Source organism: Helicobacter didelphidarum (assembly GCF_003364195.1).
Classification (GTDB): Bacteria; Campylobacterota; Campylobacteria; order Campylobacterales; family Helicobacteraceae; genus Helicobacter_A; species Helicobacter_A didelphidarum.
This window is the reverse complement of the sequence record NZ_NXLQ01000008.1, coordinates 1-57,671: the sequence shown is the minus strand read 5'-3', so window position 1 is coordinate 57,671 and position 57,671 is coordinate 1. Positions and strand designations below refer to the sequence as shown.

Below are 57,671 nucleotides of genomic sequence, written 5' to 3'. Positions count from 1 at the left end.
ATTCCTCCAGATCCAGGTACAGTAAAGCAAGAAACAGAAGAATCAAAGCCAAATAGCTCAACAAATATGAATGCACCAACAACTGTTGTAACAATTACCCAACTCTCTAACCTTATTCAAGATGGTGGTTTGCTTGAACAAATTGAACAAGGAACAACTTTGCGATTGCCATCTGATATTTTATTTGAACCCGGAACAGCAGATCTTGTGAATCAAGATACACGCACAGAATTAGATTTACTTGCAACAACTATTGCAAAGTTACCTCAAGAGGTAAGTATTAATATCAAGGGTTATACAGATAATTCCATACCATCATCTCATCGCAATAATTATGAATTAGCGGCAGCTAGAGCATCAAATGTGATGGAATACTTAATAGGAAAAGGAGTCGATCCTAGAAAACTATCCTATACTTCGTTTGGACAATACCATCCAATAGTCCCTAATACAAGTGAAGTAAATCGTAGAGCTAATAATAGAGTAGAAGTGTTTTTCTCAACAACAAAAACATCAGCCCATGAAGTGCAAGGTGTATTAGAAGATATGCAGGAATAGTAATGAAAGAATAGTAACTAATTTTGTTGCGAGGATTTGTTATAAAAAGGTTTTAGAGAAAACATATAGTTTGCAAAAATTGACTATAATACAACACTATGATTTTGCTATTTTTACTATGATAACAAAAATTCTATAAAACATATAAATTGAGCGTCTCTTCAAGTATAAGAAAGGGTTAATTTTGCTGGGGTTTGGGATTGGTGAAATTATTTTAATACTAGTCGTTGCAGTCATTGTGCTGGGACCAGATAAACTCCCTAGTGCTATTGTTGAGATAATTAAAGTTATTCGAGTATTAAAAAAGACTGTTCAAGATGCTAAAGACACTCTTGATAAGGAAGTAAATCTTTCTGAATTAAAACGCGAAGCAGATGAATATAAGGAAAAGCTACAAAATAGCCTTGATGTAACAAAAGAAATAAAAGATATAAAGTTAGTTGAGGATATTAAACAGGATATGAATGATATTCAACAGCTTTTTAAAGATTATGAACCAAAATCGATACAATTTGATTCTCTACAATCTCATGATAATATCGCAACTAACAACAAAATTACAGAATCAACCCCAAAGATTCTAGATTCAGATTCTACGCAGACAATGCAAAATTCTCACACAAAAGACTCTAGTGAATCACCTAAAGAATCATCTCAAAAACCCATAGCAAATAATGAATTTATTAATAATAAAAATATTATACAAGAACATTTATATCAAGAAAACTCAGAAACTAACAATCATATTAATCATACAAAAACTCAAATATCAAAAAGTTCTTTAACAGAAAATGTATCAGACACAATAAAAACAACAAACAAAGATTTTAAATCCTCACTTTTTCAAACTCGTAAAGAATATTGATGTGGTAGAAAGGAACATATTTTATGTATATGAAATATAACTATCTTATTGATGTAGGTAATTGATATGTTTGAAGAATTGCGTCCTCATTTACAAGATTTGCGATTGCGTTTGATGATTTCATTGGCGTGCATGGTTGTATGTTTTGCATGTTGTTTTGCATTTCATCAAGAAATTTTTTATTGGATTAAAAAGCCAATCGAAGAAGCATTTGCTAATGGTGTACGCGGAAAACTCATACAAGTTGCACCAGCAGAATATCTTTTTGTTGCCATCAAAGTGAGTTTTTTTACAGCTTTCGTAATTTCTATACCAGTTATTTTTTGGCAATTATGGCTTTTTATTGCTCCAGGTCTTTATAAGCACGAAAAACGACTGATTTTGCCATTTGTTTTTTTTGGTAGCTCCATGTTTGCATTGGGACTTATTTTTTGTTATTACATCGTATTTCCTTTTGTCATTCGATATGTTCTTGCCTTTGGTAATGAAGTGATTGAGGCAAATATTGCCAGCAATGAATATCTCATTTTTTTTATAAGAATCATGCTTGCTTTTGGTTCAATGTTTGAATTACCTGTTTTAGCATTTTTCTTAGGAAAAATTGGTCTTATTACTGATGGCACACTCAAAAAGTATTTTCGTTATGCCGTAGTTCTTATATTTGTATTGGCAGCCATAGTAACCCCACCAGATGTTATCTCGCAACTTTTACTTGCCATTCCTATGGTATTTCTTTATGGTATAGCATACATTATCTTAAAATTTGTAAATCCAGAATCAAAAATAACCACAAAATCTCAAGAAATTGTAGAACCTTAAAATATCACATCATAACAAAATATCGGACTTGATACAAATTCAACCTTACAAAATTAAACCGATTTATTTTTTTCTTTATGCTTGTCAAATCTATTGCATGTAATGTTTCTTAAGCTAAAACTATACAAACTTACAAAGCTTATCTCAAACTTTTCTGAAAATATCGAATCTAAATACAAATGTTTTTTAGGTAAATTCTATATTTTTTGCTTCCTCTTCTTTCCTAAAAACATTATAATACCTCTTTATATTCTCTAAGTAGTTTTAGAGTTTGTATCGTAGTTTTTATAAATTTTCTCTTATAAAGCAGAGAATCTCCCACTAATATTCTTAGAGGCATTTGATTGTGAGAAAATAGCCTTTCTTGAATGGCATGAGATTCAAAGTGTCTTTTCTCAAAATGACTTTAATTGGAATGTTACACCAAGCAATCATGAAAGCAAGGAGTTTCTCCAACCCTATAAAGATATACAACACAAGATAGAATCTAAAAAGCAAAGATTCAGCCAACACAAAAACTATAATTGAGAGGAATATTCAATGAATTATTATATAATTTTTGCAAGAAAAATAATAGCAAATGGCAAAAATTTTTATGTGTGGAATCAGAACAAACCATCAGCCTAAATCATTAATCTCTCATAAGGATAATTTATGAATCAAGTGCAAATTTTAGTCTTAGACTTTACAAGAAACTTCGCTCAAGCTTGTTTTGGGAGTCAATACACACAATTAATCGCTAGGCGACTGCGTGAATATGGCGTCTATACCGAAATCGTGCCATATTTTGAGAAGCTAGATCTATTCGCACGAAAAATCCCGAAACAAACAGGAATTTTAAACTATGACACAAGCAAAACAAGATTCTGATTTATTTCTTACCCCCAAACAAGCAGCACTTTGGGCGAGTGAATATTTGGGCAAAAATGTAACGAGCAATAATATTATCTATCTTTTAAATTATGGCAAAATAGCTAATCATGCACAAATTATAAAGCAAACCTCCAATAAAAATTTCATAAGGGTTAATAATGTCATCAAAAGTGAAAATCTCATTCATAAAGATGAGTTAAAAGCCTATTATGACACGCTATTTACCACAAAACCTCATTTGAATAATCCACTTTCTTTCGCACAATGCAAAGAGGCTGAAACGACGAAGCATATCCATAGATTGCACCCGTATAAAGGCAAGTTTATCCCGCAACTTGCAGAGTATTTCTTGGATTCACATGTTGATTCTATAAAGAGAGAGGCTGTGTTTAAGCGAAGCGATATTGTGCTTGACCCATTTTGCGGGAGTGGGACGACATTGAGTGTGGCAAATGAACTAGGAATGCACGCTATTGGTGTGGATATATCGATTTTTAATACAATACTTGCAAATGTAAAAGTGCGAGATTATGATATGGGAAATTTAGAGTATGAAATTTTGAGATTGACAAAGATTCTAGAATCTCATATACAACAAAATCAAATTGTAGAGTTTGAGCAAATCTTGAATGAAAAATTAAGTGAATTTAATCAAAAGTTTTTCCCAAACAAAGAGTTTAAAAGAAAGGTTGTTTTAGGTGAGATTGATGAAAAATCTTATGGGAGAGAAAAAGAGCAGGAATTTTTAGAAATCTATAATGATTTGGTAAAAAAATATAATATTAATATTCAAATAGTAAATAATGAAGTAAGTTTTTTTGAAAAATGGTATTTAGATTCTATCAAATGCGAGATTATGTATTTAAGAGATGGGATAGCACAATCTCCACAAGAGTTACAAGATATTTTGATGATTATTTTAAGTCGCACTGCTCGTTCGTGTAGGGCAACAACGCATTCAGATTTGGCGACCTTGCTTACACCTATTACACAGACTTATTATTGTCATAAGCACGGTAGAATTTGTAAGCCTCTTTTTAGTATTTTGAAGTGGTGGAAAAGTTATAGCCAGGATACACTGAAGCGTTTGAAGGAATTTGCAAGATTAAAGACAGATACAAGGCAGGTTTGTTTGAATGGGGATTCTACAAATATCAATATTCTAGCAGAAGTTATGAAATTCGATACACAATTTGGGGATTTGCTAGAATCTCAAAAAATTGCAGGAATCTTTAGCTCACCACCTTATGTGGGACTGATTGATTATCACGAACAACACGCATATGCGTATGATATTTTTACACTTCCTCGTAACGATAAGCAAGAGATTGGTAAGATGAGTGAAGGGCAAGGGAAGGTAGCACAAGAGAAATATGCTCAAAATATTGCAAAAGTGCTTCGCAATGCAAAAAGATTCTTAAAAGAAAATTACAATATTTTTTTGGTTGCAAATGATAAATTTAATCTCTATCCAAAGATAGCAGAACTTGCAGGAATGGAGATTGTCAATCGATATGATAGACCTGTGCTTAATCGAAGTGAAAAGGATAAAAACAAATATAATGAAAGTATATTTCATTTGAAAGATAAACAAGGCTCAAGTTAAAAAATAAGGGAAAATCTATGCAAATAAAGCAAAACATCAAAAATCGCCTTAAAAATGCGTTGAGACAAAAATTTAGTAATTACACGCCAGAAACTTCATATATGCCTTTTCACACGAGACTTTTAGGTAGGGATAGAATGGCACTATATAGTTTTATTCAAAGCCTGAATACAAATTTTGGGACAAGTATTTTTGAGCCTGTGGCAGAAGAATTGGGATTAGCGAAGTTTGATAATATCACGCGTCAAGCCTTTGCAGGAGAAACTATCACCAGAGAAGCACAGCGAGTAATTCAAGATATTATGGATAACCTAGAAAGTGGAAGGGTAAAGCCGAACAAATGCAATGAAATAGAGAGAATTTTGCGTGTAGCACATAGTGGTGAGATTTCTACAATCAAACCTACAAAGATAGATTTATTGCTTCAAAAAGACAAGAGTGTATATTTAATTGATATAAAGACAGCTAAACCAAACAAAGGTGGTTTTAAGGAATTTAAACGCACATTGCTTACTTGGGTGGCAAGCTATGCTTATGCAAATCCAAATGCAGAGATTCATACGCTTATCGCTATCCCTTATAATCCCTATGAACCAAAGCCTTATGAACGATGGACTATGGCAGGAATGCTAGATTTAGATTTTGAACTCAAAGTTGCAAAGGAGTTTTGGGATTTTATCGGTGGAAATGGGAGCTATGAAATGCTTTTAGGTGCTTTTGAAGAAGTAGGAATTGAGATGAGAGCTGAAATTGATGAATATTTTGCTAGATTCAACACGAAGTGAGATATTCAATGAGTTATTATAAAATCTTTAGAGGAACAAGGATAGCAATACACACAATCAGAGTGAATCTCCAATTTTAAAAGGATAATTTATGAATCAAGTGCAAATTTTAGTCTTAGACTTTACAAGAAACTTCGCTCAAGCTTGTTTTGGGAGTCAATACACACAATTAATCGCTAGGCGACTGCGTGAATATGGCGTCTATACCGAAATCGTGCCATATTTTCAAGGCGAATATTTGCATAAAAATGAGTCAAGGAAAAGCAATGCAAGATAGTCCAAATATTATGCCATTTGAGCAGTTTCTATTGACTCTAAAACCGACAAATAGAAATCTTAGATTCTATGTGGATTGGGAAAAATGTCTTAGGAAACGCGATGAGATTAGTATCTCACTTAATCATCTTAATTTTTTACTCGGCAAGCCTCAAAGTGAAATGCTTCAGTGTATTGAGCGGTTGTTTAAGGAATATTCTAAGGCATTTAGTATTTTACATATACTTATCGCAGTGCGTGATGAGTGTGAATTGCTTTTAGATTCTTTTTCAAATCAAAGTGAAATGAACCTGTATTTCACTAACCCCCAAAAGATTTATGAGTTTATTTGTGAAAGTGGTTTGATAGATATTTTTTGTGATAAAAAGATTAAAGATTTAAATGATTTTGTCTTCGGTATTGAAGTGGGTTTTGATACAAATGCGAGGAAAAATCGTAGTGGTAATCTTATGGAATCTACACTTCGTCAAATATTCACACAATCCCATTTGGACTTTAGGGAGCAAGTGAATGTAGCAGAGTTTGAGGAGCTTCATAAAATCTTTGGTGATGATATAAAAAAGTTTGATTTTGTGATTTTTACTCAAGAGAAGAGATATTGTATAGAATGCAATTTTTATGCAAGTAGTGGAAGTAAGCTCAACGAAACAGCAAGATCGTATCAAGAGATCACTCCTAAATTTACAAGTCTCACTCAATATGAATTTATTTGGATAACTGATGGACAAGGCTGGTTATCGGCTAAAAATAAACTTCAAGAAGCATACAAGAGTGTAGAGATTTACAATCTAAGTAATATTGATGACTTAATACGAAAGATAAAAAATGATACATAATAACTCAGCTTCTCTTGCATTTGCAAGTAATGATTCCCTTTTCTCACTTTATCAAGGTGATTGTAATGAGATTTTGCCACATTTTGAGAATAAGTTTGATCTCGTTTTTGCCGATCCGCCTTATTTTCTCTCAAACGATGGGCTTACTATTCAAAGCGGTAAGATTGTGAGCGTAAATAAGGGGCAGTGGGATAAAAATAATGGTGATATTGATAGATTTAATATGCAGTGGTTATGTAATGCAAAGATCGCACTTAAGGACACAGGAAGTATCCTTATAAGTGGCACTTATCATAATATTTTTTCACTTGGCACTGCTTTGCAAAAGCTTGACTTTAAGATTCTTAATATTATCACTTGGCAAAAGACCAACCCACCACCTAATTTTAGCTGTCGTTATCTTACCCATTCCACAGAGCAGATCATTTGGGCAAAGAAGAGTCATAAACATAAGCATATTTTTAATTATGAGATTCTAAAAAAGCTAAATTGTAATAAGCAAATGCGTGATGTTTGGACTTTTCCAGCTATCGCTCCTTGGGAGAAGAGAAATGGTAAGCACCCGACACAAAAGCCCTTAAATCTGTTGGTGCGTTTAATTCTTATGGCGAGCAATCAAGATTCTCTTATTTGCGATCCTTTTAGTGGAAGTTCTACGACAGGTATCGCGGCAAATCTCTTGGGAAGGAAGTTTGTAGGGATAGAAAAAGAAAGTGAATATATCGCAATTTCACAAGCAAGGAAACAGGAGCTAGATTCTAGTTTTGGTATTGTAGAAACTAAAATCAAAGATCTAGTTAGTATGAAATCAATATCAAAGTGAGATATTCAATGAGTTATTATAAAATCTTTAGAGGAACAAGGATAGCAATACACACAATCAGAGTGAATCTCCAATTTTAAAAGGATAATTTATGAATCAAGTGCAAATTTTAGTCTTAGACTTTGGGAGTCAATACACACAATTAATCGCTAGGCGACTGCGGGAATATGGCGTCTATACCGAAATCGTGCCATATTTTGAGAAGCTAGATTCTATCCGCGCACGCAATCCAAAAGGGATAATCCTAAGCGGTGGTCCCGCAAGTGTGTATGAAAAGGACGCCTACAAGCCAGATTCGAGGGTGTTTGAGCTAGGTATCCCCGTGCTTGGAATCTGCTATGGTATGCAGTATATAGCGGATTTTTTCGGCGGTCGTGTCGTGCGGGCGGAGGCACAGGAGTTCGGCAAGGCAGTGCTAGAGATTGTCGAGCGTGTGAATGGGGATTCTCAAAACGCACACACATATATCGGGCGAGGGGATTCTATCCACGCAGATTCTATCCATAGAGATTTTCACAGCACAAATGCTTGTAGAAATGCCACACATTCTTTCACGCGAAATCCCCATTATGTAGCCTCAAATCTCACTTTGTGCAATACAGATTCTCAAAGCACCAAGCGAGATTGTTTGTCTCATCAGCGGGGGAGTTACGAGCAAGGGATTCATCATCAATGCGAGATTCTTAGGGCAAGTGGCGATTTTGTTATCACAAAGGCGAGTGAAGCGGATTTAGAGGAGATTCTCAATTTGCAACACACAGCCTTTATCCCGGAGGCAGAACGCGTAGGGAGGCTTGATATTGAGCCACTCACGCAGGATTTGGCGAGTATCAAGGAGGAGTTTCAAACCCACATATTTATCAAATGCGTTCATAATGATGCGATTGTGGGCAGTGTGCGAGGATGCGTGCGTGATGAGACGGCACATATTGGCAAACTTTTTGTCGCCCCTCAATATGCGGGCAATGGCTTGGCAAAGGCGATGATTGCGGAGCTTGAGCGATGTCTTCCAGCGAAGCGATATGAGATTTTTACGAGTGCAAAGAGCGTTGAGAATATCAAACGATATGAGAAACTCGGCTACAAGCAGTATGCAAAGAAATTGGTAGAAAATGATATAGAAATGGTGTTTTTGGAGAAATTCGTATCACAAAATCACACTATCCACGCAGATTCTAAACCTTTTCAATGTGCTGCATTACGCGCACTTCCAAACGCTAAGAGTATCAAAAAATCTCTCATTACTTTGTGGGAAGATTCTATGCGTGCGACGCATAGCTTTATCAAAGAAAGCGATATTGCAAACCTTAGAGATGAGCTGAAAGAGGGCTTAGAGAGCGTATTTGTGATTGTGGCGAGGCGAGAGAATGGGCGTGAAATGTGGCAAAAAGATGAGATTGTGGGATTTATCGGTATAGATTCTAAGAATATAGAAATGCTTTTTGTCTCACCGCGTGCGTTGCATCAAGGCGTTGGCAAGGCTCTTATCGCAGAGGCGTATAAGCAGGGCTTAAGTGTCTTTCAAACTATCAAGGTTTCTTGTAATGAACAAAACACAGACGCCTTAAGATTCTATCAGGATTTGGGTTTTGAGATTGTGGGGAGAAGTGCGCTTGATAGTGGCTCACGCCCTTATCCTATGCTATTTTTAGAGATTTCAAAGCCCAAACTACAATCCATTATAGAATCTTGGACTTCACACAATGCTTCAAAAGGTGCATATATGCAGGGGCAGGATTCTAAGGGCAGTGCATGGGGACAAAAAGTGATTTTGCAAACCAAACGCACGATATTGCGTGAGTTTAGGCAAAGCGATTTCGCGGAGCTAAAGCAGATTCTAAGCGATGAATCTGTGATGTATGCGTGGGGACATAGCTTTAGCGATGATGAGGTGCAAAAGTGGCTAGAGCAGCAGTTTGTGCGATATGAGCGTGATGGCATTGGCACTTGGGCGATGATAGAGACGCAAAGTGGCAAGCTCATCGGCACTTGTGGGCTGAACTATACGGAGATTAGCTTGGAGGGTGTGCAAAAAAGGCGAGTTGTTGAGATTGGCTATATTTTGAGGCGGAGTCATTGGGGCAAGGGCTATGCGTTAGAATGTGCGGAAATGTGTAGGGATTATGCGTTTGCAAATCTTGGGCTAAGTGAGGTGTATTGCCTCATCAAAGATGATAATTTCGCCTCAATGAAAGTCGCTAGGAAGCTAGGAATGCGTCTTGTTGGCGAGAATATTAAGAACTACAAGGGCGAGGATTTGCGACATTATCTTTTTTATGTGAAGAATGCCGAACTGATTTTTGCAGCACAAAAGTCCGAAGTGGCTCATAAGGGAACTCATAGTATAGAATCTCGTGGGGCAGAATCTCACATTGCAGACTTAGAAGAGGCAACAATCCATAAGATAGAATCTAGCGATATTTTTCTTGCAACCAAACGCACGATTTTGCGATGTTTCAATGATAATGACTTCGCAGAACTCAAAAAGATTCTAAGTGATAAAGAGACGATGTGGGCGTGGATAGAGGATTTTGATGATAGGGAAGTCAAGCGTTGGATTCAGCATGAGAAAGAAAACTACGCACGATATGGCGTGGGCTATTTTGCCATTATCGAGCCTCATAGTGGCGAGATGATAGGACAGGCTGGATTGCATTACAAAGAGCATTTGGAGCTTAGCTATATCGTGAAAAAAACTCATTGGAGTAAAGGCTATGCACTTGAGGTGTGCGAGGCATTACGCGAATATGCCTTTGCACATCTTGGCGCGAAAGAACTCTATGCGATTTGCAGGAGTGATAACCTCGCTTCACAGAATCTCGCGCGCAAGTTAGGAATGCAAAAAGTCGGCGAAGTGGGCGATAGTGTGGGGAGTGGCGAAGTGTATTTTGAGTTTGCCCTGAAGAAAGATAAATGGCGTAAATCATATCTTAAGACTTGTGGCAATGAAGTGAGCAATAGAAATATGAGCGTAAGACACACGATAGATTCTAAAGATTCTTGCCATACGCGCAATCATTACTTGAATCATTTTTCTTTTCACACCATACATAAGAATGAAAAAGAGAGTGTATTCACGCAATGGCAAAGCTATTTTCTTAGCAATCATAGCTTTATGGGTGAGAAAATCCTGCAAGAAATCACGCAGGATATTGCTCATGTGATACGCAATGGCAAAAATGTGAAGTGCATTGTAGATTCTCATAATCAAGAAATGATGGGCTTTGGCGTGTTGCGAGACAATCATTTTGAATGCTATGCGATGAATACTCAAGTCGCATACAAGGATTTGCTTGAGGCATTCCTTGTGCATATTATGGCAAATGAATTTTTGCACATTGCGACAATCACGACGCGTTGGGATATGCAGGACAAAAATGGATTGCAATGCTATCTCAATCTCGGCTTTGAAAGAGTAAAAAAAGAGGGGAATATCGCCCATTTGAGCGTAGATTCTATGGCACTCAAGGCAAAATTGAGCGATACTCTCTATGGGGGGCGAAGTGGAGATTCTAAAGATTTGAGCAAAAATCCCCATCACTTCAATCAGCCTTGTAGCCTTAGCAATGAAGTGGATTTAGAGCAAGGCAGGGATTCTAAAAATCCTTGCCATACACGCAATCTTTTTTATGGTGTGAAGCAAGATTCTATCGTGTGGATGAGCCATGCGGACAAAGTCGAGGAGATACCGAGTGGATTTATCGAGCTAGCGAAGTCTGGCAATACGCATTATTGTGCGATTGCGGATTTGGAGCGAAATATTTATGCCTTGCAATTCCACCCCGAAGTCGTGCATAGCGAATGTGGCGGACAGATTCTCAAAAATTTTGCGGTGGATATTTGCGGGAGCAACACGGATTGGAATATGCAAAATTTCGTGCAAAATGAGATTATCAAATTGCGTAAAATCGTGGGGATAGAATCAAGTATGAAGTTTCAAGAAATTGATGATTCTAACTTCAACAATGTGTGTGCCTTGCGTGTGAAAGAGGAGTTTAGCCATTTTATAGAATCTAATGCGGATTCTATCAATGAGGCGAAACAGGTTGGATATTGGAAAGCAAGGGCTATTTATGCTGATGATACGCTCGTTGGCTTTTGTATGTATGATTATGTGGCGATTGAGGATAGAGTGTGGATTGACCGCTTTATGATTGATGAGAAGTTTAGCAACAAGGGCATAGGAGGGGTAGCGTTTCGCACATTGCTTCGGAGGATTTTTGCTGAATTTGGCAAAGATGAAATTTATCTTAGCACCTATGATGAAAATATCGTCGCTATGGGCTTTTATGCAAAGATTGGATTCCAAAAAAATGGCGAGAGAGATAGAAATAACGAAGCGGTTATGGTGCTAAAAAGAGTAGATTTTGAAAGGAGTGAATCCGCTAATAGAGCATCTAAGGGCGAAATACAAAAAAGAATCCCTTATAAAAAGAACCCGCAAAATACGCCGAGACTAGATACAAAAAGACTCATTTTAAGGCGATTTGAAGCAAGTGATTTGAGGGCGATTTTTGAAATTTATAGCGATGAGGCGACAAATGTTTATCTGCCTTGCTTTGTGTGTGAGAATCTTGCTCAAGCTCAAAATATTTTTGCTCAAAAATATCAAGCAATTTATGCAAAAAAGCAGGGCTATAAATATGCAATATGTCTCAAAAATGAGAATATCCCCATAGGCTATGTGCATATAGAGTGTGAGCCGCCCTATGATTTGGGCTATGCGTTGCGTAGTGAGTTTTGGGGCAATGGATATGCTTTTGAGGCGCTTAGTGCGGTGCTTGATGAGGCGCGAGAGAATCTGCCCTATATCAGTGCGACACACGATATACAAAACACAAAAAGCGGGGCTTTGATGTGTCGTTTGGGAATGCCTCGCTATTATGCCTACAAGGAGCATTGGCAACCAAAAAATAAAGAAGTGGTGTTTTGCTATCATCAATTCAATTTTGCACAAAATGTGGAGATATATCGCGGATATTTGACGAAATATGAGCTGATAGAGGAATATGATGAGGAGTGCTATTGTGATACTTGCGTGAGAGATTTAGAATCTCACAATATAGAATCTCAAGCCACACAAGATTCTCATACAGAATCTCAAACTTCCGCTATGGCTCATTCGTGCAAGAAAGATTCTGTGCGAAGTGAGAAAATCCACAATGATTTTGTGCGTTGTGAGTGGGCAAGGGCGAAAAATCCCGATGATGAGAGGCTTTATCAGCACTACCACGATAATGAATGGGGCGTGCCATTGCACGATGATAACAAACTCTTTGAATTGCTCGTGCTAGAGGGTATGCAAGCGGGCTTGTCGTGGCTCACAATCCTCAAAAAACGCAAGGCTTTTAGAAAAGCATTTGATGACTTCAATCCCGCTATCGTGGCGAAATACGATGAGGCGAAAATCACGGAGCTAATGGCGAATGAGGGCATTATCCGCAATCGCAAAAAGATAGAATCTGCGATACATAATGCAAAGGTATTTTTGGAGATTCAAAGTGAATTTGGGAGTTTTTCGCATTATATTTGGGGCTTTGTAGGAGGGAAACCGATAGATAATTGCCCTCGCACGATAGCGGATTTGCCTCCTCGCACGCCATTATCAGATACAATCAGCAAAGATTTGCAAAAGCGGGGCTTTACATTCGTCGGTTCAACGATAATGTATGCCTTTATGCAGTCTATGGGTATGGTGAATGACCATATAGAATCGTGCGTGTGCCGTCGTAAAATGCGAGATTCTATCGATGAATTCATAACGCCACAAGATTCTGTAAATGACACGAGGCAAAATATTTTTGATGAGAAATTGGGGTTGCGTAGTTGTGAGCAAGGAGATAAGACTAGGGCGTCTATCGACGAAGCGAGCGACAAATTTGTATCGATAAAGCCACAAGATTCTGAAAACACTGATAGGCAAAGTATTTTAGAGCTAAAATCGTCACAACGAAAAGGAGCGAATGAGGCGTATGAGGATATACTCCGCAGTGAAGCGGATTTGAGATGTGGTGATTTGAGCCTAAAAGACGAACCTAGTAAGCCTTGCAAGGTGCTATGTGCGGTCAGTGGCGGTGTGGATTCTAGTGTCGTGGCGACTTTGTTGTATCGTGCGATTGGTGAGCGACTGATACCAGTATTTGTGGATACGGGGCTTTTGCGACTTGGGGAGCGTGAGGCGGTGGAGAAAATGTTTCGCGAAAACTTGCGTGTGCCGCTTATCACGATTGACGCCAAAGAGGTGTTTTTAGGCAAACTTAGAGGCGTGAGAGAGCCAGAGACGAAGCGTAAAATCATCGGCGAGACTTTCATCGAAGTGTTTGAGAAAGAGGCGAGGAAGCATAATACAAATGGTGAGATAAAGTTCCTCGCACAAGGCACACTCTATCCTGATGTGATAGAATCTGTGAGTGTCAAAGGTCCGAGTAAGACGATAAAATCTCATCATAATGTCGGTGGATTGCCTGAATGGATGAAGTTTAAGCTTATCGAGCCATTGCGGGAGCTTTTTAAGGACGAGGTGCGCGCACTTGGGCGGGAGCTAGGAATGCCTGAATCTATGCTTATGCGGCATCCATTCCCGGGTCCCGGACTTGCGATACGCATAATGGGCGAGGTGAATGAGGCGGACTTGGAGCTTTTGAAGAGGGCAGATTCTATATTTATCGAGGAATTGCGCAATAAGGGCTATTATGATAGCGTGTGGCAGGCATTTTGCGTGTTGCTCAATGTCAAAAGTGTCGGCGTAATGGGGGATAATCGCACTTATGATAATACGATTTGCGTGCGTGCGGTGGAGGCATTGGACGGAATGACGGCGACTTTTGCTCATTTGCCCCATGATTTTTTAGAGGGTGTGGCAAATCGAATCATCAATGAAGTAGAGGGCATAAATCGTGTGGTGTATGACATCACGAGTAAGCCGCCCGGCACGATAGAGTGGGAGTAGGGAGAATACGGAATTACGATAGAAATTTTGGTATAATTGTAGAATTTCAATTTAGAGGAGTAGTAGTATAATGGAATATAATGAAAGGCAACTAATATGTTCACTTGCAACTTGGAGAAGCTTAAGGGAACAAAATAAAACACAATATGATATTATTGAGGCTTTTTGTAAAAATATTATCACATCTCATTACTCTACCATTTCTTTCTCTGTGCAGGATATTCGTAAAAAAATCAAAATAGAGTATGGGTTTGATAAGATTCCAGATTCTATTTTTGAGCAAGTTTTATTACAAAATTTGAAAAAGTATTTAAATAAAGATAAAGAGGGGAGGTATCGTCTAGTAAAGCAGATTGATACTGATAATAATATAAAAGATATAATAAAAAAATACATAATAGAATATAAAAATTTTTGTGATAATTTAAAAGATTTTTTAGATGAAAAAAAATATAAATACCCTGATAATTTTTTAGAGCTTTTTAATCACTATCTTTTACTTGAAGAAGTAGATAAAAATGAGAATAAAGAAATTTTTGCACATTTTGCAAATTTCTTATTAAAATACAAAGAAAGATATTATAATTTATTGCAAACTATTAAAGAAGGTATTATTTTATATGAAGGATTGAGATATGGTATAAAAAAGGTATTATTTTATATGAAGGATTGAGATATGATATAAAAAAGGTAAAAAATAATAATAAAATAACTTTATTTTTGGATACAGAAATACTTTTTCATGCTATGAAATATAATGGAGAAATGTATAAACAAAAATTTGATGATTTTTATAAATTAGTTTGCAAATATGATGAAAATAGATTACTAATGCCATTGTTTTATAGTGAGATGGTGGAAGATGAGATAAGAAAATTTTTTAATACTGCCAAACAAATTAAAGAACGTAATACCGCCAGTTATAAGCCTACTGCAGCTATGGTGCATCTAATGGAAATATGTGAAAGTGTAAGTGAAATAGAGACTGAAGAAAGTAACTTTTTTTATCAATTAAAAAAACAATTGAAAATTCAAAGGTATCAAGAAAATAGTATTGAAAATTATGAAGATATGCTCGAAAAACATCAAGAATATAATCTGGAAAGTATGTATTCATTGAATAATATTAAACAAATGTTAAGCGATATAAATAAGAATAAGGATATTGATGAAGAAATTGCAGAAAGCATTAAAGCATTGAGTTATATTAATATGATAAGACAGAGTAAGCCTCAAAACTTGTTTAATTCAAAAGCTATGTTGATAACTAATACAAATATTACAAATCGTATTGCTTGGCATGAGGATATTATGGAGGGCAAAATTATACCTTTATCTAGCCATCTTGATTTTATAACCGCTAGATTGTGGGAATTTATAGAAACTTCTTTAGGGAAGACGGAAAAATTAATTAGTTTTAATCCTATTTTTCATCTTCAAATAGCTTTGAAAGAGATATTGCAGGAAAATTTAAGTAAGCAATACATTAGAGCTGAAGAAAACTACAAAAAAGATAGAGATAAAGATAGATTTTGTAGAGAAATTCTTGATATTCAAAATAAAATGAAGCTTGAACCCAATACTGAGAATGCAGATTTTTTTGAAATAATACTTTCGTCTGATGAGATAGAAGAACAAAGAAAATTACAAACCATTGAAAGTGAAAAGAAGTATCAAGAAGGTATAGAATATGGAAAATTTCAGGGTAAAAAAGAAGCAGAAGAGGAGTTCCAATACAAATTAGAGGAAATAGAGAGAAAAAATAAACGTAAACAAAAAAAGGATAATTATCCAAAAAGATTAAAGCAATATAAAAAGAAAAAATGTAAAAAAAATATCAAAAATATCCCAAAGCTATTGCTAGTTTTTATTAAAAAATATAAAACTGCTATTACTGTTATTGCAAGTATAATAAGCTTTATTTCAGCTTTGATTACAATTCTTATATTTTTAAAAGGCTATTTCAATGCAAATTAATTATTTACAACAAGTATTCAAAACTTTTGATACACTTTGTTATCGATATAATCAAGATGCCATTTTGCTTTTAGGCGATAGTCTTGAGATTCTTAAGAATATAGAATCTCAAAGTGTCGATTTAATCTTTGCTGATCCACCTTATGGTATTGGTAAAGATTTTGGAGTTTCAAAGGATAATTGGGAAAATGCTAGAGAATATTTAGAATGGTGCAAGATTTGGATTGATGAATGTATGAGAATCTTAAAACAAAATGGCACAATGTATTTTATGAGTTCAACACAATATATGCCATTTCTTGATTGTTATGTAAGTGAAAAATATTTTGTAATTAATCGTATTGTTTGGAGTTATGATTCATCAGGTGTGCAACCAAAAAATAAATTTAGTTCGAGCTATGAACCAATCTTAATGATAACGCATTCTAAAAATTCATCTTATATTTTTAATGTCAATGATATTTTGATAGAAGCAAAAACAGGGGCAAAACGAGGATTGATAGATTATCGTAAAACACCACCAAAACCTTATAGTCATACAAAAGTTCCAAGTAATGTATGGGATTTCAGTCGTGTGCGCTATAAAATGATAGAATATGAAAATCACCCCACACAAAAGCCAGAAGCTTTACTTAATCGCATAATCCTTGCTTCAAGCAATAAGGGTGATATTGTGCTTGACCCATTTGCAGGAAGCTTTACAACATGTAAGGTTGCTTCAGATTTAGGGCGTAAAACTATAGGAATAGATAATAATGAAGAGTTTTTTAAAATTGGGCTTAGAAGGTGTAGAGTTACTGATACTTACAATAATGAGAAATTGACAAAAGTTAAAATTCGTAAAACCTCTAATAAGTCCAAGAAAGACCATTTATTAAATATTCAAAATTTATTTAGAGAGAATGCTGTATGAAAGATTTTGTTAAAGAAGTTTTAGAAAAACATTTTACTTTAGACGATTCGATAAAAATTTTTCAACAAAGTCCCTTATTGCACTATATTAACTTAAAAACTTCTGCAGTTTATAGCAATACAAAAGCAAGAAGAAGTTTAGCTAATCTTTATGCGGTTTATGCAATTTTATATTTCTATACACAAGATTTTTATAGCGATAAAGGAAAATATAAAAACTTTGATGGCTATGAATATACCAAACTTTTTAGATTCTATCGTTCCTTATATGGTGGTGAGAAATTACAAAATCACGCATTAAACTCAAGAGTAAATGGAGAATTTAAAAATAAAATTGTCAAAGAATATGATAATGATTTGATTATTGTTAATAATGGAAAATATCTTTTACATATTGAATATTTATATATTGAAAATCACGATATATCAAAGATTGCTTTAGAAATTATAGAAAAATATATAGAGTTATTGAAAGCAAAAGATTCTCATTTACTTATGTTGCTAGATTCGCTCATTAAAAGCAATGACAATAAAAATAAATGAGATTCTATTGTTCATCTTTTGCAAGAAGAATGCGAGGCAAGGATTTTTGAAATTATCGCCTACGCAATTCTAAAAAATCATTATAAAAATGAGAAAATTTATATTGGTAAAACCCCCGATGAACTGGAAGAAAGATATTTAGAACTATATAAAACAGGACGGACAAATGCCAATGATGGAGGAATAGACTTTGTAATGCGTCCTTTGGGAAGATTTTTTCAAGTTACAGAAGTAAATCATTATGATAAATATCTTTTAGATATTGATAAGGTTTTGCATTTTCCTATAACTTTTGTCGTGAAGACAAAGGAAACTAAAGAAAAAATTTTAAAAGATTTTCAAACTTATATTTTTAAGAAGTCTCAAGGAATGAAAATTATAGAAGAACGATATAGGCAAGCTATTGAAGAGATTATTACCATTAATGAATTAATAAAATGGTTAGATTTTCTTGATGATAAATCCATTAACACCCTTATTTGCGATATTGATTTATATTATAGGTTAGAACTAAATTTATTAGGTGGAGTTTAATTTATTTTCCTTGTGTTATATTCATGCACAAAATGCTCAAAATAGAGAGTTTCTTACGCTTCAGCCAAAAGAATCTATCGGTATAGGTGAAAAGACAAAAATTACCATTGAAAATTATTTGGGTGGATATTATTTTTTTACCATCGATGATGTGATAGAAAAAGATAATATTTTGTATTTGATTGAGAGTAAGCATAGTAGAGATTCTATATTGCCCTCAAGTGATGATATAAAAGATGGTTTGCTTAAACTTATGCTTTATAATAATCTTTCAATCCTTCAAGATTCTATAGGCAAGAGGGAATTTAGAGTGATTTTACGCTTGACTTCTACTACACTCAAATCAAGTATTACATTGCCAAATACAGCACAAAATAGAGAAACTTTTATGAAAAATAATAATTTTAACGAGAAACAAAAAAGTATTCTTCATTCGCTCAATCTCGAATCTCAAAAGAATAATTTTACTATTTGGTTAGAGAATCTACAATGACACAAGTGATTCGCACTCTCCCATCGATAAAATCCCCCTTGCGTTATCCCGGTGGCAAAAGCAGGGCGATAAAATTCTTAGGGCAATTTATTCCACATGATTTCAAGGAATATCGTGAGCCTTTTTTTGGTGGAGGTTCGATAGGATTTTATATTGCCCAGCAACGAAGTGGTATGAGGCTCATCGCAAATGACTTAAATTACGAACTTTATTGCTTTTGGGATTGTCTTCAAAATAATCATATTAATCTCATTAGGGGAGTTGAAGAGCTAAGGCAAAAATTTGAGAGCGGAAGGGATTTGTATGATTTCCTCATTGCGAGGCGGAATAGTGATTTAAGCCCATTGCAGAGAGGGATTGACTTTTTTATCCTCAATCGTATCACTTTTTCAGGTGTGGTTGATAGTGGCGGATATTCGCAAAAGGCATTTGAGGGGAGATTCACACAAAGTTGTATTGATAGGCTCATAGAATCTCATTCCATTATCACAAATTTTGAATTTCACGCAGAGGATTTTGAGGGCATTATCAAGCGTAAAGGGGATAGTGTCTTTATGTTTTTGGACCCGCCTTATTATCGTGCGAGTAAGTCCAAACTCTATGGCAAAAAGGGAATCTTGCATACAAGCTTCAATCACGAGGCTTTGCATAGGGTGCTTTGTAAGACAAATCATCGATTTTTGCTCACTTATGATGATAGCGAGTATATTCGTCATCTCTACAAGGATTTTTATATGATAGAGTGGGATTTGCAATATGGTATGAATAACTACAAGCAGGGGCGAGCGAGCAAAGGCAAAGAGTTGCTCATTAGCAATTATTTATAATTAAAGAAGTGCATAGAGCAGGATTTTAATCACAAAATTATATTAAAATAAATCTCAAATCAAGATTCTATGTTTGGCTCAATCTTGTGGAATACCTTTATAAAACTCTGATTTCTTTTGTAATTTTTCTTAGCCTAAACTCCTTGTTTATAAGAATTTTTTGGACCAAGAAACTTTTTCATACGTTCAAAACTATTTAACGCATTAATATACGCTTTTGCTGTCGCATGAAGGGTATCAAGATCTTTCCCATGCCCAATAACAGGACTACCACTTTCTGCAAAATCAACTTTGACCATAACATTTGCCATCGCATCTTTACCGCGAGTAACAGATTCTACTTTATAATCAAGGAGTTTCCCACCAATATTACATACGCGTTCAATCGCACGCAATATACTATCAACAGAACCATTCCCTAAAGCACAATCGTTAAAAAGTTCATTATCACGTTTCACACTCAATGCAGCCACATGAGAACCATTACTTGAGGTGCTACATTGGATAGATTCTAAAGTAAAAACTTGTGGAATATAACTATTTTGCTCACTAATAAGAGCTAATAAATCTTCATCATAAACAACTTTTTTTTGGTCGCAAAGAATCTTAAATTTCTCAAAAATCTGATTAAGCATAGAAGATTCTAACTGATAACCGAGTTGTTCAATTTTATCTTTAAACGCAGCTCTTCCACTATGTTTACCCAACACAAGATTCTCATTATTCATAATTCCTATATCACTTGGTGTCATTATCTCATAAGTTTCCCTATGCTTTAAGATTCCATCTTGATGGATTCCACTTTCATGACTAAACGCATTTTTACCAACAATAGCCTTATTTGGTTGAGGACGTATACCTGTAATATCGCTCACTAAATTACTTGTCCTGTAAATTTCTTTTGTGTGAATATTGGTATCTAATCCACCATATTGAGTAAAAATATCTTTACGAGTTTTGAGAATCATTACAACTTCTTCAAGAGCACAGTTCCCAGCCCTCTCCCCCAAACCATTAATTGTGCATTCAACTTGCCTTGCACCCTTCATGATTCCATAAATAGAATTTGAAACTGCTTGCCCTAAATCATTATGACAATGCACAGAAAGAATAGCTCTATCTTGCACGACCTTGTAAAGCTCCTCAATTATATTACCAATTTCATGCGGAAGTCGATACCCAACTGTATCTGGCATATTTAATGTTTTTGCTCCTGCTTCAATCGCACCAAGAGAAATCTCTTTTAAAAAACCTATATCACTACGACAAGCATCTTCGCAACTAAATTGTATATCATCGCAAAACTCTTTTGCCATTGTAATACTTCTTATAGCGAGCTCTAACACTTCGTTTGGTTTTTTCTTGAGTTTATATTCCATATGGATAGGAGAAGTTGCAAGGAATAAATGAATACGTGATTTTTTAGCATACTGAAGAGAATCTTTTGCTCTCAAAATATCACTCTCAACACAACGAGAAAGAGAACAAATCGTGCTTGTTTTTACTTGTTTGGAGATTTGACTTATAGATTCAAAATCTCCTTCGCTACTTGCAGCAAAACCAGCTTCAATTACATCTACACCAAGCCTCTCAAGTTGCAATGCAACTGCAACTTTCTCTTCAATATTCATTGAAGCACCCGGACTTTGTTCACCATCACGCAAAGTTGTATCAAAAATTATAATTTTATTATTTTGCATAGTTTTATCCTTTGTTAAATGAAATAAATAATAGAAAAAGTGAATATTAATTAAAAGATTAGTGTGCAAACGCACACAGATTGAAAGTCTTACGAATAGATAAAGAAATAAAAATTATAATATGGTAACAGGACCAAATCTTAGAATATGATCGTTGTATCAAGTATATAAAAGCTAAAAAATATTGAGAAATATATAATAAGAATGATTGGAACACATTAAATAACTTGAATAATAAAGTATTAGAAAACATGTAGCCAAAAATCCTCTCTAAAATTTATAATCCCCTAGTAAAAACTTAAAAATTCTCTCAAAAAGTACGTTTCAAGAGATTATCAACACGCAAAATAGTTGTCAATCTATCACCTTGCTTTGCAATACCATAAAGTAAGTTTTCTTGCTCGTTAAATGTATCAGGAATTGGATCAACAAGACTTTCATCAATACGAATTGCTTCTGTAAGCTTATCAATAACAAAACCAGCAATTTCATCATTATGATTTACAACAAGATAACGCGTATCTTTATCTTGTTTTGTTGGTGGAATATTAAATTTCATTCTGAGATTAATCAAAGGATATACATTTCCGCGTAAATTAAACACACCCATAACATAATTTGGAGTGCCAGGCACTCGAGTAAAATCAATTGGTTTAATGATTTCTTTTACATTAAGAATTGGCACTGCAAACTCCTCTGTACCTACAACAAACCCAATTAATTGAACAATATTTTCAGAATCACTATGCAAGTTGTTTACACCACCATCTTGTTTTTGTTGTTTTGCAAAAATATCTTTTAATGCATTATTATCCATCTTCCTATTCTCCTGCATGTAGATTTATATTTCTTTTCACAACATTCAGCAAATATTCAGGTGTATAAGGCTTTGTAATATATTCTGTCATACCAGATTCCACTCCACGCATTCTATCCGTTTTGCTTGTTCTGCTTGTTACAGCAATAAGTGGTAAATTTTTAAAGCGATTATATTTTCTTACTTCACTTGCAAAAGTATAACCATCCATACGTGGCATTTCAATGTCTACTAACACCGCATCTAAATCATGATCGCCACTTTTCACAATTTCCAATCCCTCTAGCCCGTTGCTTGCCTCAAGCACAGTGATACCTAACGGTTTTAAGCACTTCTTCATAATTGTTCTATCTGTTGTACTGTCATCAATAGCCAACACAATATAATCACTTGGCGAATGCTTTGCTTTTGCTGTGTTGCTTTGCGTGATAAGATTATTAACACTCACTTTGACATCTTTTGCCATATCCATCATTGCCGCCACATCTGCGATAAGAGTAATTTTACCATCACCACGAACAGTCGCACCAGCTATTCCTTCTGTTCCTTTAAGATAATAACCTAAAGATTTAATAACAACTTCTTCTTGCCCAATCAAATAATCAACAATCACACCAATCTTTTGTTCTGCTAAACCAATAATAACAACATAAACCTCATTTAAACTCTCTAAAACAGAATCTACTTTAAATATATCTGCTAATCGTACAAGACTTAAAACCTCATCGCGCAATCTCAAAACACTTTTGCCATCAACAGTATAAATTTCTTCTTGAGATACACGCACTGTCTCTAAAACAGAACTTAATGGAATTGCATAATATTCTTCTTGCACTCCAACAAGTAATGCTTGCATAATAGCAAGTGTGAGGGGAATTTTCAATTTTTGTGTTGTCCCTACACCTTGTTCAGAATCTATCTCAATGATACCATTGAGTTTCTCCACATTTGTTTTTACAACATCCATTCCTACACCACGACCACTTACATTTGTAATATGTGCAGCAGTAGAAAAACCGGGTCTAAAAATAATTCCAAAAGCCTCTTTTTCGCTCATTTGATCTGCATCACGCTCACTAATTAAACCTTTTTCAATAGCTTTTTTCTTTAAAAAATCCGCATTTAAACCTTTTCCATCATCTTTAATCTCAATAACAATATGGTTACCTTCATTATAAGCTTTCAGCTCAACTTTACCTGTCTCACTTTTACCATTTGCTTTACGAATGTCTGGGGTTTCAACGCCATGATCACAAGAATTTCGAATAATGTGAATAAGAGGATCACCAATTTCTTCTACAATAGACTTGTCTAATTCAGTTTCCTCTCCACTTATAATAAGCTCAATATTTTTTCCTAATTCACGACTTAAATCACGCACCATTCTTGGAAATTTGCTAAAAACCTTTCCAACAGGCAACATTCTTGTCTTCATAACTGCTAATTGCAAATCCGTTGTTACCGTGCTAATAGAGCTTACAACTTGATTGAGCTCCTCTAAGAACTTTTCACCATCGTATCTCTCTTCAACATCGCCATAGATTCTAATAAGGCGATTTTTACCTAAAACAAGTTCGCCAATAAGATTCATTAAGTGATCTAAACGTTTAACATCAACGCGAACAGTTGGCTCAACCGCAACAGAAGGTGCTTTTTGTCCCCCTTCTGTTGCTTTTTGTGCGGGTTTTGTGGCAGGTTTTGGTGCATTTGGAGTTGGGGCTACTGATGCACCAGCTGCTGGGGGAGTTCCTGCTGTTGCATGAGTAGCTCCTTCCTGTTTTTTCTCAGCACGTCTTTTTTTATCTTCTTCCTGTCGTTTTGCAAGGAGTCTTGCAATTTCAGCTTCAACCTGTTCTGGAGACATATTAGAGTAGTCTGGTTCTGGCTCTTCTTTTTGCTGTGCCTCTGCTACTTCTTTAATTTGTTGATTGTCTGTTGTTGTGGTACTTTCTTGTGCTGGTGGTTCTGTTACTTGTTCTGCAGGAGTAGCATTTTCTACGACTGGAACACCCCCATTGGAAATAGCTTGTAATTTTTTAACACAATCGCTTACATCAATACCACTATTAGCATCCGTCCCATTATCTCGAATGACATTTAAAAGGGCTTTCATTAAATCTATAGATTCTAGAACAACATCCATAATGTCGGGTGTTATTTTAAGCTCACCCCTACGAGCCTTATTTAAAACATCTTCCATATTATGCGTTAAATGAGTTAAAATATCAAAGTTCAAAAATGAACTTGAACCTTTGATAGTATGTGCTACTCTAAAGATTCTATTCAATAAATCTAAATCTTCTGGATTACCTTCTAATTCTACCAAATCTTGGTCAAGTTGCTCGACCATCTCAAAGGCTTCAATTAAAAAGTCTTCCATTATCTCTTGCATATCATCATTCATTATAACACCTCATATTTAATCTCTTATCCAGCTACAATTATAACATAAAAAATAAACATATTTAAGCTTATTCTAAAATTTTTGAAATTTCTTCATAAAAAGATTGTGCATCAAATTTTACCAAATAAGCATCTGCCCCTATATCTCTACCCTTTTGTTCGCTAAATTTATCACAAATTGATGAATTGAAAATCAAAGGAATAGCCTGAAATCTTTCATCATTTTTAACTGATTCTGCAAAATGGAATCCATCCATTTTTGGCATCTCAATATCAGACACAATAAATCGCAAGAATGTAAGCATATTAGGATGTTCCTTATGAAATTCATTTAGCATATTTAGTGCCATTTCACCGTCATGAGCTTCAATCACAGTAAAGCCCATTTTATGCAAATTCTTTTTAAGCAAAGACCGAGCAATTGTGCTATCATCAACAATCAAGACATTCCCACTAAATTTCTTTCTAACTTCTTGAAGCTCTTTTTTATTCTTTTTATCTGCATAGAAATCTAAATCGTCTATAATACCCTCTAGATCGAGAATAAGTAATGTTTTCCCATCCTCAATATGCGTTGTACCTGTAATTTTACCTCTCTCCAAGTTATGACTATTTGAACTAAATTGTGCAGCTTGAACTTTATCCCAGCTGATACGACGAATTAATTTTGCCTCATGCACCAAAAAGCCAATTTTAAGATTGTTAAATTCTGCAATTACAACGCGTTTTTTGCTTAATGGTAATTTTGCTTCTCTTTCTTTAATCTTCAACCAAATTGCCAAATCAATTAGTGGAATAATCACTCCACGCAAATCAAATACCCCAATAACATAGTCAGGGCTAGCTGGTAAGTCAAAAGTTTCTGGCATTTGGATAATCTCTTGCACTTTCGCAACATTAATTCCATAAATGCCCTCATAAATTTCTCCATTAACTTCTTCGCTAATGCGAAAATCAACCAATTCTATTTCGTTTGATGAAATCTTTGTTTTATACACCTTTTCTTGCTCCATATTATACCTCATATTATTCTATCATATTAAATGAAAAATATTTCTTATGAAAAAATGATGAATATAAGGAATTATAAAAAATATTGCCTTTATTCAAGCTTTTCCCCAAATGAAAATGTCCCTCAATAATATAAAACTTATCAGAATCTCGTGCAAATCCTTCTTGAATAAGTGGCATTATAATGTTATCATAGTATATTGCAAGTCGCTTAGATAAAAAATCATTGAAATCTGAACGAAAAAATGAAAATTCAGCAATCAATCGATGATTAATGCGATTCGCAAACCTCTTGTATATTATACCATAAGTTATTTTATCTAAAAACTCAAAAGTAAATAATACTATTGGATTATTAATAAAATGTCGATAAAAATGATAAAAACTGCTAATCCACAAATCTCCATGAGATAGAATACAATAATGATTGTTTTGAGTTTTGATAATGAGTGGTTGTGCATTATATGAATAGATTTTTATTGGAATTGAACAAAATGAACATTCGTCATTTATTTCTTGTGATTCTATAATATCTCTTTTCTTAGAATTCTTTTGAGAATCTCCATACTCGTTATTTGTATAATTTTGTATTAAATCTTTATAGCGAAAATTTTTCTCATCAGAATCACACACGATGCTTTTTAACAAAGTATCCTTATAGGAAGTGTGCGAATTTTTATGAACTATATACTCACCATCGTCTCTGCTACTATTATCCCAAATATTCTGTAAAAAAAAATCGTGATTTCCCTCTAAAAATATTACTTCATTTGTTTGACTTAATGTTGCAATAGCATGAATCAAGCTATGGTTACTCATACAACTTGTGGGCATTGAACCTATAAGTAAATGAAAAATATCCCCCATTAAGAAAACTTGCTTGTTTTTTGGAATCTTTGCAAAAAAATCAAGTAATTCTCTATCTCCTTGTTTAAAATGAGAATCTGCAATAAAAATTGCATCATTTTGCAATATTGTGTCATGTAAAAATGTCATTTTGTTTTAGTCTTTATAAAATATCTTAATTTGAAGATAGATATTATACCAAAAAAGAATATTGAAACATCAATATCTTTGTGGGAAATTGGTAAAAAGGATATTAATACAACTAAATTATTTGATATAAATACTTAATGAATGAAAATATTTTTATCAGTCAAAAAAATACTTCAATGCTATAACCCATTTTCCATATAACACATCGACAACATAAGTTTACTAAAGACCATAAAAATATTCATAGAAATGATAGATTTTTTGGATTTTGCAGATTTTTCTTAGTATAAGGAGAGAATAGTTATCCCCCCTACAAAATATTCGAAATATTTGTAGGGTTTTTCTATGCTTTATCTTTAATATTAAGAGTCTTGATAGTTTTCATATACACATCATATTTTGTGTTTTTAATGTATCGTAAGAGACTTTTTCTTTGACTGACAAGTTTAAGTAATCCGAGTCTGCTTGAATGATCCTTTGGATTCTTTTTCAAGTGTTCTGTGAGATTTGTGATTCTATGTGTAAGAAGTGCTATTTGCACTTCACTTGAGCCGGTATCTTTATCATTTCGAGCAAATTGAGATATAATCTCTTGTTTATTTGCCAATTCTGTAGCCATAATGACCTCCTAAAATGGTAGTAAAATTTCAAAAAAAATGAATTTTAGCATAATTTTCTTTTATTTTTGGTAAAATTAGCGTTATTTTTTCTATAAAATCATTATTTAAGGCAAAAATTAATACTATGGCAACAAAAGAGCAGACTACAAGCATTAGACAAAAAGCTTTCCCTTTCTTAAAGCTTCTAGGTAGGTCCAAAGATTTGGGGGTTGTGCTATTTATTATTGCTATTTTAACTGTAATAGTCATTCCATTACCATCTGTGGCTATTGATATACTTCTTACTATTTCCATAGCACTTTCCATCTTAATCATTCTTATTGCACTTTACATCAATAAACCTATGGATTTCTCGACATTTCCAACACTACTACTTTTCGTAACAGCATATCGTTTGGCTTTGAATGTTGCTACAACAAGAATGATTTTAAGTGAAGGAAGTCAAGGTGCTGGACATGTAAGCAAAATTGTTGAGCAATTTGGACTTATTGTTGCTGGAGGAAATTATGTTATTGGAATTATCATCTTTGTGATTTTAGTTATTGTAAATCTGCTTGTTATTACAAATGGTTCTACACGTGTTACAGAAGTCCGTGCAAGATTTGCTCTTGATGCAATGCCGGGTAAGCAAATGGCAATTGATGCGGATCTCAATGCAGGATTAATTGATGAAAAAGAAGCAAAAACTCGCAGAGAACAATTAGCACAAGAAGCTGACTTTTATGGTGCAATGGATGGTGCAAGTAAATTTGTAAAGGGTGATGCAATTGCTGCAATTATCATAACAATTGTAAATATTGCGGGCGGATTTGCTATAGGTGTTTTTCAAGATGACATGAGCATGGTTGATGCAGCACAAACTTTTACAATCCTTACGATTGGCGATGGGATTGTTGGGCAAATTCCAGCATTGATTGTTGCTACTGCCACAGGTATTGTCGCCACAAGAACGACGAAAGGTGAAGAAGAAAATTTTGCAAATAGCCTTGTAAAACAACTTGCAGATAAGTCCAAAACACTGATCATTGTAGGCTTCGTATTATTCATATTCTCGCTTGCACTTGGTGTAGCATCATCAATGGTTATTGCTGTAATTTTTTGGTTTGTTGCATGGCTCATTAATCGCGACAATAGAGATTCGATGTTCTCAAGCATTACACAATTTTTTACAAACAAGAAATCAAAAACAAAACAAACACAAAAATCTAGCGATGGAGCAAAACAACAAACACCAACTATTTTACAAGAACAAGCCCCTAAACGTCCTCCAAAAACTCAAGAAGAAATTAAAAAAGAAGAAGAAAAAGCTATTAACGAGGTTCTTAAAGTAGAGTTTCTTGAACTACATCTTGGTTATCATCTTATTCGTTTGGCAGCAGTAGATCAGGGAGGTGATTTACTGGAACGAGTGCGTGGAATTCGTAAAAAAATAGCAAGAGACTATGGATTCCTTATGCCGCAAATTCGTATGACAGATGACCCAGGTATAGGACCAACGACCTATCAGTTTTTCTTAAAGGGCATTGAAATTGGAAGTGGTGAAGTCATGCCAGACAAATTCTTGGCAATGAATACTGGTATGGTAGCAAAAGAAATCGATGGGATTCCCACCAAAGAACCCGCATTTGGACTTGATGCAATGTGGATTGATGCAAACTTGAAAGAAGATGCTATTATACAAGGTTATACTGTAATTGATCCGTCAACTGTTATTGCAACGCACATGAGTGAACTTGTCAAGCGATATGCAGAAGAATTTATTACTAAAGATGAAGTGAAAAAACTCATGGATAGGCTTGAAGAAGAGTATCCAGCAGCCATTGAGGAAGCCAAAAAAGTGCCTTCAAATATTGTCCGCAGTGTGCTACAAGCATTATTACATGAGGGAATTCCAATTAAAGATATGCTAACCATTTTAGAGACGATTACAGATATTGCACCTATGGTGCAAAATGATGTTCCCACAATTGTTGAGCATGTACGTTCTAAACTCGCACGTGTTATTACAAATGTATTTAAATCAGAAGATGGAAATCTTAAGCTTATTACACTTTCACAAGATTCTGAACACTTCTTATTGGGGAAACTTAAAGATCAACATGGTTCTAAATTCTTCCTTTTGAATACAAGTGAAACACAAAAACTTATCGATGCAGTAGAACAAGAGAGTGTGAGAATTATGCAACGAAATATTACACCCGTTATTCTAGTCGTTGATCCTCCACTTAGATTGGCATTAAGCACAAAATTAGAACAGTTTAAATTGGATTCTGTTGTTGTATTAAGCCATGCAGAAATCGACCCAAATGCTTCATTTGAGGTGCTTGGAACAATTGATGTAGGATTTAATAGCCAATGAAGTATCTAAGATACACTAATCCAGAAAAATAAAATTGAAACTTTTATGAACTAAAGATAATATTCTGCATACTAAGGGCAATTATAGAATATTTTCATTTCATAAAACAAAAAAAAATGATAAAAGATATTCTATAATTACCAAATGCTTTCTTCTAGTCAAACAGAACAAAAATTCAGCAAATACGATAAAAAGTAAATTTTAATAAAAGTAACATCGTGAAATCTAATGACATATTGATTCCATATATAATCCAACATATTTTAATTCGCGTAAAAATACAATGAGTAATAAACATATTATTGTGCCTCTTATATCAATGTGTAGAAATGTAAAAAAATAAAATAAAGTTATAAAAACAACCATATTCATTCTATTCTTTAGAATTATTTATTATATTTACATAAGCATTTTGTTTAATAATTCTACAATACAAATTGCTACCATGAAATCAATAAGAACTTCAATATTAAAGGAAAAATAATGGGAAATATTGATAAAACAATACGCCTATTAATTGCAATAGGTATTATATTTTATTTTGGTTTTTTAAATCATAGCTGGTGGTGGCTGATTTCTCTTGTGCCATTATTTACAGCAGTATATGGATTCTGTCCGCTTTATAGATTTATTGGTAAAAATGGTGGGGAATGCCCATTTCGTAAGAATACAAATAAAGTTTTATAAACTCAGATATATTTCATGAAAGGAATTACAATGAACAATTTACTCAAACGTAAAGAACAAGCTACTCCAAAAGGTGTAGGTGTATTATGTAATTGGTTTGTGCAAAAAGCAGAAAATGCTACAATTTGGGACACTGAAGGCAAGGAATATATCGACTTTGCTTCAGGTATTGCCGTGCTTAATGTAGGACATCGCCACCCAAGAGTGATGAAAGCAGTAGAAGAGCAACTCAAAGCTTTTACTCATACCGCCTATCAAATAAGCCCTTACGAAAGCTATATCGAGCTTGCTGAAAAAATCAATGCACTTGCTCCAATCAATGGTGTAAAAAAATCTTGTTTTTTTACCACAGGAGCAGAAGCCACAGAGAATGCTATCAAGGTCGCAAAAGTGCATACAAAGCGATATGGAGTTATCGCTTTTGGTGGTGCATTTCACGGACGAACATCAGCTGCGGTAGGAATGACAGGAAAAGTTACACCCTACAAAGCGGAAATTGGCGTTGGAATGGTCGGAATCTATCATGGCTTATATCCTAACGAGCTACATGGTGTAAGTGTGCAAGATTCTCTCAAAAGTTTAGAACATATTTGCAAAAGCTCTATTTCTCCTTATGATGTTGCAGCTATTATATTTGAACCCGTGCAAGGAGAAGGAGGGTTCAATCCTGCCCCAAAAGAGTTTGTAGAGAGATTGCGAAAATTTGCAGACGAATATGGGATTGTCTTAATCGCTGATGAGGTGCAAACAGGATTTGGAAGAACAGGCAAACTCTTTGCAATGGAATATTACGATGTTAGTGCAGATATTGTTTGTATGGCAAAAAGCTTAGGTGGCGGATTCCCTATCTCGGGAATTGTAGGGAAGGCAGACATAATGGATGCTCCAAGTCCGGGTGGATTAGGTGGCACTTATGCAGGTAGCCCACTTGGCACAATAGCAGGTCTTGAAGTGTTAAAAATCATCAAAGAAGAAAATTTATTAGAGAGGGCAAATCATTTGGGAGAAAAACTCCAATCTTTTCTTTTGGGTTTAGCACATAAAGAAATCGCTCAAGTGCGTGGTATCGGTTCTATGGTGGCAGTTGAGTTTTTTAAAAATGGCACACCAAATGCTGATATTGCTAAAAAAGTGCAGGATCTTGCTATGCAAAAAGGATTGTTGCTTCTTACTTGTGGAAGCTATGGCAATGTCATACGCTTTTTATATCCACTCACTATCCCAGAATCTCAATTTGACAAAGCTTTAGAGATTCTAAGAAGTGTCATTGTGGAGGCTATAAAATGAGTTTATCAACACAACATTTGGGGGTTTTAAACCATAAGTTTGTCTCGCCCAATAAAAAAGAAGGGTTCATTCCTGTCTCGAATCCCGCAACAAATGAAACTCTTGCTTTCGTGTATGATATAACGCAAAGTGAATTAGAGCAAATTATCATTAAATCCCAAATCGCACAGCAAAAATGGGCAAAGATTCTTGCACATGAGAGGGCAGATACTCTACTTCGATGGTATGCTCTCATATTAGAATCAAAGCAAATTCTAGCCCAAATCCTCACATTAGAAATGGGTAAGCCGCTAGGAGAAAGCTTAGGTGAGATTAGCTATGCAGCAAGCTTCATTCGGTGGTTTGCTGAAGAATCTCGACGAATCGATGGCGATATTTTACAATCTGTGCAACCAAATCAAAAACTTTTTGTGTTAAAACAACCTATCGGTGTATGCGGAGCGATTACTCCATGGAATTTCCCTTCTGCTATGATAACGCGTAAAGTTGCACCAGCACTTGCATGTGGTTGTTCGATGATAGTCAAACCTGCAACACAAACACCGCTTAGTGCATACGCCCTACTTGTCTTAGCACAACAGGCAGGTATCCCAGAGGATTTATTGCAAGTTGTTACTGGAAAAGCAAACATGATCAGCAAAGTTTTGTGTGAATCTTCTATTGTGCGAAAAATCACTTTTACAGGTTCAACAGAAGTTGGTAAAAAACTTATGGAACAAGGGGCAAATACAATCAAAAAGCTTTCTTTGGAGCTTGGAGGGAATGCCCCTTTTATTATTTTTGATGATGCTGATGTAAGCGATGCGATTAAAGGTATACTTGCATCTAAATTTCGAAATAGTGGGCAAACTTGTGTGTGTGCAAATAGAATCTACGTCCAAAAAGGCGTATATAACAAAGTCGCTTCCGCATTGAAAATAGAAATAGAAAGACTGGAGGTCGGTAATGGCTTAGAAGAAGGTATTACGCAAGGACCGCTTATCGATGATAATGCAGTAGCAAAGGTGCAAGAGCATATTGCAGATGCAACAACAAAAGGGGCAAAAATTCTAAGCGGTGGAAAGATTCATGCAAAAGGTGGAACATTCTTTGAGCCTACAATTTTGACAGATGTAACAAGTGATATGACTGTGGCTAAGGAAGAAACCTTTGGTCCCCTTGCACCATTATTTCCATTTGAGAACGAAGATGAAGTTATCAAAATGGCAAATAATACGGAATTTGGCTTGGCAGCGTATCTCTACACAAAAGATACTGCACGAATCTTTCGCGTAAGTGAAGCTCTCGAATATGGAATGGTGGGAATAAATACAGGCATTATTTCAAATGAAGTCGCTCCATTTGGTGGTGTGAAACAAAGCGGACTGGGAAGGGAAGGTTCTAAATATGGTATCGATGATTATTTAGAACTTAAGTATTTGTGTGTGAATCTTGGGGAATGAGATAAAAATACATAAAACAATTTATTCAAATCGAAATATGAGGAGTAGCATGAAACTCAAAGAAGCAAAACAAGAATTTATTGCTGAGCTTAAAGGACACCCAAAAACAAAGCAACTGACTTTTTTAGAGGGGGTAGCAATGCTTGTTGGGACAAATATTGGAATTGGAATCTTAAGTGTAGCATATAGTGCAAAAGCAGCGGGATTTGTGCCATTGCTTTTTTGGCTTGTGATTGGTGGGATTCTATCGACTATCACAATGCTCTATATCGCTGAAGCTACACTTCGCACAAAGGCACATTTACAACTTACAGGATTATCAGTTAAATATATTGGACCTATTGCTAAATATATTATGTTTATCTCTGTGGCTACTACGGCTATTGGAGCATTGATTTCATATGAAAAAGCCTCTGGAGATATTTTAAATACAATGTTTGGAATACCAAACAAACTAGGAAGTATTTTGTTCTTTATCCCCGCTGCGGGCGTGCTTTGGCTTGGACTGAAAGCCATTGGGAGAGGTGAAAAGCAAGTCGTAGGCATTATGTTTGGGATTCTATGTGTGCTTATTATCTCTACATTTTTCAAAGCCGAGATAGATTTTGGACATTTAAGTGAAATGTATTGGGAATGGAAAGCGATAATCCCGATTTTTAGTATGGTCGTGTTTGTCTATTCTGCACAATACATTGTCCCTGAAATGGCAAGAGGATTCGCCCATAAGCCTCAAATGCTTCCAAAGGCTATCATTTTGGGGAATTTCATTGTATTTTGCATGCTTATTCTTATCCCTCTGTCTGCAATTATTTTGGAGGGTTTGGAAAATGTCTCTGAAGTCGTTACACTCTCATGGGGTAAGGCTATTGGAGAGTGGGCATTTTGGATTTCTAATCTGTTTGGATTGTTTGCTATTCTCACTTCATATTGGGGACTTGGAGGAATGTTTGTAACTAATATAGCTGACCAAATCAATAAAGACGCCGATAATAATCTCAAAGTTCGTTTTGTTATTTTACTTTTCGTTGCACTTCCCCCTTTATTGCTCGTGTATTTCAATCTCGTTACAAGTATCACTGATGCACTTTATTATCCTGGAGTAGCTGGGGCATTGATTTTGAGTATTTTTCCTATTTTAATTTTAAATAACTCAAGAAAATATGGGGATATGCAGACCGCTTGGCAATGTCCAAAACTCATCACAAACTTTGGTGTAAAACTGACTATTGTCGTGGTATATGTGAGTGCGACAATCTTCAGTATTGCTGCAAAATATAATTTACTTGATAAGATTCTGGAATAATAACTAGCTTTACCCATATAAGATTGCTATTTTTGTTTGAATCTATTGCCTTACAAGGCTTCTCGATACTATAAATACTCTCTAAAAAATATTATTTTTCTTTGATTGATAGATTTCTAATCACGCTGGAGTTTTTCGGTATCCCCTCCATTTTCCTCATTAAGAACACAAATTATTAGAATCTATTGCTACATTTGCCATTGATAGGCTCATTATTTTTATATACAATATTAAAATAAAGTAAGCCATCTCCATAATATGTTTTAACTATGCTATCTATGTCGCCATTTTATATGGTATTTCACTGAGAAGTTTACCATTTTCTCAATATCTCACTCTAAACCATTAGGATATAATAAACTTACATATCTTTCTTATATGATCGTGATACAAGTAAGATAGCTAAGCATACCATAAGAATCTTAAAACACAAAACACTTTGCTCATGCATACTGCTAAAATTTTCACTTACAAGATTCTCAGGATTGAGAATAAAAGGAGTATAATACCACACAAAAAGAGCAATACAAACACTGCTGATAATACCAACCAAAAGTAATAGAATAGAATATATAGTTTTACGCAAATATATAAAACTTAGTAATTCATAAATGATAATCGCAAGAAGTAATATCAACAAATACATATTTAATCGCACAAAAATTCCACCCATAATCATACCACCTTCATATGGTCCAAGTCCTGGTATCATATCACCAATGCGAAATACAACCGGTGCAGCAAAAGCACCACAAGCAATAATGCCACCAATACCAATACCAAGTAAAAGAATATAGAGTGGATCGATGATTCTAAAGAATTTTGTCATATAAACTCCTAACAAAAATTTCAGAACAATATTATATCAAAATTTTATTTATGGTTCTTATTTTTATGAATAAAATTTGAGTCATAGAGTATAAAAGCAAATTTAATAACTTAATTATCATTAGCGTATTTTTTGATATTTATCATTATGAGCTTAATGTAATTTACTTGGCAATAAATCATAATATTTGAGAATCTCTGCATTTCTATTTGCGACTATTTTTAACTCTTTTCGTGCAATTTTATACTGCGGATAGTAAGTTGCAACTTCATTCCAAAACTGCTTTGAATGATTGCGATAACGCAAATGCGATAATTCATGCACAATTAAATATCTCAATAAATCTAACTCACATAAAACATTACGATAATCAATCTTGATTATATCACCCTTGCACTGCCCTAAATATCCCTTTGTATAGCTGATAATAAGCTTAGAGTAATGAAGGTTCATGATTTCTACAAATTCATTAATGATCATAAGACTTTTAGTATAGAGCATTTGTGTAAGAGATTCTATACTTAAATCGTTTATATTATGCTCCATACCAAAAACAATAAGTTTATTTGGGTGTGATTGTATATATGCTTGAATATTTTTTTGAAAGTTATGATCTCTTCGAATCTGTTTTTCAAAAATCTTTGGAATTTTTGCACTATTATTTGTAATGTATTCTTGTGCAAGATTTATTTTGTTTTTCATATACTTTGGGAAACAAAAGGATAAATATCCATGTGGATTGTATTTTACAAAGCCATGTTTTGTGCGAGTATTTATGATGATTTCAAATTTAACACCTAAAAACTCTTGCAAAAATTGTCCTTTTTTAGCTAAAATACAATACAAGAGAAAATCATACCACAATTACATTAAAGGTGTCAAATGCAAGTTTTATTGGTTAAAGATGTAGCAAGTTTAGGCAAAGCTGGAGAAATTAAAGAAGTAAAAGATGGCTATGGACAAAATTTTTTAATCGCAAAAGGTTTTGCAAAACTCGCTACAAATGAAGTTCTCAATAAATATAAAGCAGAACAAAAGAAAAAAGCAGAAATAGAAGCATTAGAAATTGCTGAAGCAAAACAAATGCAAAAAGTGTTAGACGAAATTACATTGCAGATTCCAAAAAAAATTGGTGCAAACAATCACCTCTTTGGTTCGCTTACAAAAGATGAGGTGGCACAATATTTAGAATCTACACATCGTATTGTAATTGATAAAAAAGCTTTTGATATACCGCAAATAAAGACTTTGGGTAGTTTCCAGGCAAATGTAAAACTTGGACATGGATTTAGTGCCAATTTAAAACTCGAAATTATTGCACAACAAGATAAATAAATCTTTCTTAATAATATATCTCAAGATATTTTCTTGCATGTTTTCTTAATAAGTAAATTTGTTTTATATTTTTTTTAATACTCTGAAAAGTTCAATTTATAAATGGTATATTACTATATAGAAATCTTTGTATATAGTAATCTTACAAAACCATAATCCAATCCTTTTATTGAGTAGAATAAAAATTATACTTCAAATGTAATTTAATTAATTATCTATGTATAATGATAGATGAATCTAAGAGTATGGGGAAATTAGAATTGCTAGAAATTGATTTGAGAATATGCTATCTTCAAGAATGCAAAAACACTTTTTAATTATTCTTTTGATAATCACACAATCTATCTGTTGGTCATATTGTGTTTCTTTGATATTTCTTCATAGAGATATAGTTAATTCTAAAGAAACTTGACAATTATGGGCAATAGAGACTCGTATTGCATATGCAAATTTGTTTCAGATAATGCCAAAATTTTTGCTAGATTCTTATTAGATTTTAGCAAAATACTATCATTGAAAGTCCCTTATTTGAACAACATTCCTATATTTTTCATTAGTTTATTCAAACGATTGATTGACTTTTAAAAAATTATGTGTTATTATTGTATGGAAACTTTAAATTGCTTGTCTTATAATTGTAGGCATTTAATGAAGTATTTTGATTAAATTGAAAGTAGAAGTTAATATGAAAACAATATTTAAACAGAGGTATTTCATAAATAGATTCAAGAATCTTATGCAGAATTTTCCAAAGGTAAGTAACACAGCAACATTTATCTTATTGTTTCAATGTGTCCTAGCCAATGGGACAAATATCACAGATGGGATAACTCACACAAAAGACAGAAATCAAACAAGATTTATTGAATCACCTCAAATAACCAAAGAATTTTCCAAAGCTATCAATCTTGAGCAATGTATGAGCCTTGCACGGCAAAATTATCCCATAACGAAACAATCAACTCTTCTTGATGAAGCACTGAATCTCACTTTAGATAAGCTCAATATGGGCTTTATCCCACATCTTAGATTTAATAGTAAAATAAGCTATCAAAGCGATGTAACCACACTTCCATTTAATATGTCAATGGGTAATCCACTCTTTCAAGGCTTTACTTATACACCCCTTACACGTGACCAATATCAATTTGCACTTGAGGTAAGTCAACCCTTACTCGATATGGGGAGTTTCGCACAGAAAGACATAAGTAAAGCTCAATACGCTTCACAAAAACAAGAAGTGCAAAATAATCTTTATAAGATTCAACAAAGTGTTATAAATGCATATTTTACAATTATTTTGCTGGATTTTTCAATAGCACAGAATGCGACTTATAGTAGAGATTTAGAGAAAAATTATAAGAATCTCAATGTGCTTTATGTAAATGGTGTAATAGGTAAAGATGCCTTAGATAAGCTAAGCATCGAGATTCTTAACGCACAAAAAAATGCTAAAGAGTTAGAATCTCAACGAAAGATTATGCAAAATACGCTTGGCTTTCTCACACAAGAATCTTTGCTTGATTTAAGGTTGGAGATACCAAATTTTCAAGAGCAGCAAAGTTTCTTAGAATCTATTGCCACAAAAGCTGGAGAGGCTAATTCGAGTCTTTTTGCACTTCGCCCTGAAATGCACTTTTTTAGTCTCAAAGCAAACGAACTAGATACTCACAAGAAACTAGAATTAGCAAAAGGATTACCTTATATTGATGCATTTTTGCAGGGTGGGTATTCAAATCCGGGATTAAATTTCCTCAAAGGAGGCTTTCAGCCTTATTATATCGTGGGGCTTAGAATAAACTGGGATTTTAGCAATTTTTATACAAAATATCAGCAAGACAGTCTTATTAGAAATCAAAAATTGCGTCTTGATACACAAAAAGAGGAATTTTTGCTCAATACTAAAATTTTGCTTAATCAACATATAAAAACTGCACAAAATCTTCTCACGCAAATGAGCGATAATGAAAAAATCATTGCTTTACAAGAGCAAGTCGTGCGGACACAAGAATCCAAACTAAAAAATGGTGTTCTTTCTATCAATGATTTTATCAGTGATACGAATAATTTATACCTCAAAAAATTACAGCAAAATTATACAAAAGTAGAATTTCTTATGCAAGTATATAATATCAAGCAAATTCTTAATTCTTGGGAACATAATTAAGAATTTTATTTTGAAAGGAAGATAATGGGCAATAGAACACAGAAGTTACTTTTTGGAATATTTGTGATAGCCATAATGCTAGGTTTAAGTGCATGTGAGAAAAAACAAGAGTTTGACGCGATGGGGATTTTTGAAAGTGATGAAGTTCTCATCGCTGCGGAAATAAGTGGGAGAATCTTGGACTTTGATATAAAAGAGGGTGATTTAGTGCAAAAGGGTGCATTACTTGGGCGGATAGATTCTGTCCAGCTTGAACTTAAAAAGGCAAAGTTAGGGGTCGAATTACAAAATGCTTTAATAGAGCAAAAGCGATTAGAGAGACTATACAAAGCAAATGCAGGCACAAAGCAAAATCTTGATAATGCCAATTTTAGACTTGAAGGACTGCACAAGGAACAAGATATTCTAGATGACCAGATTCAGAGGGCAGAAATTCGTACACCAATCGATGGAACGATTTTAGAAAAATATGCTTTTAATGGCGAACTAAGTAGCCCAAACAAAGCACTTTTTAAAATCGCTGATATGAAGAGATTGCGTCTTAAAGCTTATTTAATCGACACAGATTTAAGCAAAGTGAAGCTTGGAGATAAAGTGAGTATTTTTAGCGACTATGGTGAAGGATATAAAGAGTATGAGGGGGTGATAAGCTGGATTTCTAGCGAAGCGGAATTTACCCCAAAGACAATAATGACTAAAGATGAACGCAAAAATCTCGTCTATGCAATAAAAATAGATGTAGAAAATGATGGCTATCTTAAGCTTGGCTCGTATGGCGAAATAAAATTGCAGAGATAATAGTAGGATTTTGAGAATCTTAAATCATACATATCAAAAAAATTTATGATAAAAATCATAGAAATTATAGAAGAGAGTTTAAACTTATGAAACATGTGGTTATTGCTAAAAATCTCACTAAAAATTTTGAGAGAAAGAAAGTCCTTGATAATATAAATTTGAGTGTGAGGGAAAATGAGATTTTTGGGATTATCGGTCCTGATGGTGCTGGGAAAAGCACACTTTTTAGGATTTTTACCACACTTTTACTTGGTGATAGTGGGGAATGCGAAGTGGCAGGATATAATGTTGTGCAAGATTTTGCAAAAATCAGGGAGATTGTAGGTTATATGCCGGGTAACTTTAGCCTTTATATGGATTTGAGTGTGGAGGAGAATCTACAATTTTTCGCTTCTATCTTTAATACGAGTATCGAAGAAAATTATGATTTGATTAAGCAAATTTATCGTGCATTAGAGCCTTTTAAGAATCGCAAAGCAGGTGCATTATCTGGTGGTATGAAGCAAAAACTAGCCCTTTGTTGTGCACTTATCCACAAACCTAAAGTCCTCTTCCTTGACGAACCGACAACTGGTGTTGATGCGGTAAGTAGAATGGAATTTTGGGAAATTTTAGGCGAGTTAAAATCTCAAATGAGTGTCATCGTATCTACGCCATATATGGACGAAGCAAGTCTCTGTGATAGAGTAGCACTCATTTTTGATGGCAGAATCTTAAGCCTTGATACGCCTAAAAATCTCTGTGAATCTTTCCCACATACGCTTTATGAATTTCGTGGTATTCCTGCAAGTGCATTAGATTCACTTCGTGAATTAGCAGGCGTGCATTCATGTTTTCTCTTTGGAAATTGCTATCATATTGTGTTTAAAAACTTGAGACAATCTCAAAAACATAATGATACAAATATAGCAGAAAATATTACTCAAGATTCTATTAAGAATATTTTAGAAAATTTTGATTTTCCTAATATGAGTTATAAAGAGATTGGTGCAAGTATTGAGGATTGTTTTATGGAGTTTTTGCAATGAGTGAGAATGGAGTAAAAAATATCATCGAAGTGAGAAATCTCACAAAGATTTTTGGAAATTTTAGGGCAGTTGATGGGATTAGCCTTGAAGTAAAAAAGGGTGAGATTTTTGGCTTTTTGGGTGCAAATGGTGCAGGGAAGACAACTGCAATGAAGATTCTTTGTGGGCTGAGTCTGCCAAGTGGTGGGAGTGGGAATGTAGCGGGATTTGATATACTCACACAAAGCGAGGAGATAAAGAAAAATATCGGTTATATGTCACAAAAATTTTCGTTATATGATGATTTGAAGGTATGGGAAAACATCTGGCTTTTTGGGCGAATCTATGGTATGAAAAATAATGAGATTATGAGTAAAATCAATCTACTTTTGGAGAGACTTAATTTTAGTGATAAAAAAGATGAATTTGTTTCAAAGCTTCCACTTGGTTGGAAGCAAAAACTTGCCTTTTGTGTGGCAAATTTTCACTCACCCAAAATCATTTTTCTTGATGAGCCAACTGGTGGTGTTGATCCTATCACGCGTAGGCAATTTTGGGAGCTTATCCAAATGAGTGCAAGCGAGGGAACTTCGATATTTGTTACTACACATTATATGGACGAAGCAGAATATTGCAATCGCGTAAGCATTATGGTTGATGGCAAAATTAGTGCGTATGGTACGCCAAGTGCGTTAAAAAAGCAGTTTAGAGCAACAAGTATGAATGAGGTATTTTATCGTGTTGCAAGGGAAGCAAAGCGCGGTGAATAAAAGTATAAGAAATAGGTATGCAGATTTGGTGCAGAATTTCAAGGGCTTTATATTATGTGCTGTGTGGAATCTTGTAGGATTTATTTGGGGTTTATTAATGTTTGATTCTAAACAAATTTATATTACAGATTTTCAAAATATAGATATTTTAGCTTTGTTTCAATATAACAACACAGAAAAGGTTATTTCGTTGTTATTTCAACAGAACAAAATCATTCATCGTGCTGACAGCACTAAAGTATCTACAAAGAGAGAATCTCAAAATTCAGGGTTAATAATTTTGAAATATAAAAGCTTAGATTCTAATATATTAGAATCTAACTATTTAGAATTTATAAAATATAAAACTTTACTATCTATAATCCTAAATCCAAAAAATCAAAAATGTAAAATTCCAGAATCTCAAAGGAATATAATATGAAAAACCTCAAAGTTTTCATCGCCTTTAGCAAAAAAGAATTTTATCATATCACACGTGATGTGCGAACGATGATGATTTTACTCCTTATGCCGATTGCTCAAATCTTGCTCTTTGGATTTGCACTCAATACTGATATAAGTGGTATTAACTTCGCTGTGCTTGACTTTAGTAAAGACACCAAAAGCACCAAAATTGTGCAGAGCTTCGCCTCAAATCCTTATTTCACTTTCACGCGTAAGATTTACTCTCAAGCCGAGTTACAAAGGATTTTTAATGATAATGCCATCGATATGGTGCTTGTTTTTAACAATAATTTTGTGAAAGATTCTAAAATGCAGTTAATCCTCGATGCAAGCGACCCAAATCGTGCAAGTATGATAAATATGTATGCTTCAAATGTGCTTAATAGTGTAAATTTTCAAATAAGCCATATCAATCTCAAGCCACCGATTACGCCCTCAATCACGATGCTTTTCAATCCTCAAGGCAAAAGTGCGTATAGCTTCGTGCCGGGGCTTATTGGAATGATTTTGATGCTGATTTGCGCGATGATGACTTCGATTTCTATCGTGCGCGAAAAGGAGCAGGGCAGTATGGAAGTCTTGCTTGTCTCGCCTATCAAGCCCTTTGTGATGATTGTGGCAAAGATCGTGCCTTATTTTGTCATCTCGTGTGTGAGTCTTACTATCGTGCTTTTTATATCAGTGTATGCACTCGAGTTAAAAATCGCTGGGAGTATGTTTTGGTTACTTTGCTTTTGTATGCTTTATATCGCTTTAACACTTAGTATTGGGTTATTAGTTTCTACAATCGCAAAGACCCAACTTGTCGCAATGCTCGTCTCTGGCATGGTCTTTATGATGCCAATTATGATGCTCTCTGGAATGATGTTCCCACGCGAATCTATGCCACTTATCTTGCAAGGATTCTCTTACATTATCCCGACAAGCTGGTTTATCTCAGGGATTAAGAAGATTATGATTGAGGGACTCCCTATTAGCTATGCGATTGTAGAACTTAGCGTACTAGCTGGAATGTTTGCCCTTATCTTAGCAATTAGCCTCAAAAAATTCAAAATAAGGTTGGAATAATGCTCTTTCTTATCCAAAAAGAATTCAAACAAATCTTTCGTAATCGCTTCTTACCCCGCCTCATCATCGCCTTTCCCATTATGGCGATTTTGGTAATGCCGTGGGCGACAAATATGGAGATAAAAAATGTCAATGTCGCGATTATGGACTTCGACAAATCAAGCACAACAAAAGAGATCATCGCGAAGCTAGAATCTTCAAGTTACTTCCGCCTCACACTTTACACAAATAATGTCAATAAAGCGTATAACTGTATCTATGAGAATGATTGTGATGTGATTGTGGAATTCCCGCTTGGATTTGAAAGTAATTTTTTGAAAGAGAAAAACGCCTCGCTTGGAATCTACGCCAACTCTATCAATAGCACGAAAGGCTCGCTAGGTGCGGGCTATCTAAGCAATACCATTATGAGCTATGCCAAATCTAAGCAGGCAAATATATTCCAAAATGCCACAAATACGGGTGTAATGGAAGTGCTTAGCCTCTATCGCTTCAATCCTAATCTCGACTATAAAATCTATATGATACCTGCACTCATGGTGATGATACTCACGATGATATGCGGATTCCTCCCTGCATTTAATATTGTAAGCGAAAAAGAGCGAGGAAATATCGAGCAAATAAATGTAACCCCTATCAAAAAGTTTGACTTTATCTTAGCCAAACTTGTCCCATATTGGTGTATTGGCTTTATCGTGCTTACACTCTGCTTTTTGCTTGCCTATCTTGTCTATGGACTTGTCGCGGTAGGAAGCTATGCCTTAATCTATCTCTTTGCTCTGTGCTATATCCTTGTAGTAGCTGGTATGGGACTTATCATATCAAATTACTCAAACACAATGCAGCAAGCAATGTTTGTGATATTTTTCTTTGTATTAATCTTAGTGTTAATGAGCGGACTTTTTACCTCTATCAAATCAATGCCTTCTTGGGCATACTATCTCACTTATATCAATCCTCTAAGGTATTTTATAGAATCTCTTAGGCTTATATTCTTAAAAGGAAGCACTCTCTTTGATATATGGCATAATCTCCTTGCTCTCATCATATTTGCTCTTATCCTCAATCTATGGGCGATAGTGGGTTATAAGAAGAGGGGGTATTGAGTGTTGCAATATTGTGATTTCTAAATTAAGGTTGATTTAAAGGTTATAGTAAAATAAGTTAAAGAGATTCAATTTATTAAGATTACTTTAGCTTATATTTTTTTATCAAATCTCTAGGTATGGTACGCCAAGATAGGATATTATTTATCTTTTTGGCTAATTTGTAGTATTTCAGTAGATGAGGTAAATTATAATTTTTCTCCATTCTTGTTCTATGGTCTGTTAAATGTATTGCTTCTCCTCGTCTAAAAGCATTTTTTGGTTCTTGCGAACAAATAGATTCTAAAAAAGACTTAAGTTTGTTTTCCTGCTCTATAAATGGATTAAAATTATCTAAAAATACAGGTTCTCTTAACATTGCCTTATAAGCTTCATGATCATTGTCCATTCTTTTAATTTCCTCTATTAAATCTCTTAAAGTAGGAAAATTATGCGCATTTATGAAAGCTTTTGGGTTTAAATGATATTCTATTAAATGTTTTGGAATCCTTGGGATAGTCATATCTATATTGACATATTGATGACTAAAATTCCCCCCCCCCCCCTTAGTGCAATGGGATTCTATATGATCATTTTCAGAATCTAAAGAAATTCGTAAACTTGTATCACCCCAATATATTGGCACACACCCTGCAGAAAATGCATCAAATAATTTTTCAGTCAAATATCCAGGATATGTAGAATTTTCAAAGCATAGATGAAACTTATAGTCTTTTAACCATTCTAATTTATTACCAATTCGTCCCCCTACATTATTTCTAAAAAGTCCCCCAGAATCTACCTTTTTATACTCGCTCAAAAGTTCAAAACACATATCTCGCATATCCGAAGTCGGTGGCTTTGAATTTGATACCATAAAAGCACAGAATTTATTATACTTGATTTTATTATTTATCTCTTCATCACCTATTAAATGCCTTTTCATAATTTTATCTCTATCACCTCTTATAAATCCAACTGGAAATCTACAATGCCTATCATTAAATTCCATGAAATCAAAGTCAATGCCATAATCGGCAATATTCCAATCAGTCCTAAGATTTTCTGGTGTAAAAAAGATTCTAACGCAATCGTAATTCATACAATGCCAAACAGGTGGCACATAAATTAAAAAATCAGGCTCGTTGGAACGAATGACGTCAAATTTATCTTGCAATAATTGAATAAAATAATTTGAATAAAATTCTTCATTGGAGAGTTCTTTAAAATTTATAGTACTTTAATTTCCTTTTTATTCATTTTTGTTCCTTGTTAATTTTATTTAACATATTAAAGTTTAACTAAACTCTCACTCTTTTTCTTAAATTATAGTCGAGAGATATACAAAACTTTAACTATTTTGAAGTATTGATATTATTAATATCAGGAAATCTTTTATTTCTCTATATATACTCTAATTATAACCAAAATAAACTAATCATTCGGACATATCTTCCACTTTTTCTATTTACGGCAGGATAAAAAATATTAATTACATTGGTTACTAAATTTGATATAGCACCTGCTATGAAACCACTACCAAAAGCTTTTATAATTTCAGGATATTTTTGTGTTATAAAATTCTGAACCTTATTGTAAATATTGTTTTTCCTTGCTATTAAAGAATCAAAAAAATGCTTATCATCTACTAAAAATCCATTCTTATACATATCGTGAATCTCATCAAAAAGAGTGGCATAAAACTCCACTATAACCAACCCCAATGCTTGTTGAACACCCATCTTTGCCTCTTCTTGCATTGAAGTTATTGTCGTATTTTTTAGAAACCTTACACTTGTGTAGTATGTTTTGTTTATTTCAGATTCTATTGTTTTCTTTGTTTTATTATATTCTTCATTGATTTGAGCTTTATTTTTATCAACTTCTTTGAGTTGCGATACATCTTATTCATCTTTTCTTGGATATTATGCCTTTCTTATGGATTTGTAGTATATTTTAGCTGACTTTGTTTTTTCTTAATGCTATTTTGTAATTCTTTAATTGTGGTTGGAACTTGCTTGGGAAACTTTGGCACTGATAAGTCTTTTTTAACTATTAAGACAATTTGTTGTAAATACAAGTTAAAAGATTTTTCTTAAAAAGTTTGAAAAATATAATGTTAAGATAATGCCTTCATCATCTTTATATTCAGAATTAAAGATAATTGGAGTTTGATTATGTTATAAGAGAGTTCAATTATTTGGTAGCATTACTTAAGATTTTATCTTGTTTTTAATATTATATTATAATTAACATTATATATTATCTAAAGGATTGGGAAGTGGCTTTTATTGAGTTGCAGCATATTACAAAAACTTACGGGAAAGGCAAAAATAGCTTTCAGGCTTTGCATGGTGTAAATCTCAATGTTGAGCAAGGAGACTTTGTTGCTCTTATGGGTCCATCAGGTTCAGGTAAATCGACAATGGCAAACATTCTTGGTTGTCTTGATATTGCAACAACGGGTAATTATTTGTTTAATGGCGTAAGTGTTTTTGCATTAAATCACAAACAGAGGGCATTATTGCGACGACACTATATGGGATTTATTTTTCAAGGTTTTAATCTCCTTTCACGCACCTCGGCATTAGAAAATGTAGAACTTCCCCTCATTTATCGGGGTATGTCAAAAAAAGAAAGAGAGAAACTTGCATTAGAGGCACTTGACATGGTGGGGCTTAGACAATGGGCACATCATAGTAGTTCTGAACTTAGTGGTGGGCAGTGTCAAAGGGTGGCGATTGCACGAGCAATTGTAATTCGCCCACTTTTTTTACTTGCTGACGAACCAACAGGGAATCTTGACACGAAACGAAGTAAAGAAGTAATGGAAATAATGACATATCTCAATAAAGAAATGCGCATTACGATTCTTATGGTAACACATGAGCCAGAAATGGCACAATATGCACATAGAGAAATTTATTTCCTTGATGGGAATATCCATAAAGAAGTAGTCTTACAACATTAAGCAAAACTTATTGTTAATATGTAATAAAAGAACTCAAAAAGATACTGAAAATGAGTTTAAGCTAAAATAAGATTTTCCTTATAAAACACTCTGTATTGCATGATTTAGAAAAATCTTCTTAAAATACAAGATACTTTATAATACATACAATTAAATTGTATTGAGAATCTCAAGAAAAATTTGAATGTAAATACTCTTGATAACATAAGATTAAAAAAAATTTATATCCGAAATACAATAAACAAATCATGATTTATAATTGTATTGCTACAATTTTACTCCCAAAGAAAGATTCTATAACACATATTTCTCTAACAATATTTACAATTTTCCTAGGTTATTAATTGCATCACTACAATTTATAGTATTTGTCATGAAAATAAAAAAATTAAAGCATTATGAGTGAAAAAATAACAATTTCTCTTACCCAAAATATACAATAAAAATGCTATAATACCACCATTCAAACTCAAATTAAGATAAAATACAATTTTAGATTCTGCTTTATGCTTAAGGAAGTAAATGCAACAGCAAGCCAGTAATGCAATATCGCACACATCGCATATCGAGAATGCTTCTTTAGAGTCTCATACAATAGGTAATTGCACACATTCTAATATAGTTTCTTTATTGAAAGCCGGAGAAAATATACAACCATATATTCAATCCGCACCTCTCACAGATCTTGTAGAGATTTCAGATATTATTCGACAGAGAATTTTGGAAGTTGTAAGTAAAAATGGAGGACATCTTAGTTCAACTCTAGGGGCAGTTGAACTTATTGTTGGTATGCACACAGTTTTTGATTGCAAACTCAATCCATTTATTTATGATGTCAGTCATCAAGCCTACGCACACAAATTACTTACTGGACGGTATAATGATTTTTCCTCATTGCGACAATTTGGCGGGATAAGTGGCTTTTGTGCACCTTATGAAAGCAGTTTTGATTACTTTATCGCTGGTCATAGTTCTACTTCACTTTCTTTAGGTGCTGGAGTAGCAAAAGCAAAAACATTAAAAAAAGAACAATACAAACCCATTGTAATGATTGGTGATGGCTCAATGAGTGCAGGCTTAGTATATGAAGCGTTAAATGAAATTGGGGACTTAAAATTACCCATGGTCATTGTATTGAATGACAATGAAATGAGCATTGCAAAGCCAATCGGTGCCATTTCTAAGATTCTCTCAAAAACAATTGCTTCACCTCTTTACCAAACAATGAAAGAACGAGTAAAAAAAATTGTTAATAAAATGCCAGATGGAACAGCATTCATTGCGAAACGTTTTGAAGAAAGCTTTAAGCTTATAACACCTGGATTGCTTTTTGAGGAATTTGGTATTGATTATATAGGACCAATTAATGGGAATGACTTGGAAGAAGTTATACGCACATTCAAAAGCGTTCAAAATCTTAATCGTCCCGTCCTTATTCATTGTCAAACAATTAAAGGAAAGGGGTATCAAATCGCAGAGGGTAAATACGAAAAGTGGCATGGAGTTGCACCATTTGATTTAGTAAGTGGTAAACCATTACATATTCCAACTATTAAAAATCCTACTTCTGTTTTTAGCAATAAGCTTTTAGAAATGGCACGAAAAGATTCTAGAATTATCGGTGTAACCGCAGCAATGCCAAGTGGAACAGGACTTGATAAACTTATGGACGAATTCCCCGATAGGTTTTTTGATGTGGCAATTGCAGAACAACATGCAGTAACCTCCATGGCTGCTATGGCAAAAGAAGGCTTTAAACCTTTTATAGCAATTTATTCCACATTCCTACAACGAGCATTTGACCAAATCATCCACGATGTTTCGATTATGAATCTCCCTGTTACTTTTTGTATTGATAGAGCGGGAATTGTCGGGGAAGATGGAGAAACTCATCAAGGATTATTTGATATAGCATACTTGCGTACTATACCAAACATTCATCTTATATCGCCACGAGATTCTATTACATTAGAATCCTTACTTGAATTTGCCATAGATTTTCCCTATCCTTTAGCAATTCGTTATCCGCGAGGAAAATTTCTATGCGATGTATTTATAAAGGATTCTCAAAATGTATGTCAGGATAATAGTGACGATTTATTACAACAAGATTATAAAAATTTGCATGATGTGCTTGTGAAAGAGATTCAAAAGAATACACTTTCTTATAACAAACATTTACAAATGAGAAAAGCACAAATGCTTACTGCAAATGTATGGGAGAATTTTAAGCCAAACTCTATGACTAAACCCAATAAAAAAGAAAATAAAATTCTCATTATTGGCTATGGGAATGGTGTCGGTCGAGGATTATTTTTAGTTGAATATATCTATAATGAGCATAATATTGCATGTGATTTGCTTGATCTTATCTCATTAAAACCTCTGGATAGCGAAACACTTGCTCGTGTTTTTGTGTCGTATGAATATATTTTTGTTTTGAGTGATAATTATAGAATCAATGGTGTGGGTTCAAGTCTTATAGAGTTAGCAACTTTTCTCTTAAGTCAAAACAAAATAGTCACTATGCCAAAAATTATAAGTTTTGAAATTGAAGATAAATTTATCAAACATGGTAAAACAGAAAAGGTTGAAGAATCCTTAGGATTAAATACAGAATGTCTTACAAAAGTTATTATGGAATATATCCATAAATAATATCTCTCCTTCACTCCTGCAATTTTAACCTTACTTAGAATCTTTATAAATAATATATACATGTCCCACATAACAGAATTGCATAAACATACTTTTTTTATGCACTAAGATTCTAAATAATCAAATGAAAACATGTTAAGATAGAGGTTATTCACTTTCTTTTGCATGTCCTTTCCCCAAATAATATCCCAAGTATCCCCATACAAATGAAATTATCGCTCCAATGAATAGTGTGAAACCTATACCAAACTTCAGTAACACCCCCTCAAGTTGTGCGGATAACGCATCGCCACCGCGATATATGATAGTATCAAAGAAGTTTTTCACCTTATATTTAGATTCACTATCCATTGGGACAAATAGCATTTCACGACCGGGCTTGATGAGAGCATACTCGCCCACTCTTCGCACACTCATTACAATTATCATTGGAAGTAATGCGGGGTGCGTAAATGAGAGGATGATAAAACCTATTCCTATAATAAACCCAAGAATGGAAAGCAGATATTTCACCCCAAAATATTGTGCGATTTTTGCAGTAAAAAAAATTTGAATAAAAAAGCTTAAACTTTGGACGATGAGATCAATATTTGCAAATGCCCCAGCACGTGCTTCTTTATAACCTTGCATAGTTTTTGGGAAAAGCTCACCAATAATTCGTGCTTGTTCCATATAGAGAAAGGTGCTAACACTTGTGAGCAAGAATATAAAACCTGCAAATGCGAGGAGATATTTTGAGGTAATGATAAGACGAAATCCTATAAAGGGATTTTTTGAGCCAACAGGCTTATTAAATCGCTCATCAAACTTTACTTTCTCATCTCTTTCTAAGTCCTTGCAAGATTCTCTAAGTAAAAGTGATTTAAGTCCCAACACAAGCAATAGTAAGAATATAGAAATAAGGACAAAATCCCTTGTGTTAATAAGAGATGACAGTGTACCTACACCAAATGCCCCCAATATGCTCCCTAAACTGGCTCCAGCACTGATAATACCAAAAAGCCTTTTGCTTGTTTCTTTGTTAAAAATATCAGTAAGTAAGCTCCATGCACTTGAGATGATGAACAAATTAAACACGCTGACCCATATATAAAAGATTCTTGTAAGCCATACAAAACCTTTTGAATCTTGTGACATAAAATGAAGTGCAAAGTAAAATCCGACGAGATTAAGGGCGAAAAAAATAAAAATCACATTAAGGTAGATTCTACGTTTGACCATACCACTTACAGCCATAGCAACAATTGAACCAAACAAAGTGGTAATAAAAGTGCCTAGAAAGAGCCATTTAAGCTCTTCACTCCCACCCTCTAAACCAAGTGCATCACGCAAAGGACGCAATATTGCATAGCTTGCAAAAAGGAGTAAGATAAAAAGTGTGCTAAGGCTAAGAATTTTAAACTCTCCTTGCTTAAGGCTAAAGACTTTGTAAAAATAGCGTGTCAATATTTATGTTCCTTACTATTTATTTAAGTTTATACAACCAACAAAACATATAGCATTTGTATCTGGGGAAAATCTTATTTATAAAATTTTAGCTTTTTGCAAGCATATATCCAATCGGAATTTCAATATAAGTAGTCTCTGGTGGTTTAGGAAAATCTTTACATGCTCGTCTCAATGTTTTTACCGCAGCTTTATCTAACACAGAATATTTTGAACCATGAATAACTTCAATATTTGACACCTCTCCGCTTTCTTGTATTAAGAATTTTATCAATACCTCTCCTTCATAACCGCGTTGTTTTGCAAGGTTTGGATAGTCATGTCGTTTTTCAATAGCGACTCTTATTGCCCTCAAAAATGCACTGTCTATTCCTTCAGAATAACGCATAACTTTGATATTTTCATTTGCTAATGCATCAGGACTAGATTGAATTGTGGTTGTAGTTTGTGCATCTACGACTTCTTGCTCAATTTTTTTCATTTCTGTGACCTGCGGAATTTCTTCCTTTTGGATTTCTTTTTTTACCTGCAAATCCGATGGAGTGGGTTTTGGTGGAGCATCTATTTCTCTATGTCTTTTACGCTTTTTATGTTGCTTTGGTTTTGGTTTTTGTATTTGTTCTGCAATGGGATCATTACTTGGTGGAGCATAGGCTGTAAGTTGTATTGTAACAAAATTATCTCCATTTTCTTTTTCCTTCATTATATTTGAATCATGATAAACACTATAACCAAATATTCCAGCTGCACCAACAAAAGCAAATACAACGCCATAAAAGCTAGGGTTTTTAATTGTGTTGCGTATCAATTCTAAATTTATCATGCTGATGCCCTTTTTTTGTAAGTTGATCAATAACAAAAACTAAATACTCAAGACTGGAGCTTTTATCTCCCTTAAAATTCACGACTTTATCATTGGGAATCTTAGCAATAAAGTGTTCTAAATTATCTTTGTTCATTTCTTCATCATTTATATAGATTTTATTATCATTGCTTACAACAATCACAATAGGTTTGTCATCACTATTATTCTCTTGGGGTGCATTATTCGCTGTTGGAACCTCAACCTTTATTTTTCCTTGTGAAATAAAGGTTGATATTGATAAGACAAGGGCTAGAAGCACAAGCATAATATCAATGAAAGGAACGATATTTAATCCATCTCCGCGTTTTATTTTCATGCTACCTCCTTAAATCTTATGACAAATTTTTAAGAATCTTATAGCGATTTACTTTTTTATCTGCAACACGCACAAGTGCATTGTAAATCATAAGAGTTGGAATTGCGACCACAAGTCCCAAAGCTGTTGCCTTAAGAGCCATGGATAATCCAAGAGTAATGCTTTTCACATCAATATTACCACTACCACCCATATCAAAAAAGACCAACATGATTCCAACAACTGTTCCTAAAAGACCAACATAGGGAGCATTTGAATAAATAATATAAAGAAGTGTGAGATGTTTACTCACATCTTCCTCTAATTCTTTCACATCATGATATTTTTCCAATGAAATACAAGAAAAAAATATCCAACGTTCAATACTAAAATAAACCACCAATATAGCCATAAACCCCAAAATACTAAAAATGAGAGGATCAAGATAAATCTTTAAAAATTCCATGAAAACGTGCAAAATAAACTCCTATACAATCCATTCATTCACAAACAAGTATAGAGAATTATATCATAATTTAAGATTAATTTTTAATTTTATAAGCGATATTTTTGAAAATATTTTACATTCTTATTATTGAATTAAAATGCCATTTTATGGGCATTGATTCTATATTATTTTTTATGCACGAGATTACTTTGTTACCTTAAAAATGCTATAAATAAGATTTTATAAAAGATTAACCCATTCTAAATGTTTGTAAAAGATATGAGAGATTCTATACTATACAAAATATAATCAAAATTAAAAATAAAATTCCTAAACTATGATAGAATCAAGCTTTATACTTTATTAAAGATAAGAGAAAATATGGAATTTGAAATTCATGTACACATTCTTTTGATACTTTTTGCAGTAGCATTTGTAGCGGGATTTATTGATGCCATAGCTGGTGGGGGTGGCATGATTACGATCCCCGCATTATTTTTAGTAGGTATTCCTCCCCATGAAGCCTTAGGCACAAATAAATTACAAAGTTCTTTTGGCTCTTTTTCTGCTACTTTACACTTTTATAAAACAGGTCATTTGCATATTAAAGAAAATATACTTCATATTTTTCTTGTTTTTTTTGCTGCACTTTGTGGGACAATTTTATTAAATTTTTTTGATGCTTCTTTCTTAGCGAAATGGATTCCATTTTTACTAATTATTTTTGCACTCTATTTTCTCTTTTCCCCTAAAATACAAGATGAAAATAAACATGGAAATATGAAAAATCCACTTTTATTATTATTTCTTATTTGTATTGGATTCTACGATGGATTTTTTGGTCCAGGAACTGGATCATTTTTTATGTTCGCACTTATTGCATGCGGTGGCTTAAGTATGAAAGATTCTCTTGCAAGAACAAAACTCTATAATTTTACCTCCAATATTGCCGCATTATGCGTATTTATGTTACATGGACAAATTTTATTTCTTGTGGGCTTTATAATGGGTATCGGACAATTTATCGGAGCAAATCTTGGTTCAAAAACCGCCTTAAAACATGGTGCAAAAATTATCAAACCACTTGTAGTAACAATTTCTTTGCTTGTATGCACAAAGCTACTTTATGAACAATATTTTCTATAAATTAAGAAATAAAAGGAACGATATGCTAATTATTCTTACCACAACTCCAAACAAAAAAGAGGCAAAGAATATCGCTAGAATCCTCTTTGAGTACAAGCTGGTAGCATGTATACAAATCACTAAAATATCAAGTATGTATCTATGGGAATCTAAACTTTGTGATGAGAAAGAATTTTTACTTTATATAAAAACACAGCAAAAACATGCAGAAACAATTAAAAATATTATAATCCAATATCATAGTTATGATATTCCTGAAATTATAGAGATTGCTCCAAATAATGTGAATAAAAAATATTTAGAATGGATTCGCACTACAACATAAAATATCAGACCACCAATAACCAAAAACTTTTAATAAAATCTTTTCTGTCTTGAAAATCATGATTGCAAAAATAATAAAATAATATAGAAACACTAATAAAATCTCTTGCATTGATAGCTACAAATAGAATCATATATTATCAATAATACACCAATATGCTTAGGATAATATCCTCAAATTAATAGAAAAATATCTTAAAGTTACTCTCTATAAACTCGTAAAAATACTGGAAATCTTGGGATACCATTCTTTGTAAGCCCTTGATATTTATAAGTAATAATACTGCCAATTTTTGGTGGATTCTCTCTTATAGCATTCTTTAATCCTGAACCAATTTTAAAAGTTATTGTTTCCATGGTTTGAGATTTTGTATCTAAATTTTGCATCACAAGAGACTGGATATTTTCTTGTTGCAAACTCGCCTTTGTTTGTTCGCAGACAAAGGCACCCACCTTCCCATTTAACTTTCCTTTCCCTTGTGTATAATCAATAATTTTACATTCAGAATCCTGCATTTTTTTAAGTTTCAAATTATCATTGTTGCGTCCATTTTGATACATACTTTTATTTTTACGGATAATCAACCCCTCTCCACCACTTTCTACAACAGAATCTAATTTTTCAAAAAGTACTTTTTTTGATTTTAAAGTTTCTTGATTAATAATAACAATGCGTGAGCTTACTTTCTTATCCAGATATTCTTGTAGCTTTTCTAATCGTCCCAAGATTGTGCATTCTTTAGGTAATATCACCTCTTTCATGTTTTTTTGAGAATCTTCGTGTATACAAAGTTTAGAATTAAAGTTTATAGGTGGCACGTCAAAAATATAATAGCGGATACTATCCCACAACTCACATGTGGACTTTTGTGTACGTGTAATACTTGAAATATTTTCAAAATCATTATATTTACTCCATAGCTCACCATCGAGTTTAAAAGATGGGAAAGATTCTAAAAAACAACTTGGGGCATGAATGATCTTGCCACTACGTGTTTGTAAGTTCTTGCCATCCCATATTGCACGCACACCATCCAATTTCTCACTGATGACATATTCTTCTATGTGTTCATCAACAAGGAGTGAATCATGATAATTTTTAAAAAGTAAAAGTTCATTTGCCCTACTTTGCAGTAAAAATAAACAAGGGAATACAATTATAAAAAATATAATCTTATGTTGGATAGAGAAGAACATAATAATGACACCCAAATAAAAAAATCTAGCCATTGATTATCAACAAACAAAGAACCTAAAATTTTAACTTTTTAAAAATATAACAACTTGAAAAAATCAGAGTTTTTGCTAAGTTATAATTCCAAATCTATAAGGTTATAAAAAAGATAGCGAATATCTTATTTATATTCATATATCTTAGGAGAATCAATTTACACTAAAAAGCATAATAGTATTATATCTTTAGGAAAAATATAGTTATTAGCTCTTTGATACCCAACCTGACAGGATATTAACAATTTCTGTATCAAAAAATTTTAATATATTTTCTATTCCTGATATTCATCTCTTTGGTATATAACACACCCAATCCATTCAATATTCTGTGCAACATTATCACGATATACATTAATTGAATGAATTTCCTCAGGAAAAAAATCTACGCAAAAACTATTAATCTCATGTTGTAGTTTTGTGTGTGTATCAGCTATAAAAATTTTTACTTGCTTAGTCATAATAAGACCTCCTTAATGATGTGATCAATTATGGCACCATTGTTTGTGATTATTTGCTGTAATAAAATGATTGTTTGATTCTCTACTATTTACTTTCTCACATTCTGGACAAATACCCATAAATATTGCCGAAAACCTATGGATATTATACCCACTATTTTTCTGGCAATCTTGCTCTAATGCAGAAAAATCGATATAAATATCTTCAAGCTTTCCGCATTGGTCGCATACTATATGGACATGTTTTTCACGATTTAATTCATACTTTTGTTTGTAACCGGGTACTTTGATTTCAGAAAGAACATTAAACTGACATAAAATTGTAACATTTTTATAAATTGTTGCGAGAGAGATTGAAGGATAAGTTTTTTTAATTCTCTCATAAATATCATCAATACTTGCATGTCCATATTCTGCTATCTCCTTAAGAATAGTAACTCTTTGAGGAGTAACCTTGAGTTTCTTAATTTTCAATTCTTTTTCAAAATTCACAATAAACCCTTTCCTTATAAAACATGTATTTAACATCTGTTTATCTTTTCTTAAATTATATAAAATTAATTGTTAAGTATTTTAATGAAAAAATATTTTTTTTACTTTTTTGATTATAATTGCAGTTAATATATAATTATTATAAAGATTGTATATAATAAGGAATAAAAATGTTAATTTTAAGTAGATTCACAACCAATCAAAGATTCCAAGAGATTGTAAGTTTTGCAGATTGTAAAACAATAGATTCTGATATTTGTATATTTTTTAAAATTGAAATATACAATCAAAATTTACATTCCTTAAAATCTATTGATGAGATTCAAGATATTTTAGAATCAAAATATCTTTTAGCAAAAGAACTGCAGATGCATGAAATGCATTATGCTGTCTATATGTATATTCCAGAATATTTTCCTACAAAACTTCAACAAGAAATAAAAAGAATATTTTTATTATTTACACAATTTGGTGCTCAATATTTCATCATAAAAAGTAATCTTACCATAGCATATGAATTACAAAAAGTCGCAAATTATTATCTCACAGATACTAAAATCCTTGCCGTGGTACTTTCTCATAATGATTGCTTAATTGGTAAATTAGCATATTTTAATAGTGGAGATTCTGATTTTATTGGCATTGATGGTGTTATTGAAGAAAAAATATTAGAATCTAAGTAAGAAAAATTCCCAACTGAATAATATTCTCTTTGAAATTAATGTAATGAAAGTTTTACTATTTGTATCCGCACCCTGATAAAAACTTGAGTTAAATACAAATGGGGTAGAATCCTGTAATAACATATTTATATCGATTTAAAATCTATCCAAAAAGTTAATTATTCTGCAAACAATCATTGTAAAGTTATAACTTCGAGATTTTCATATTGTGCAAAAGCTTAAAGGTTCAAACCGATACTAATATCAAACCATTGTTTAATTGTTAGAATATATAAAATAAATAGAATTGTTTTTATTTCAAAAAATAAAATCTTAAGTAAATTGAAAGTAAAGTATAATGTATGGTGGTTGCGACTGGACTCGAACCAGCGACCCCTACCATGTCAAGGTAGTGCTCTACCAACTGAGCTACGCTACCACAAAGAGATATTTGAATAAACAAAATACTTTTGAGAAATGATATTGTATCATAAATTATTAGTATTCTATTTAATTTACCTAAAATAATGAAGTTTTTGCACACTCTAGTCTTTTTCAATAAGAATTTATATTCTTATTGAACCCACCATGCTATTCTCCATATTTTAGAAAATAGAAGAAGCACTACTCATAAAATAGAGGTTGCAACAAAGAATACTTTTCTCTCCCCCAACAATCTTTCTCCCCTCTTTCTTATTGTCTTCTCTTTTCTTTTACCCCCCTCCCCTTCTAAAACTTCTTCTTATTCACATCTGCTAGTATTTGTGCTGCTACATTATCTACTGCTGTGCTTATATCTTTAGAATGATTAGCTATTTCTACATTCTGTTGTGTAATAGTCTCTAATTGAGAGATAGCTTCATTGATTT

General features: G+C 33.6%; 52 protein-coding genes and 1 tRNA gene (1 of these 53 running past the window's edge). 35 read left to right on the top strand and 18 right to left on the bottom strand.

Translation table 11 applies throughout. The features are described 5' to 3' along the window. The 17 genes from motB to CQA53_RS05040 form a co-directional block, all read left to right on the top strand. Window positions 1-558: the 3' portion of a flagellar motor protein MotB gene (gene motB, locus CQA53_RS05140; protein WP_115542954.1), read on the top strand. It extends 210 nt beyond the left edge of the window; the window shows 558 of its 768 coding nt (coding positions 211-768); its start codon lies off the left edge, out of view; it ends in the stop codon at window positions 556-558. Between the two features lie 184 nt (window positions 559-742). After that, the gene (gene tatB / locus CQA53_RS05135; protein ID WP_181882363.1) at window positions 743-1,423 is read left to right on the top strand and encodes a Sec-independent protein translocase protein TatB; all 681 of its coding nucleotides are present in this window, start codon (window positions 743-745) and stop codon (window positions 1,421-1,423) included. Window positions 1,424-1,489: 66 nt separating this feature from the next. Continuing rightward, entirely contained in the window at window positions 1,490-2,242 is a 753-nt protein-coding gene (gene tatC / locus CQA53_RS05130; protein WP_115542952.1) for a twin-arginine translocase subunit TatC, read from the top strand. A 654-nt stretch (window positions 2,243-2,896) separates the two neighbouring features. Beyond that, window positions 2,897-3,112, top strand: a complete 216-nt coding sequence (locus CQA53_RS05125; protein ID WP_115542951.1) for a hypothetical protein — start codon at window positions 2,897-2,899, stop codon at window positions 3,110-3,112. Beyond that, window positions 3,087-4,721 carry a DNA methyltransferase gene (locus tag CQA53_RS05120; protein WP_115542950.1) on the top strand — a complete coding sequence of 545 codons (1,635 nt, stop codon included), beginning with the start codon at window positions 3,087-3,089 and terminating at the stop codon, window positions 4,719-4,721. Before CQA53_RS05125 ends, CQA53_RS05120 begins: the two co-directional genes overlap by 26 nt. Window positions 4,722-4,738: 17 nt before the next feature. Further along, window positions 4,739-5,506 carry a TdeIII family type II restriction endonuclease gene (locus tag CQA53_RS05115; protein ID WP_115542949.1) on the top strand — a complete coding sequence of 256 codons (768 nt, stop codon included), beginning with the start codon at window positions 4,739-4,741 and terminating at the stop codon, window positions 5,504-5,506. 91 nt (window positions 5,507-5,597) lie between these two features. Further along, window positions 5,598-5,783 (top strand): hypothetical protein, encoded by a 186-nt coding sequence (locus CQA53_RS05110; protein WP_115542948.1) that lies wholly within the window; start codon window positions 5,598-5,600, stop codon window positions 5,781-5,783. Continuing rightward, entirely contained in the window at window positions 5,773-6,618 is an 846-nt protein-coding gene (locus CQA53_RS05105) for a type II restriction endonuclease (RefSeq protein ID WP_115542947.1), read from the top strand. The genes CQA53_RS05110 and CQA53_RS05105 overlap by 11 nt, the downstream gene beginning before the upstream one ends. Continuing rightward, window positions 6,608-7,441 carry a DNA-methyltransferase gene (locus tag CQA53_RS05100; RefSeq protein ID WP_115542946.1) on the top strand — a complete coding sequence of 278 codons (834 nt, stop codon included), beginning with the start codon at window positions 6,608-6,610 and terminating at the stop codon, window positions 7,439-7,441. Before CQA53_RS05105 ends, CQA53_RS05100 begins: the two co-directional genes overlap by 11 nt. Before the next feature lie 91 nt (window positions 7,442-7,532). After that, window positions 7,533-14,390 (top strand): glutamine-hydrolyzing GMP synthase, encoded by a 6,858-nt coding sequence (gene guaA / locus CQA53_RS13260; protein ID WP_245945678.1) that lies wholly within the window; start codon window positions 7,533-7,535, stop codon window positions 14,388-14,390. Between the two features lie 70 nt (window positions 14,391-14,460). Beyond that, on the top strand, window positions 14,461-15,063 hold the full coding sequence (locus CQA53_RS05065) for a hypothetical protein (RefSeq protein ID WP_115542945.1): 603 nt from the start codon (window positions 14,461-14,463) through the stop codon (window positions 15,061-15,063). 92 nt (window positions 15,064-15,155) lie between these two features. Beyond that, window positions 15,156-16,367 carry a hypothetical protein gene (locus CQA53_RS05060; protein WP_147289999.1) on the top strand — a complete coding sequence of 404 codons (1,212 nt, stop codon included), beginning with the start codon at window positions 15,156-15,158 and terminating at the stop codon, window positions 16,365-16,367. After that, on the top strand, window positions 16,357-17,280 hold the full coding sequence (yhdJ, locus tag CQA53_RS05055) for an adenine-specific DNA-methyltransferase (RefSeq protein ID WP_115542943.1): 924 nt from the start codon (window positions 16,357-16,359) through the stop codon (window positions 17,278-17,280). Before CQA53_RS05060 ends, yhdJ begins: the two co-directional genes overlap by 11 nt. Next, a complete protein-coding gene (locus CQA53_RS13120) occupies window positions 17,277-17,822 on the top strand; it encodes a hypothetical protein (protein ID WP_220272074.1) in 546 nt (181 codons plus the stop codon). Before yhdJ ends, CQA53_RS13120 begins: the two co-directional genes overlap by 4 nt. A gap of 18 nt (window positions 17,823-17,840) precedes the next feature. Continuing rightward, complete coding sequence (locus tag CQA53_RS13115; protein ID WP_220272073.1) at window positions 17,841-18,356, top strand: hypothetical protein; 516 nt, start codon at window positions 17,841-17,843, stop codon at window positions 18,354-18,356. Continuing rightward, window positions 18,346-18,849, top strand: a complete 504-nt coding sequence (locus CQA53_RS05045) for a hypothetical protein (RefSeq protein ID WP_115542942.1) — start codon at window positions 18,346-18,348, stop codon at window positions 18,847-18,849. Before CQA53_RS13115 ends, CQA53_RS05045 begins: the two co-directional genes overlap by 11 nt. Further along, a complete protein-coding gene (locus CQA53_RS05040) occupies window positions 18,846-19,676 on the top strand; it encodes a DNA adenine methylase (RefSeq protein ID WP_115542941.1) in 831 nt (276 codons plus the stop codon). The genes CQA53_RS05045 and CQA53_RS05040 overlap by 4 nt, the downstream gene beginning before the upstream one ends. Window positions 19,677-19,810: 134 nt before the next feature. Here CQA53_RS05040 and CQA53_RS05035 read toward each other — a convergent pair whose 3' ends face one another. The 6 genes from CQA53_RS05035 to rpsO form a co-directional block, all read right to left on the bottom strand. After that, on the bottom strand, window positions 19,811-21,376 hold the full coding sequence (locus CQA53_RS05035) for a 2-isopropylmalate synthase (RefSeq protein ID WP_115542940.1): 1,566 nt from the start codon (window positions 21,374-21,376) through the stop codon (window positions 19,811-19,813). A gap of 310 nt (window positions 21,377-21,686) precedes the next feature. Next, the gene (locus CQA53_RS05030) at window positions 21,687-22,193 is read right to left on the bottom strand and encodes a chemotaxis protein CheW (RefSeq protein WP_115542939.1); all 507 of its coding nucleotides are present in this window, start codon (window positions 22,191-22,193) and stop codon (window positions 21,687-21,689) included. Between the two features lie 4 nt (window positions 22,194-22,197). Next, entirely contained in the window at window positions 22,198-24,597 is a 2,400-nt protein-coding gene (locus CQA53_RS05025; RefSeq protein WP_115542938.1) for a hybrid sensor histidine kinase/response regulator, read from the bottom strand. A 67-nt stretch (window positions 24,598-24,664) separates the two neighbouring features. Then, the gene (locus tag CQA53_RS05020) at window positions 24,665-25,609 is read right to left on the bottom strand and encodes a chemotaxis protein (protein ID WP_115542937.1); all 945 of its coding nucleotides are present in this window, start codon (window positions 25,607-25,609) and stop codon (window positions 24,665-24,667) included. Between the two features lie 13 nt (window positions 25,610-25,622). Then, window positions 25,623-26,603: a metallophosphoesterase gene (locus CQA53_RS05015; protein WP_115542936.1), complete on the bottom strand. Its 981-nt coding sequence runs from the start codon at window positions 26,601-26,603 to the stop codon at window positions 25,623-25,625. A 343-nt stretch (window positions 26,604-26,946) separates the two neighbouring features. Next, the gene (gene rpsO / locus CQA53_RS05010; protein WP_115542935.1) at window positions 26,947-27,222 is read right to left on the bottom strand and encodes a 30S ribosomal protein S15; all 276 of its coding nucleotides are present in this window, start codon (window positions 27,220-27,222) and stop codon (window positions 26,947-26,949) included. 125 nt (window positions 27,223-27,347) lie between these two features. Here rpsO and flhA point away from each other — a divergent pair, with 125 nt between their 5' ends. From flhA to CQA53_RS04985, 5 genes are all read left to right on the top strand, one after another. After that, on the top strand, window positions 27,348-29,582 hold the full coding sequence (flhA, locus tag CQA53_RS05005; RefSeq protein WP_115542934.1) for a flagellar biosynthesis protein FlhA: 2,235 nt from the start codon (window positions 27,348-27,350) through the stop codon (window positions 29,580-29,582). A gap of 483 nt (window positions 29,583-30,065) precedes the next feature. Beyond that, the gene (locus CQA53_RS05000; protein WP_115542933.1) at window positions 30,066-30,269 is read left to right on the top strand and encodes a YgaP family membrane protein; all 204 of its coding nucleotides are present in this window, start codon (window positions 30,066-30,068) and stop codon (window positions 30,267-30,269) included. Window positions 30,270-30,299: 30 nt separating this feature from the next. Next, window positions 30,300-31,556, top strand: coding sequence for a 4-aminobutyrate--2-oxoglutarate transaminase (gene gabT, locus CQA53_RS04995; protein WP_115542932.1), 1,257 nt, complete (start codon window positions 30,300-30,302; stop codon window positions 31,554-31,556). Further along, window positions 31,553-32,998: an NAD-dependent succinate-semialdehyde dehydrogenase gene (locus CQA53_RS04990; RefSeq protein WP_115542931.1), complete on the top strand. Its 1,446-nt coding sequence runs from the start codon at window positions 31,553-31,555 to the stop codon at window positions 32,996-32,998. The genes gabT and CQA53_RS04990 overlap by 4 nt, the downstream gene beginning before the upstream one ends. Window positions 32,999-33,047: 49 nt before the next feature. Next, entirely contained in the window at window positions 33,048-34,301 is a 1,254-nt protein-coding gene (locus CQA53_RS04985; RefSeq protein WP_115542930.1) for an aromatic amino acid transport family protein, read from the top strand. Window positions 34,302-34,662: 361 nt separating this feature from the next. Here CQA53_RS04985 and CQA53_RS04980 read toward each other — a convergent pair whose 3' ends face one another. Both CQA53_RS04980 and CQA53_RS04975 read right to left on the bottom strand, forming a co-directional pair. Beyond that, window positions 34,663-35,130, bottom strand: a complete 468-nt coding sequence (locus CQA53_RS04980; protein WP_115542929.1) for a DUF4149 domain-containing protein — start codon at window positions 35,128-35,130, stop codon at window positions 34,663-34,665. Between the two features lie 153 nt (window positions 35,131-35,283). Continuing rightward, a complete protein-coding gene (locus tag CQA53_RS04975; RefSeq protein ID WP_220272072.1) occupies window positions 35,284-35,943 on the bottom strand; it encodes a M48 metallopeptidase family protein in 660 nt (219 codons plus the stop codon). 69 nt (window positions 35,944-36,012) lie between these two features. On the opposite strand from CQA53_RS04975, the gene rplI reads away from it, so the two are divergent. From rplI to CQA53_RS04935, 8 genes are all read left to right on the top strand, one after another. Next, window positions 36,013-36,465: a 50S ribosomal protein L9 gene (gene rplI, locus CQA53_RS04970; protein ID WP_115542928.1), complete on the top strand. Its 453-nt coding sequence runs from the start codon at window positions 36,013-36,015 to the stop codon at window positions 36,463-36,465. Window positions 36,466-37,150: 685 nt separating this feature from the next. Continuing rightward, entirely contained in the window at window positions 37,151-38,632 is a 1,482-nt protein-coding gene (locus CQA53_RS04965) for a TolC family protein (RefSeq protein ID WP_115542927.1), read from the top strand. 24 nt (window positions 38,633-38,656) lie between these two features. Continuing rightward, the gene (locus tag CQA53_RS04960) at window positions 38,657-39,430 is read left to right on the top strand and encodes an HlyD family secretion protein (RefSeq protein ID WP_115542926.1); all 774 of its coding nucleotides are present in this window, start codon (window positions 38,657-38,659) and stop codon (window positions 39,428-39,430) included. Between the two features lie 86 nt (window positions 39,431-39,516). Continuing rightward, the gene (locus tag CQA53_RS04955) at window positions 39,517-40,458 is read left to right on the top strand and encodes an ABC transporter ATP-binding protein (RefSeq protein WP_115542925.1); all 942 of its coding nucleotides are present in this window, start codon (window positions 39,517-39,519) and stop codon (window positions 40,456-40,458) included. Beyond that, the gene (locus tag CQA53_RS04950; protein WP_115542924.1) at window positions 40,455-41,207 is read left to right on the top strand and encodes an ABC transporter ATP-binding protein; all 753 of its coding nucleotides are present in this window, start codon (window positions 40,455-40,457) and stop codon (window positions 41,205-41,207) included. Before CQA53_RS04955 ends, CQA53_RS04950 begins: the two co-directional genes overlap by 4 nt. Continuing rightward, window positions 41,200-41,628, top strand: a complete 429-nt coding sequence (locus tag CQA53_RS04945) for a hypothetical protein (RefSeq protein ID WP_115542923.1) — start codon at window positions 41,200-41,202, stop codon at window positions 41,626-41,628. Before CQA53_RS04950 ends, CQA53_RS04945 begins: the two co-directional genes overlap by 8 nt. After that, window positions 41,625-42,719, top strand: coding sequence for an ABC transporter permease (locus tag CQA53_RS04940; protein ID WP_115542922.1), 1,095 nt, complete (start codon window positions 41,625-41,627; stop codon window positions 42,717-42,719). Before CQA53_RS04945 ends, CQA53_RS04940 begins: the two co-directional genes overlap by 4 nt. Next, complete coding sequence (locus tag CQA53_RS04935; protein ID WP_220272071.1) at window positions 42,719-43,825, top strand: ABC transporter permease; 1,107 nt, start codon at window positions 42,719-42,721, stop codon at window positions 43,823-43,825. Before CQA53_RS04940 ends, CQA53_RS04935 begins: the two co-directional genes overlap by 1 nt. An 82-nt stretch (window positions 43,826-43,907) precedes the next feature. On the opposite strand, the gene CQA53_RS04930 is transcribed toward CQA53_RS04935, so the two are convergent. Next, window positions 43,908-45,038, bottom strand: a complete 1,131-nt coding sequence (locus CQA53_RS04930) for a glycosyltransferase family 10 domain-containing protein (protein ID WP_281271167.1) — start codon at window positions 45,036-45,038, stop codon at window positions 43,908-43,910. 184 nt (window positions 45,039-45,222) lie between these two features. Then, on the bottom strand, window positions 45,223-45,546 hold the full coding sequence (locus CQA53_RS04925) for a hypothetical protein (RefSeq protein WP_147289997.1): 324 nt from the start codon (window positions 45,544-45,546) through the stop codon (window positions 45,223-45,225). Between the two features lie 539 nt (window positions 45,547-46,085). Between CQA53_RS04925 and CQA53_RS04920 the strand changes: the two genes are divergently transcribed. Both CQA53_RS04920 and dxs read left to right on the top strand, forming a co-directional pair. After that, window positions 46,086-46,775 (top strand): ABC transporter ATP-binding protein, encoded by a 690-nt coding sequence (locus CQA53_RS04920; RefSeq protein WP_115542918.1) that lies wholly within the window; start codon window positions 46,086-46,088, stop codon window positions 46,773-46,775. 522 nt (window positions 46,776-47,297) lie between these two features. Then, window positions 47,298-49,433 (top strand): 1-deoxy-D-xylulose-5-phosphate synthase, encoded by a 2,136-nt coding sequence (gene dxs / locus CQA53_RS04915; protein ID WP_115542917.1) that lies wholly within the window; start codon window positions 47,298-47,300, stop codon window positions 49,431-49,433. Between the two features lie 147 nt (window positions 49,434-49,580). On the opposite strand, the gene CQA53_RS04910 is transcribed toward dxs, so the two are convergent. From CQA53_RS04910 to exbB, 4 genes are all read right to left on the bottom strand, one after another. Then, on the bottom strand, window positions 49,581-50,879 hold the full coding sequence (locus CQA53_RS04910) for an NTP/NDP exchange transporter (protein WP_115542916.1): 1,299 nt from the start codon (window positions 50,877-50,879) through the stop codon (window positions 49,581-49,583). Between the two features lie 88 nt (window positions 50,880-50,967). After that, entirely contained in the window at window positions 50,968-51,702 is a 735-nt protein-coding gene (locus CQA53_RS04905) for an energy transducer TonB (protein ID WP_115542915.1), read from the bottom strand. Continuing rightward, on the bottom strand, window positions 51,668-52,060 hold the full coding sequence (exbD, locus tag CQA53_RS04900) for a TonB system transport protein ExbD (protein ID WP_115542914.1): 393 nt from the start codon (window positions 52,058-52,060) through the stop codon (window positions 51,668-51,670). Before exbD ends, CQA53_RS04905 begins: the two co-directional genes overlap by 35 nt. Window positions 52,061-52,076: 16 nt before the next feature. Further along, window positions 52,077-52,505 carry a TonB-system energizer ExbB gene (gene exbB / locus CQA53_RS04895; RefSeq protein WP_115542913.1) on the bottom strand — a complete coding sequence of 143 codons (429 nt, stop codon included), beginning with the start codon at window positions 52,503-52,505 and terminating at the stop codon, window positions 52,077-52,079. Between the two features lie 363 nt (window positions 52,506-52,868). Here exbB and CQA53_RS04890 point away from each other — a divergent pair, with 363 nt between their 5' ends. Continuing rightward, window positions 52,869-53,633, top strand: a complete 765-nt coding sequence (locus CQA53_RS04890) for a TSUP family transporter (RefSeq protein ID WP_115542912.1) — start codon at window positions 52,869-52,871, stop codon at window positions 53,631-53,633. 22 nt (window positions 53,634-53,655) lie between these two features. Next, window positions 53,656-53,958 (top strand): divalent-cation tolerance protein CutA, encoded by a 303-nt coding sequence (gene cutA, locus CQA53_RS04885; protein WP_181882362.1) that lies wholly within the window; start codon window positions 53,656-53,658, stop codon window positions 53,956-53,958. A 200-nt stretch (window positions 53,959-54,158) separates the two neighbouring features. On the opposite strand, the gene CQA53_RS04880 is transcribed toward cutA, so the two are convergent. The 3 genes from CQA53_RS04880 to CQA53_RS04870 all read right to left on the bottom strand — a co-directional run bounded on the left by CQA53_RS04880 (window position 54,159) and on the right by CQA53_RS04870 (window position 56,140). Further along, a complete protein-coding gene (locus tag CQA53_RS04880; RefSeq protein WP_115542910.1) occupies window positions 54,159-55,187 on the bottom strand; it encodes a DNA ligase in 1,029 nt (342 codons plus the stop codon). A 275-nt stretch (window positions 55,188-55,462) separates the two neighbouring features. After that, window positions 55,463-55,648 carry a hypothetical protein gene (locus CQA53_RS04875; protein WP_115542909.1) on the bottom strand — a complete coding sequence of 62 codons (186 nt, stop codon included), beginning with the start codon at window positions 55,646-55,648 and terminating at the stop codon, window positions 55,463-55,465. 24 nt (window positions 55,649-55,672) lie between these two features. Further along, window positions 55,673-56,140 carry a Fur family transcriptional regulator gene (locus CQA53_RS04870; protein ID WP_245945675.1) on the bottom strand — a complete coding sequence of 156 codons (468 nt, stop codon included), beginning with the start codon at window positions 56,138-56,140 and terminating at the stop codon, window positions 55,673-55,675. Window positions 56,141-56,310: 170 nt separating this feature from the next. Here CQA53_RS04870 and CQA53_RS04865 point away from each other — a divergent pair, with 170 nt between their 5' ends. After that, complete coding sequence (locus tag CQA53_RS04865; protein ID WP_115542908.1) at window positions 56,311-56,823, top strand: hypothetical protein; 513 nt, start codon at window positions 56,311-56,313, stop codon at window positions 56,821-56,823. Window positions 56,824-57,165: 342 nt separating this feature from the next. Here CQA53_RS04865 and CQA53_RS04860 read toward each other — a convergent pair. Further along, window positions 57,166-57,241 (bottom strand) — tRNA-Val (locus tag CQA53_RS04860). Window positions 57,242-57,671: the final 430 nt, after the last annotated feature.

Bases quoted from the DNA above. Each gene is read 5' to 3' on its own strand.
- CQA53_RS05015 (WP_115542936.1), bottom strand. From the start codon at position 26,603: ATGACATTTTTACATGACACAATATTGCAAAATGATGCAATTTTTATT.
- CQA53_RS04865 (WP_115542908.1), top strand. From the start codon at position 56,311: ATGTTAATTTTAAGTAGATTCACAACCAATCAAAGATTCCAAGAGATT.
- CQA53_RS04925 (WP_147289997.1), bottom strand. From the start codon at position 45,546: ATGGGTGTTCAACAAGCATTGGGGTTGGTTATAGTGGAGTTTTATGCC.
- CQA53_RS04880 (WP_115542910.1), bottom strand. From the start codon at position 55,187: ATGGCTAGATTTTTTTATTTGGGTGTCATTATTATGTTCTTCTCTATC.
- CQA53_RS05040 (WP_115542941.1), top strand. From the start codon at position 18,846: ATGACACAAGTGATTCGCACTCTCCCATCGATAAAATCCCCCTTGCGT.
- CQA53_RS04890 (WP_115542912.1), top strand. From the start codon at position 52,869: ATGGAATTTGAAATTCATGTACACATTCTTTTGATACTTTTTGCAGTA.
- CQA53_RS04935 (WP_220272071.1), top strand. From the start codon at position 42,719: ATGCTCTTTCTTATCCAAAAAGAATTCAAACAAATCTTTCGTAATCGC.
- yhdJ (WP_115542943.1), top strand. From the start codon at position 16,357: ATGCAAATTAATTATTTACAACAAGTATTCAAAACTTTTGATACACTT.
- rpsO (WP_115542935.1), bottom strand. From the start codon at position 27,222: ATGGCTACAGAATTGGCAAATAAACAAGAGATTATATCTCAATTTGCT.
- CQA53_RS04960 (WP_115542926.1), top strand. From the start codon at position 38,657: ATGGGCAATAGAACACAGAAGTTACTTTTTGGAATATTTGTGATAGCC.
- cutA (WP_181882362.1), top strand. From the start codon at position 53,656: ATGCTAATTATTCTTACCACAACTCCAAACAAAAAAGAGGCAAAGAAT.
- CQA53_RS04905 (WP_115542915.1), bottom strand. From the start codon at position 51,702: ATGATAAATTTAGAATTGATACGCAACACAATTAAAAACCCTAGCTTT.
- CQA53_RS05000 (WP_115542933.1), top strand. From the start codon at position 30,066: ATGGGAAATATTGATAAAACAATACGCCTATTAATTGCAATAGGTATT.
- CQA53_RS04955 (WP_115542925.1), top strand. From the start codon at position 39,517: ATGAAACATGTGGTTATTGCTAAAAATCTCACTAAAAATTTTGAGAGA.
- CQA53_RS05020 (WP_115542937.1), bottom strand. From the start codon at position 25,609: ATGGAGCAAGAAAAGGTGTATAAAACAAAGATTTCATCAAACGAAATA.
- CQA53_RS04950 (WP_115542924.1), top strand. From the start codon at position 40,455: ATGAGTGAGAATGGAGTAAAAAATATCATCGAAGTGAGAAATCTCACA.
- tatC (WP_115542952.1), top strand. From the start codon at position 1,490: ATGTTTGAAGAATTGCGTCCTCATTTACAAGATTTGCGATTGCGTTTG.
- CQA53_RS13120 (WP_220272074.1), top strand. From the start codon at position 17,277: ATGAAAGATTTTGTTAAAGAAGTTTTAGAAAAACATTTTACTTTAGAC.
- CQA53_RS05120 (WP_115542950.1), top strand. From the start codon at position 3,087: ATGACACAAGCAAAACAAGATTCTGATTTATTTCTTACCCCCAAACAA.
- exbD (WP_115542914.1), bottom strand. From the start codon at position 52,060: ATGAAAATAAAACGCGGAGATGGATTAAATATCGTTCCTTTCATTGAT.
- CQA53_RS05100 (WP_115542946.1), top strand. From the start codon at position 6,608: ATGATACATAATAACTCAGCTTCTCTTGCATTTGCAAGTAATGATTCC.
- CQA53_RS05110 (WP_115542948.1), top strand. From the start codon at position 5,598: ATGAATCAAGTGCAAATTTTAGTCTTAGACTTTACAAGAAACTTCGCT.
- guaA (WP_245945678.1), top strand. From the start codon at position 7,533: ATGAATCAAGTGCAAATTTTAGTCTTAGACTTTGGGAGTCAATACACA.
- CQA53_RS04940 (WP_115542922.1), top strand. From the start codon at position 41,625: ATGAAAAACCTCAAAGTTTTCATCGCCTTTAGCAAAAAAGAATTTTAT.
- CQA53_RS04985 (WP_115542930.1), top strand. From the start codon at position 33,048: ATGAAACTCAAAGAAGCAAAACAAGAATTTATTGCTGAGCTTAAAGGA.
- CQA53_RS05035 (WP_115542940.1), bottom strand. From the start codon at position 21,376: ATGCAAAATAATAAAATTATAATTTTTGATACAACTTTGCGTGATGGT.
- rplI (WP_115542928.1), top strand. From the start codon at position 36,013: ATGCAAGTTTTATTGGTTAAAGATGTAGCAAGTTTAGGCAAAGCTGGA.
- flhA (WP_115542934.1), top strand. From the start codon at position 27,348: ATGGCAACAAAAGAGCAGACTACAAGCATTAGACAAAAAGCTTTCCCT.
- dxs (WP_115542917.1), top strand. From the start codon at position 47,298: ATGCAACAGCAAGCCAGTAATGCAATATCGCACACATCGCATATCGAG.
- CQA53_RS05030 (WP_115542939.1), bottom strand. From the start codon at position 22,193: ATGGATAATAATGCATTAAAAGATATTTTTGCAAAACAACAAAAACAA.
- CQA53_RS04965 (WP_115542927.1), top strand. From the start codon at position 37,151: ATGAAAACAATATTTAAACAGAGGTATTTCATAAATAGATTCAAGAAT.
- CQA53_RS05065 (WP_115542945.1), top strand. From the start codon at position 14,461: ATGGAATATAATGAAAGGCAACTAATATGTTCACTTGCAACTTGGAGA.
- CQA53_RS05025 (WP_115542938.1), bottom strand. From the start codon at position 24,597: ATGAATGATGATATGCAAGAGATAATGGAAGACTTTTTAATTGAAGCC.
- CQA53_RS04875 (WP_115542909.1), bottom strand. From the start codon at position 55,648: ATGACTAAGCAAGTAAAAATTTTTATAGCTGATACACACACAAAACTA.
- CQA53_RS05105 (WP_115542947.1), top strand. From the start codon at position 5,773: ATGCAAGATAGTCCAAATATTATGCCATTTGAGCAGTTTCTATTGACT.
- CQA53_RS04980 (WP_115542929.1), bottom strand. From the start codon at position 35,130: ATGACAAAATTCTTTAGAATCATCGATCCACTCTATATTCTTTTACTT.
- CQA53_RS05115 (WP_115542949.1), top strand. From the start codon at position 4,739: ATGCAAATAAAGCAAAACATCAAAAATCGCCTTAAAAATGCGTTGAGA.
- CQA53_RS05125 (WP_115542951.1), top strand. From the start codon at position 2,897: ATGAATCAAGTGCAAATTTTAGTCTTAGACTTTACAAGAAACTTCGCT.
- gabT (WP_115542932.1), top strand. From the start codon at position 30,300: ATGAACAATTTACTCAAACGTAAAGAACAAGCTACTCCAAAAGGTGTA.
- CQA53_RS04990 (WP_115542931.1), top strand. From the start codon at position 31,553: ATGAGTTTATCAACACAACATTTGGGGGTTTTAAACCATAAGTTTGTC.
- CQA53_RS05060 (WP_147289999.1), top strand. From the start codon at position 15,156: ATGTATAAACAAAAATTTGATGATTTTTATAAATTAGTTTGCAAATAT.
- exbB (WP_115542913.1), bottom strand. From the start codon at position 52,505: ATGGAATTTTTAAAGATTTATCTTGATCCTCTCATTTTTAGTATTTTG.